The 57,671-nt window shown below is 50.7% G+C and carries 54 protein-coding genes (2 of these 54 running past the window's edge); 19 read left to right on the forward strand and 35 right to left on the reverse strand.

Annotated features, from left to right (window positions below; all coding sequences use genetic code 11):
* The 4 genes in view from B5X72_RS04915 to B5X72_RS04930 are tightly spaced (at most 51 nt apart) and all read left to right on the forward strand, a layout consistent with a single transcriptional unit that may run on beyond the window.
* Positions 1-618: the 3' portion of a M48 family metallopeptidase gene (locus tag B5X72_RS04915; RefSeq protein WP_079715714.1), read on the forward strand. Its footprint begins 195 nt before the window's first position; 618 of the gene's 813 nt are visible here — the last part of the coding sequence; the start codon falls outside the window, past its left edge; its stop codon occupies positions 616-618.
* A 51-nt stretch (positions 619-669) separates the two neighbouring features.
* Positions 670-1,320: a pyridoxamine 5'-phosphate oxidase gene (pdxH, locus tag B5X72_RS04920; protein WP_079715715.1), complete on the forward strand. Its 651-nt coding sequence runs from the start codon at positions 670-672 to the stop codon at positions 1,318-1,320.
* Complete coding sequence (locus B5X72_RS04925; protein WP_233632750.1) at positions 1,293-1,835, forward strand: NADH-quinone oxidoreductase subunit C; 543 nt, start codon at positions 1,293-1,295, stop codon at positions 1,833-1,835. The genes pdxH and B5X72_RS04925 overlap by 28 nt, the downstream gene beginning before the upstream one ends.
* Before the next feature lie 26 nt (positions 1,836-1,861).
* Positions 1,862-3,058 carry an NADH-quinone oxidoreductase subunit D gene (locus B5X72_RS04930; RefSeq protein WP_079715716.1) on the forward strand — a complete coding sequence of 399 codons (1,197 nt, stop codon included), beginning with the start codon at positions 1,862-1,864 and terminating at the stop codon, positions 3,056-3,058.
* A gap of 291 nt (positions 3,059-3,349) precedes the next feature.
* On the opposite strand, the gene B5X72_RS04935 is transcribed toward B5X72_RS04930, so the two are convergent.
* The 6 genes from B5X72_RS04935 to B5X72_RS04960 all read right to left on the reverse strand — a co-directional run bounded on the left by B5X72_RS04935 (position 3,350) and on the right by B5X72_RS04960 (position 8,132).
* Complete coding sequence (locus B5X72_RS04935) at positions 3,350-3,946, reverse strand: outer membrane beta-barrel protein (RefSeq protein WP_079715717.1); 597 nt, start codon at positions 3,944-3,946, stop codon at positions 3,350-3,352.
* Between the two features lie 346 nt (positions 3,947-4,292).
* Positions 4,293-5,438: a molecular chaperone DnaJ gene (gene dnaJ, locus B5X72_RS04940; RefSeq protein WP_079715718.1), complete on the reverse strand. Its 1,146-nt coding sequence runs from the start codon at positions 5,436-5,438 to the stop codon at positions 4,293-4,295.
* Positions 5,439-5,450: 12 nt separating this feature from the next.
* On the reverse strand, positions 5,451-6,041 hold the full coding sequence (locus tag B5X72_RS04945; RefSeq protein ID WP_079715719.1) for a nucleotide exchange factor GrpE: 591 nt from the start codon (positions 6,039-6,041) through the stop codon (positions 5,451-5,453).
* A 143-nt stretch (positions 6,042-6,184) separates the two neighbouring features.
* Positions 6,185-6,865 carry a cell division ATP-binding protein FtsE gene (locus B5X72_RS04950; RefSeq protein ID WP_079715720.1) on the reverse strand — a complete coding sequence of 227 codons (681 nt, stop codon included), beginning with the start codon at positions 6,863-6,865 and terminating at the stop codon, positions 6,185-6,187.
* 4 nt (positions 6,866-6,869) lie between these two features.
* Positions 6,870-7,073, reverse strand: coding sequence for a fructose-6-phosphate aldolase (locus B5X72_RS04955; RefSeq protein ID WP_079715721.1), 204 nt, complete (start codon positions 7,071-7,073; stop codon positions 6,870-6,872).
* A gap of 42 nt (positions 7,074-7,115) precedes the next feature.
* Complete coding sequence (locus B5X72_RS04960) at positions 7,116-8,132, reverse strand: aldehyde dehydrogenase family protein (RefSeq protein ID WP_079716019.1); 1,017 nt, start codon at positions 8,130-8,132, stop codon at positions 7,116-7,118.
* A gap of 168 nt (positions 8,133-8,300) precedes the next feature.
* Between B5X72_RS04960 and B5X72_RS04965 the strand changes: the two genes are divergently transcribed.
* Positions 8,301-8,651: a 4Fe-4S dicluster domain-containing protein gene (locus tag B5X72_RS04965; protein WP_079715722.1), complete on the forward strand. Its 351-nt coding sequence runs from the start codon at positions 8,301-8,303 to the stop codon at positions 8,649-8,651.
* 64 nt (positions 8,652-8,715) lie between these two features.
* On the opposite strand, the gene B5X72_RS04970 is transcribed toward B5X72_RS04965, so the two are convergent.
* Positions 8,716-9,186, reverse strand: a complete 471-nt coding sequence (locus B5X72_RS04970) for a universal stress protein (protein ID WP_079715723.1) — start codon at positions 9,184-9,186, stop codon at positions 8,716-8,718.
* A 107-nt stretch (positions 9,187-9,293) separates the two neighbouring features.
* A complete protein-coding gene (locus B5X72_RS04975) occupies positions 9,294-9,941 on the reverse strand; it encodes a YceH family protein (RefSeq protein WP_079716020.1) in 648 nt (215 codons plus the stop codon).
* 110 nt (positions 9,942-10,051) lie between these two features.
* Between B5X72_RS04975 and B5X72_RS04980 the strand changes: the two genes are divergently transcribed.
* The 4 genes from B5X72_RS04980 to B5X72_RS04995 all read left to right on the forward strand — a co-directional run bounded on the left by B5X72_RS04980 (position 10,052) and on the right by B5X72_RS04995 (position 13,586).
* Positions 10,052-10,966 carry a histone deacetylase family protein gene (locus tag B5X72_RS04980; protein ID WP_079715724.1) on the forward strand — a complete coding sequence of 305 codons (915 nt, stop codon included), beginning with the start codon at positions 10,052-10,054 and terminating at the stop codon, positions 10,964-10,966.
* Between the two features lie 25 nt (positions 10,967-10,991).
* The gene (locus B5X72_RS04985; RefSeq protein WP_079715725.1) at positions 10,992-12,047 is read left to right on the forward strand and encodes a nucleoid-associated protein; all 1,056 of its coding nucleotides are present in this window, start codon (positions 10,992-10,994) and stop codon (positions 12,045-12,047) included.
* A 72-nt stretch (positions 12,048-12,119) separates the two neighbouring features.
* Positions 12,120-12,854 carry a carboxy-S-adenosyl-L-methionine synthase CmoA gene (gene cmoA / locus B5X72_RS04990; RefSeq protein ID WP_079715726.1) on the forward strand — a complete coding sequence of 245 codons (735 nt, stop codon included), beginning with the start codon at positions 12,120-12,122 and terminating at the stop codon, positions 12,852-12,854.
* 6 nt (positions 12,855-12,860) lie between these two features.
* The gene (locus tag B5X72_RS04995; protein ID WP_079715727.1) at positions 12,861-13,586 is read left to right on the forward strand and encodes a methyltransferase family protein; all 726 of its coding nucleotides are present in this window, start codon (positions 12,861-12,863) and stop codon (positions 13,584-13,586) included.
* Here the strand turns inward: B5X72_RS04995 and B5X72_RS05000 are convergent.
* The gene (locus tag B5X72_RS05000) at positions 13,583-14,704 is read right to left on the reverse strand and encodes a Gfo/Idh/MocA family protein (RefSeq protein WP_233632751.1); all 1,122 of its coding nucleotides are present in this window, start codon (positions 14,702-14,704) and stop codon (positions 13,583-13,585) included. The two genes, B5X72_RS04995 and B5X72_RS05000, sit on opposite strands and share 4 nt — an antisense overlap.
* Before the next feature lie 219 nt (positions 14,705-14,923).
* On the opposite strand from B5X72_RS05000, the gene B5X72_RS05005 reads away from it, so the two are divergent.
* Positions 14,924-15,802: an SRPBCC family protein gene (locus B5X72_RS05005; protein ID WP_079715728.1), complete on the forward strand. Its 879-nt coding sequence runs from the start codon at positions 14,924-14,926 to the stop codon at positions 15,800-15,802.
* A gap of 30 nt (positions 15,803-15,832) precedes the next feature.
* The gene (locus B5X72_RS05010) at positions 15,833-16,372 is read left to right on the forward strand and encodes an HD domain-containing protein (RefSeq protein ID WP_079715729.1); all 540 of its coding nucleotides are present in this window, start codon (positions 15,833-15,835) and stop codon (positions 16,370-16,372) included.
* Here the strand turns inward: B5X72_RS05010 and B5X72_RS05015 are convergent.
* The 5 genes from B5X72_RS05015 to B5X72_RS05035 all read right to left on the reverse strand — a co-directional run bounded on the left by B5X72_RS05015 (position 16,364) and on the right by B5X72_RS05035 (position 28,439).
* A complete protein-coding gene (locus tag B5X72_RS05015) occupies positions 16,364-16,759 on the reverse strand; it encodes a group III truncated hemoglobin (protein WP_079715730.1) in 396 nt (131 codons plus the stop codon). The genes B5X72_RS05010 and B5X72_RS05015 overlap by 9 nt on opposite strands.
* A 69-nt stretch (positions 16,760-16,828) precedes the next feature.
* Complete coding sequence (locus tag B5X72_RS05020) at positions 16,829-19,261, reverse strand: glycoside hydrolase family 2 TIM barrel-domain containing protein (RefSeq protein WP_079715731.1); 2,433 nt, start codon at positions 19,259-19,261, stop codon at positions 16,829-16,831.
* Between the two features lie 61 nt (positions 19,262-19,322).
* Positions 19,323-21,020 (reverse strand): RagB/SusD family nutrient uptake outer membrane protein, encoded by a 1,698-nt coding sequence (locus B5X72_RS05025; RefSeq protein WP_079715732.1) that lies wholly within the window; start codon positions 21,018-21,020, stop codon positions 19,323-19,325.
* Between the two features lie 24 nt (positions 21,021-21,044).
* Positions 21,045-24,215, reverse strand: coding sequence for a SusC/RagA family TonB-linked outer membrane protein (locus tag B5X72_RS05030; protein ID WP_245826832.1), 3,171 nt, complete (start codon positions 24,213-24,215; stop codon positions 21,045-21,047).
* A gap of 102 nt (positions 24,216-24,317) precedes the next feature.
* On the reverse strand, positions 24,318-28,439 hold the full coding sequence (locus B5X72_RS05035) for a hybrid sensor histidine kinase/response regulator transcription factor (protein ID WP_079715733.1): 4,122 nt from the start codon (positions 28,437-28,439) through the stop codon (positions 24,318-24,320).
* 322 nt (positions 28,440-28,761) lie between these two features.
* On the opposite strand from B5X72_RS05035, the gene B5X72_RS05040 reads away from it, so the two are divergent.
* A complete protein-coding gene (locus B5X72_RS05040) occupies positions 28,762-29,220 on the forward strand; it encodes a methyltransferase family protein (protein ID WP_079715734.1) in 459 nt (152 codons plus the stop codon).
* 56 nt (positions 29,221-29,276) lie between these two features.
* On the opposite strand, the gene B5X72_RS05045 is transcribed toward B5X72_RS05040, so the two are convergent.
* The 5 genes from B5X72_RS05045 to B5X72_RS05065 all read right to left on the reverse strand — a co-directional run bounded on the left by B5X72_RS05045 (position 29,277) and on the right by B5X72_RS05065 (position 33,428).
* Positions 29,277-30,056 carry a DUF3307 domain-containing protein gene (locus tag B5X72_RS05045; RefSeq protein ID WP_079715735.1) on the reverse strand — a complete coding sequence of 260 codons (780 nt, stop codon included), beginning with the start codon at positions 30,054-30,056 and terminating at the stop codon, positions 29,277-29,279.
* The gene (locus B5X72_RS05050) at positions 30,053-30,658 is read right to left on the reverse strand and encodes a SatD family protein (protein ID WP_079715736.1); all 606 of its coding nucleotides are present in this window, start codon (positions 30,656-30,658) and stop codon (positions 30,053-30,055) included. The genes B5X72_RS05045 and B5X72_RS05050 overlap by 4 nt, the downstream gene beginning before the upstream one ends.
* 207 nt (positions 30,659-30,865) lie before the next feature.
* Entirely contained in the window at positions 30,866-31,780 is a 915-nt protein-coding gene (locus B5X72_RS05055) for a helix-turn-helix domain-containing protein (RefSeq protein WP_079716023.1), read from the reverse strand.
* Positions 31,781-31,916: 136 nt separating this feature from the next.
* Positions 31,917-32,753 carry an SDR family NAD(P)-dependent oxidoreductase gene (locus B5X72_RS05060; RefSeq protein WP_079715737.1) on the reverse strand — a complete coding sequence of 279 codons (837 nt, stop codon included), beginning with the start codon at positions 32,751-32,753 and terminating at the stop codon, positions 31,917-31,919.
* A gap of 123 nt (positions 32,754-32,876) precedes the next feature.
* Positions 32,877-33,428 (reverse strand): suppressor of fused domain protein, encoded by a 552-nt coding sequence (locus B5X72_RS05065; protein ID WP_079715738.1) that lies wholly within the window; start codon positions 33,426-33,428, stop codon positions 32,877-32,879.
* A 180-nt stretch (positions 33,429-33,608) separates the two neighbouring features.
* Here B5X72_RS05065 and B5X72_RS05070 point away from each other — a divergent pair, with 180 nt between their 5' ends.
* A complete protein-coding gene (locus tag B5X72_RS05070) occupies positions 33,609-33,830 on the forward strand; it encodes a hypothetical protein (protein ID WP_139378539.1) in 222 nt (73 codons plus the stop codon).
* A 21-nt stretch (positions 33,831-33,851) separates the two neighbouring features.
* Here the strand turns inward: B5X72_RS05070 and B5X72_RS05075 are convergent, their stop codons facing one another.
* The 15 genes from B5X72_RS05075 to B5X72_RS05145 all read right to left on the reverse strand — a co-directional run bounded on the left by B5X72_RS05075 (position 33,852) and on the right by B5X72_RS05145 (position 46,626).
* Complete coding sequence (locus B5X72_RS05075; protein WP_079715740.1) at positions 33,852-35,174, reverse strand: hypothetical protein; 1,323 nt, start codon at positions 35,172-35,174, stop codon at positions 33,852-33,854.
* Entirely contained in the window at positions 35,175-35,798 is a 624-nt protein-coding gene (locus tag B5X72_RS05080) for a hypothetical protein (protein WP_079715741.1), read from the reverse strand. It abuts the gene before it with no gap.
* A 2-nt stretch (positions 35,799-35,800) separates the two neighbouring features.
* Positions 35,801-36,775 carry a hypothetical protein gene (locus tag B5X72_RS05085; protein WP_139378540.1) on the reverse strand — a complete coding sequence of 325 codons (975 nt, stop codon included), beginning with the start codon at positions 36,773-36,775 and terminating at the stop codon, positions 35,801-35,803.
* Positions 36,776-36,904: 129 nt separating this feature from the next.
* Positions 36,905-38,014, reverse strand: a complete 1,110-nt coding sequence (locus B5X72_RS05090) for an FG-GAP repeat domain-containing protein (protein WP_079715743.1) — start codon at positions 38,012-38,014, stop codon at positions 36,905-36,907.
* Between the two features lie 49 nt (positions 38,015-38,063).
* The gene (locus tag B5X72_RS05095; RefSeq protein WP_079715744.1) at positions 38,064-38,621 is read right to left on the reverse strand and encodes a dihydrofolate reductase family protein; all 558 of its coding nucleotides are present in this window, start codon (positions 38,619-38,621) and stop codon (positions 38,064-38,066) included.
* 171 nt (positions 38,622-38,792) lie between these two features.
* Entirely contained in the window at positions 38,793-39,362 is a 570-nt protein-coding gene (locus B5X72_RS05100) for a Crp/Fnr family transcriptional regulator (protein ID WP_079715745.1), read from the reverse strand.
* A gap of 3 nt (positions 39,363-39,365) precedes the next feature.
* Positions 39,366-40,175, reverse strand: a complete 810-nt coding sequence (locus tag B5X72_RS05105; RefSeq protein WP_079715746.1) for an oxidoreductase — start codon at positions 40,173-40,175, stop codon at positions 39,366-39,368.
* Between the two features lie 111 nt (positions 40,176-40,286).
* Positions 40,287-40,868: a YdeI/OmpD-associated family protein gene (locus B5X72_RS05110; protein ID WP_079715747.1), complete on the reverse strand. Its 582-nt coding sequence runs from the start codon at positions 40,866-40,868 to the stop codon at positions 40,287-40,289.
* 91 nt (positions 40,869-40,959) lie between these two features.
* Positions 40,960-41,379 carry a hypothetical protein gene (locus tag B5X72_RS05115; protein ID WP_139378541.1) on the reverse strand — a complete coding sequence of 140 codons (420 nt, stop codon included), beginning with the start codon at positions 41,377-41,379 and terminating at the stop codon, positions 40,960-40,962.
* Complete coding sequence (locus B5X72_RS05120) at positions 41,345-42,325, reverse strand: serine hydrolase domain-containing protein (protein ID WP_176146101.1); 981 nt, start codon at positions 42,323-42,325, stop codon at positions 41,345-41,347. The genes B5X72_RS05115 and B5X72_RS05120 overlap by 35 nt, the downstream gene beginning before the upstream one ends.
* Before the next feature lie 110 nt (positions 42,326-42,435).
* Positions 42,436-43,059 carry a helix-turn-helix domain-containing protein gene (locus tag B5X72_RS05125; RefSeq protein ID WP_176146102.1) on the reverse strand — a complete coding sequence of 208 codons (624 nt, stop codon included), beginning with the start codon at positions 43,057-43,059 and terminating at the stop codon, positions 42,436-42,438.
* Between the two features lie 142 nt (positions 43,060-43,201).
* Positions 43,202-44,452, reverse strand: coding sequence for an RNA polymerase sigma factor (locus B5X72_RS05130; protein ID WP_079715751.1), 1,251 nt, complete (start codon positions 44,450-44,452; stop codon positions 43,202-43,204).
* Positions 44,452-44,796: a YciI family protein gene (locus tag B5X72_RS05135; protein ID WP_079715752.1), complete on the reverse strand. Its 345-nt coding sequence runs from the start codon at positions 44,794-44,796 to the stop codon at positions 44,452-44,454. Before B5X72_RS05135 ends, B5X72_RS05130 begins: the two co-directional genes overlap by 1 nt.
* Positions 44,797-44,962: 166 nt before the next feature.
* Positions 44,963-45,811: a DUF6929 family protein gene (locus B5X72_RS05140; RefSeq protein ID WP_079715753.1), complete on the reverse strand. Its 849-nt coding sequence runs from the start codon at positions 45,809-45,811 to the stop codon at positions 44,963-44,965.
* A 68-nt stretch (positions 45,812-45,879) separates the two neighbouring features.
* Complete coding sequence (locus B5X72_RS05145; RefSeq protein ID WP_079715754.1) at positions 45,880-46,626, reverse strand: SDR family NAD(P)-dependent oxidoreductase; 747 nt, start codon at positions 46,624-46,626, stop codon at positions 45,880-45,882.
* A gap of 105 nt (positions 46,627-46,731) precedes the next feature.
* Here B5X72_RS05145 and B5X72_RS05150 point away from each other — a divergent pair, with 105 nt between their 5' ends.
* Positions 46,732-47,088 carry a winged helix-turn-helix transcriptional regulator gene (locus tag B5X72_RS05150; RefSeq protein WP_079715755.1) on the forward strand — a complete coding sequence of 119 codons (357 nt, stop codon included), beginning with the start codon at positions 46,732-46,734 and terminating at the stop codon, positions 47,086-47,088.
* A gap of 113 nt (positions 47,089-47,201) precedes the next feature.
* Positions 47,202-47,762, forward strand: coding sequence for a DUF4142 domain-containing protein (locus B5X72_RS05155; protein WP_079715756.1), 561 nt, complete (start codon positions 47,202-47,204; stop codon positions 47,760-47,762).
* 147 nt (positions 47,763-47,909) lie between these two features.
* Here B5X72_RS05155 and B5X72_RS21150 read toward each other — a convergent pair whose 3' ends face one another.
* Positions 47,910-49,376 carry a LuxR C-terminal-related transcriptional regulator gene (locus B5X72_RS21150; RefSeq protein ID WP_176146103.1) on the reverse strand — a complete coding sequence of 489 codons (1,467 nt, stop codon included), beginning with the start codon at positions 49,374-49,376 and terminating at the stop codon, positions 47,910-47,912.
* A 304-nt stretch (positions 49,377-49,680) separates the two neighbouring features.
* On the opposite strand from B5X72_RS21150, the gene B5X72_RS05165 reads away from it, so the two are divergent.
* The 4 genes from B5X72_RS05165 to B5X72_RS05180 form a co-directional block, all read left to right on the forward strand.
* Positions 49,681-50,316 carry a phage tail protein gene (locus B5X72_RS05165; protein ID WP_217698094.1) on the forward strand — a complete coding sequence of 212 codons (636 nt, stop codon included), beginning with the start codon at positions 49,681-49,683 and terminating at the stop codon, positions 50,314-50,316.
* Between the two features lie 45 nt (positions 50,317-50,361).
* A complete protein-coding gene (locus tag B5X72_RS05170) occupies positions 50,362-55,557 on the forward strand; it encodes an Ig-like domain-containing protein (RefSeq protein WP_139378542.1) in 5,196 nt (1,731 codons plus the stop codon).
* A gap of 40 nt (positions 55,558-55,597) precedes the next feature.
* Positions 55,598-56,521 (forward strand): PorP/SprF family type IX secretion system membrane protein, encoded by a 924-nt coding sequence (locus B5X72_RS05175; protein ID WP_176146104.1) that lies wholly within the window; start codon positions 55,598-55,600, stop codon positions 56,519-56,521.
* 114 nt (positions 56,522-56,635) lie between these two features.
* Positions 56,636-57,671, forward strand: partial view of a sulfatase family protein gene (locus B5X72_RS05180; RefSeq protein WP_079715761.1) — the 5' portion only. Its footprint extends 401 nt past the window's final position; 1,036 of the gene's 1,437 nt are visible here — the first part of the coding sequence; it begins with the start codon at positions 56,636-56,638; the stop codon falls past the right edge of the window.

Below are 57,671 nucleotides of genomic sequence, written 5' to 3' on the forward strand. Positions count from 1 at the left end.
CAACAGGTACAACGCGTAGGACAGAACATTGCCGCTGCGGTGACCCGCTTCCTGCAAGAAAACGGGTATGGTAATCAATACAATTTCGAATGGGAATTTAACCTCATTCAGGAAGATCAGATCAATGCTTGGTGTATGCCTGGCGGTAAGGTAGCTATCTATACCGGTATTCTGCCTGTTACGAAAAATGAGGCCGGCCTGGCTACGGTAATGGGGCATGAGATCGCACATGCTATTGCGAAACATTCTGCCGAGCGCATGTCGCAGACCATTATTGCACAGGCCGGGGGAGTAGCAGTGGATGTCGCCACCGCCGAGCGGTCCAATACCACCCGTGCAGTGCTTAATACCGCATACGGATTGGGTGGGCAGCTTGCACTGTTGAGTTATTCGCGAAATCAGGAGAGCGAAGCGGACCGGCTGGGGCTTGTTTTCATGGCGATGGCCGGCTACAACCCCAATGAGGCTGTCGGATTCTGGGAACGCATGGCACAGGCAAAGCAAACCCAGGGCGGAGGTGCTCCACCGGAGTTTTTAAGTACCCACCCCAGTGATGCGCGGCGTATCAACAACATCCAGCGCTTGATACCCGAAGCCATGGCGTATTACAAGAAGTAGCGGTTTTCGCGCGGTTTTTCGTATGTTTGTGCAATAAACAACACATGCGAAATGACGAAGCAAACGGATATAGGAGCCATCCGAGCAGAATACGAAATGGGACAGCTCGATGAGGGCGATGTCCTGCCCGATGCCGTTGCCCAATTTCAGAAGTGGTTTGACGAGGCACTCGATCGGCAGGTCATGGAACCCAATGCCATGGCCTTGTCCACGGTCTCCGCAACGGGTCGGCCATCTTCTCGGATCGTGCTACTCAAACAACTGGATGAATCAGGTTTTGGTTTCTTTACCAATTACGAAAGTCAGAAGGGCACCGAGCTGGCAGGCAATCCATACGCTGCCCTGCTGTTTTTTTGGCCGGAATTGCAGCGCCAGGTGCGTGTCAGCGGCCGGGTGGAGAAGATGATTGACGAGCTCTCGGATCGCTATTTTCAGTCCCGTCCCAAAGGCAGTAAGCTGGGTGCTCTCGCGTCGCCCCAAAGCCGGCAGATTACAGGGCGGAGTGTGCTGGACAACCGATTGGCTGAACTCGAAGAGCAGTATCAAAACGTAGCATATATCCCAAGGCCACCGCACTGGGGTGGGTACCGGTTAGTGCCGGACTTGGTGGAATTCTGGCAGGGAAGGGGCAGCCGGTTGCATGACCGGCTGGTTTACGAAAAGCAGGACGGGCAATGGACGATCAAGCGGTTGGCACCTTAAGCAGGGCGTTTAATATGGATGTTTTTTTACGCGTTAAATCCTTGCTTGCCGCGCAGTTCGGCGAAGCGGTTGTCGTAGGCGAGGAGGTGGCCGGATTGCAGCCGGCGCTAATTATATCGGGCGAGTGGCTGCCGCAGGTGTGTTTGTTTTTGCGGGATCATGAAGCAACTTATTTCGATTTTCTATCGTGCATCAGTGCTGTCGATAATGGGCCAGCTGCCGAAACATTTACCGTGGTGTACCACCTGGCCTCCATTCCGCACCAACATCAGCTTACGCTCAAAGTCATGATACAAAACGATCGGCGGTTGGATAATTTGCCTGTCGTGCCCAGTGTAAGTTCGGTATGGCGTACTGCCGACTGGCATGAACGGGAAGCGTTTGATCTCATGGGCATCTATTTTGAAGGCCATCCCGATCTAAGGCGGATATTATTGCCCGACGATTGGCACGGGTATCCTTTGCGTAAGGATTATGAAGAAGCTGAAACTTATCACGGTATCCCCATTAAGTAAGGCAAGATGTCAGAGCTACAATCAGTATGAGCGAAACACCTTATCAAGAAGCCCAGCGCGCTTATGAAGCCCGGATAGCGGCCATTGGCGCCGAAGAGATGGTCATCAATATGGGGCCGCAACACCCGTCGACACACGGCGTATTGCGTCTGCAACTGATTACAGACGGTGAGCTTGTGAAAGAAGTCATCCCGCATGTTGGTTATTTGCACCGTTGTTTTGAGAAGCACGCCGAATCCATGAATTACGGAAAGACCATCCCGTTCACGGACCGGATGGATTATTTGGCCTCCATGAATAACAGCCATGCGTTTGTAATGGGGGTAGAGCGCATGCTGGGCATCGAAAAGCAATTGCCCAAGCGGGTTGAATACATCCGCGTTTTGGTATGTGAGCTCAACCGTATTGCTTCCCACCTGATTGCAATCGGTACCTATGGTATCGATATCGGCGCATTTACGCCGTTTATGTGGTGTTTTCGTGACAGGGAGCATATCATGAATATGTTGGAGTGGGCTTCCGGCTCAAGAATGTTGTACAACTACATTTGGGTAGGCGGATTGTTTTACGACTTGCCAGTGGGGTTTGAAGCCCGTTGCGCTGAATTTGTGCAGTATTTTAAGCCCAAGTTGGCCGAGCTGGACGAGCTGTTGACCAATAACCGGATTTTCGTGTCACGTACTGCCAATATTGGCGTGTTGCCTGCTGACGTGGCTATCAACTACGGCTGTTCGGGTCCAATGCTGCGGGCCTCCGGTGTAAAATGGGACCTACGAAGGGTAGACGATTATTCCGTTTATCCAGAGCTTGAGTTCGATATTCCAATAGGGGAGGGAGAAATGGGTCACGTAGGAGACTGTTGGGATCGCTTCAAAGTACGCGTGGAGGAAATCAAGGAGTCGGTGCGGATTATCGAACAATGTCTGGATCGCCTGACCAAGGCATTAAAACGAACGGCAGATTTCGATCCGAGGGCCTTGGTACCCAAGAAGGTCAACTTGAAGGCGCAGGATTACTACGTGCGTGCTGAAAACCCAAAGGGCGAGCTGGGATTTTATTTTGTTACACAGGAAAAGACAGACATCCCCAAGCGGGTGAAGGCCCGTGGCCCAAGTTTTCACAACCTGTCGGTGCTACCGGAGCTGGCGAAGGGTGTACTTATCGCTGATTTAATAGCCATATTGGGTTCAATTGATATTGTTTTGGGAGAAGTTGATCGATAATTCCGCATTTATGGCGATATTCAGCGTTGTCCGGGTTAATGGACCGCGTTTTTGGCAGATATAAAAAAATAATTTAAAATAATTTTGAAAGTGTGAAATAAACACTATCTTTGCACTATCATAATTTAGGTTTATAATTGGTTAGTAAAGGTTTCCATTCTCCCCGTTTGGAAACCTTTCGTTTTTTACTGAGGTGTTTATTTTCGGTGCTTGCCTGCCGGTTCAGCGGGGGGCATAAAAAAACCACTTGGAGTAACCCAAGTGGTTTTTAGCAGGAGTAGTCTTTACTGCTTAGAAGTAAAACTGTACACCAAGCCGTGGAGCCAAAGAGTTAGCATTCAACCCAAAAGAGTTGGTGGTTACGTTGCTTCCTTCTTCCGGCTTAATGCTGGAGTTCTGATAGTACAAACCTCTTACTGAAAGTTCAATGCCGATTTTGCTCGTTGGGAAATATGCGAATCCCGGAGCCAGCTCAACACCGTAGCTTTCAATGTTGCCCAGTTTGGTGTCGTCAGCCTTTGCTGTACCCCAGGCCATGGGTACTGAAAGTTGGCCAAAGAACTTGAAATTGCTGTCGCCTTTGTATAACCGGGCAAACGGCGCCACGCTGAACGCGTGTACGGTATTGCTGCTTGAGAAAACGTCTGCGCCTGCAGTGTTTTTCTCGTACGCATAGCCAATGCCGGTACCCACGGCAAAATTGTCACTGACAAAGTAGCCCACGGAAGGGATGATGCCCAGTGAATGGCTGTCGATGTCAGCGTCCTTGACGCTTGTATAGTCATACGACACGTTTCCGCCCAAAATGAATTTTCCTTTTTCAGTTTGTGCATTAGCTACGAAAGTTACTGCAATTGCAGCGGATAAGGTTAAAAATAGTTTTTTCATGATGTTAAAAAATTTAGTTAAAATTTTGCCATTTTGCTGTTAAACAATTTGACTTTTTAAGTCAATATGCAATTGCAGTGCCAAAATTCATGAGTTGGATATGAAATATGTCATCCTTAGGTCTCTTTTTTTGGCAAAGTGATTTAGATAAAATTATTGTCTATTGTATGTCAAAAAGCGTTTTTTTACCAGAGTCAGATTTTGGTATTGAATTGATGGCCGGCCTTTTTTTGGGATGTGTAGTGTGCTGACTTTTTGATATTTATAGTCAGTGCTAAATAACAAGGGCCAAAACGGAATTCCGTTTTGGCCCTTTCCTTTATAAGAAATTTAGTGAAATGTGCCTTTATTCGAAGTACTCCTTTATGCGTTCGAAAAAGGTTTTTTCGTTCTTTCCCGGCTGGGGCCTGAAATTTGGCGAATTGCGCAAGCGTTCGAGGAGCTCCTTTTCTTCAGCGGATACGATTTTCGGGGTCCACACGTTGACGTAAACCAACTGGTCGCCCTTATGGTAGGAATTAACTTCAGGTACACCCTTCCCTTTAAGCCTTAATATCTTACCTCCCTGGGTGCCGGCTTCAATTTTAATTTTTGCCTTGCCGTCAATAGTGGGGATTTCGGCGCTCGTACCCAGTGTTGCGTCGACGAAGTTAATGTACAAATCGTAAATTACGTTGGTGCCGTCGCGTTTAAGGGTTTCGTGCGGTATCTCTTCAATGAGGATGATCAGGTCGCCTGGCACACCGCCACGTGGGGCGGCATTGCCTTTGCCGCTCATGGACAACTGCATGCCTTCGCTTACGCCAGCCGGTATATTGATGCTGATAGTTTCCTCGCCGCGTGTCAATCCGTCACCATGGCAGACGGGGCACTTTGCCGAAATTTCTACGCCTTCCCCATTACAGGTAGGGCAGGTGCTGGTGGTTTGCATCTGGCCAAGAATGGTATTGGTGACCCGGCGCACCGTGCCAGTACCGCCGCAGGTACGGCATGTATGAAAGGATGCTTTGTCCTTTGCGCCGCTTCCGTCGCACGTGGTGCAGATGACCTGTTTGTTTACTTTTATTTTCTTTTCGGCTCCTTTGGCGATCTCCTGTAGGTTGAGTTTTACTTTTATCCGTAGGTTGGTGCCCTTGGCTACCCGGCGGCCACCACGCTGGCCACCGCCGAAGAAACTCTCAAATGGGCTGCCGCCACCACCGAAGATATCCCCGAACTGGCTGAAGATATCCTCCATATTCATATTGCCGCCACTGAAGCCGCCGGAAGCACCGCCTGAGTGTCCAAAACGGTCATACCGTTGCCGCTTTTCGGGATTGCTGAGTACTTCGTATGCCTCCGCCGCTTCCTTGAATTTTTCTTCAGCTTCCTTATTGTCCGGATTTTTATCCGGGTGATACTTGATGGCCAGTTTTCGGTAAGCTGACTTTATTTCCGCTTGATCTGCGTTTCGCGAAACGCCCAATACATCATAATAATCTCGTTTTGCCATGCTTACTTACTATTAACTGCCAACAACAACTTTGGCATGCCGCAATATCTTGTCATGCAAAAAGTAACCTTTTTCGATCTCATCGATTACTTTGCCCTTCAGGTCTTCACTCGGCGCAGGCACGTTGGTAATCGCTTCCTGCAATTCGGCGTCGAAGGGTTTTCCAATTGATTCCATTTCTTTCACTCCTTGGTGGACCAAGACATTTTTTAGTTTATGCCCCACCAGCGATACGCCTTCTTTCAGGGGAGCAACTTCGGTAGCCGTCTCAAATGCTTTCAGCGCCCGCTCGAAATCGTCGATTACGGGTAGTAAACTGGCAATAATCTCTTTGCCGGCAGTCTGCATAAGTTCGATGCGTTCTTTGGCTACTCGCCGTTTGTAGTTGTCAAACTCGGCATATAAACGCAGGTACTTGTCGTTAGCGGCCGCTAATTCAGCAGTTAACCGCTCTTCGGCTGTCGGTTCTTCCTTCATCGGTTCTTCGGTCGTCGTACCTGCTTCGTTTGCGCTTTGCACATCGGTTGGCTGCATTTCTTCCGCAGCAGATTCTTTTTCTACCATTATTTCGTTATCCTGATTCTTTTTTTTGTTTTTCGCCATAGTTAGTTGTCGTTACTGTTGTCAACTAGTTAATCCGGGTCTCAATTTTATTGCCAATAGCGAAATATCGGTCACCCTGTCAGTTCCGTGCGGCGACGGGCCCGCAAAATGGCGGGCTGAGGGAGGCACGATAGCCGCGGCGGCTATATCGCCACATTATCGAGCAAAGCGCCATTGGCCGTCTTAATGATACGCGATGGCATATTGCGGATGATCTGGTAATCGTGCGTTGCCATAAGGATAGCTGTTCCGCCTCGGCTGATTTCCTTCAGCAACAAAACAATCTCTTCGGAGGTTTCGGGGTCGAGGTTGCCGGTGGGCTCATCTGCCAGGATAATTTCCGGATTATTCAGCAGTGCACGCGCGATGACCACCCGTTGTTGTTCACCGCCGGACAGTTCATGAGGCATCTTTTTCAATTTGGAACGAAGCCCCACTTTTTCCAGCACATCCAGCATTCGAGCATTGATAAGGGCTTTATCTTTCCAGCCTGTGGCCCTAAGTGCAAACTCCAGGTTTTTTTCCACGGTGCGATCGGTAAGCAGGTGGAAATCCTGAAAGACGATTCCCAGCTTCCTGCGTAGAAAAGGTACTTCGCGTGCGCTAAGTTTCTTCAGATCGAAGCCCGCCACCATTCCCTCTCCGCTGGCGATATGCAAGTCGCCGTAAATGATTTTCAGCAGGCTGCTTTTTCCGCTCCCCGTCTGGCCGATAAGGAAAACAAATTCGCCTTTATTGATTTTCAGATTTACGTTGGCAAGCACCAAGTGTTTGGGTTGGTAGATATCAACGCCTTTGAGTGTAATTACCGTATCGCCTATCATAAGCTTACAATTCTAGTTTCTTGATTTGTCCAAAAGGCATCTTTTGCACAATTTCCATGATATACTCCGCTTTATCGGCCAGCCCAAGTTTTTCCAATGATTTATCCGGGCGGTCTACCCTGAAGTAGGCAAGCAATGTAAATGCATCATCACGCAACTGGACATAATCCGGTATTTTAGCTACGCCCTTGACCTTAATGACATACATGGTGTGGCAAAGTTAACATTAATTAGGTGAAAGATGAAGGCTTTATCGATGTTCAGCCAAAAAGTCCAACGTATTTACGCCATCCGCATAATCGTCGAGTGCCGGCCACTGGCTTTGGCCAAACCGGACAGTAGGTACAGCGGTTTCCAGCGGCTCAAGGCTGACCGCGCATTGCAATTGGGCCGCTGATTCGGCAAGCTTGGCAACGAGCGCATCCCGGTTGTCATATTCCTCCATGTACACCGTGGCCAATGGCGAGGCTATCCGTTCATCAGGTTTTACCAAGAGGAAGCCGTTGTCATAGTGCACATCGCCATTGATGAGATAAATTGATTTGTTATAGTCGTAGTTGTTGGCGTATTTATGGTGGTTAATGATGTCAGAAAAAGGCGTTATACCTTCAAAAAATGCCGACAGCGCGTACCCTTTCGGTACAAAAAGCTTTGCGACGCTTCGACAGCCCAAACCAAAGTAATCAAAGATGTCATTGCCCAACAGCCGGAGCGCTTCAGACGTCTCTTTTCCGGTCAGGACGGCTACGCTGTTGCGGTTTTTCCGTATAATGTGGGGTTTTTTGCCGAAATAGTAGTCAAAATAACGCGCCGTATTATCGCTGCCTGTAGCGATGACCAAATCGAAATTTCCCAAGCGTTCGGCGACGGCAATCTTGCGGGCGAAGGCGGGTTCGATCTCCTGCAGTTTGGTTATCACGTGCGTAATCAGCAGTTGGTCGGCAGTGGCGGGTTTTATTTGGACGTTGAAGCCCGCACAGAGCGCGCACAAGATGTCATGGAAGCCTACCAAGGGGATGTTTCCGGCCAATACCAATCCAACCGTTTGGTCCGTTTCTCCGTCAAATGGGTATGGCTCAAGCCATGCACCAAGTTGCTCTTTGGATAAGTTTAATGCTATGTTTTTCAGTGCTTTATCGATGTTAGGCTGGGTAAACCAAGCGTTGTGATATCCGGCGGCTTCTACAACACGCCGTAATTCCGGACTGTCTGCGCGTAGGTAATCTCCCAATAAAGCAAATGCATCGATACGTTGTTTCTTTGTCAAAATGTTAATCTTTAACCCCGGTTTGCACAATATTTGTATTATCTTTGCAGAAAATCAGCATCGTTTAAAGACGACTGATTAGGTCGTGAACGTTTAGCCCGGTACATCGGCGCGTTCAAAACGGATACAAAAATAAGTTTTTTATTTTATCATAATTGTAAGCGTTAAATGGCAATCAAGATAACAGACGAATGCATCAATTGCGGGGCGTGCGAACCGGAATGCCCAAATAATGCGATATACGATGCAGGGGTGAGTTGGCGGTTTTCGGAAGGTACTGGACTCAATGGGATTATCGATTTCGGTGATGGCACCATGTTAGATGCAGATGAAGAGCAACCCGCGATATCGGATGAGGTCTATTATATCGTTTCGGACAAATGCACTGAATGTGTAGGTTTCCATGACGAGCCGCAGTGTGCAGCAGTATGTCCAGTTGATTGCTGTGTAGACGACGAGGACGTCCGGGAGACGGAAGAAGAGCTATTGGCCAAAAAGGCGTGGCTGCACGGCGAGTAATGGCGGAATTACGTCGGATACGACAAACAGAAAAAGCCTCCGCCAAGAAACGGGGGCTTTTTCGTTAGCACTTACCGGGTATTACCAATACCGGGCAGGGGGCTCGTCTAATTACGCTTTCAGATACGCTGCCGGATATAAAGTGGTCAAATCCTGTGCGCCCATGCGTACCCATAATAATGAGATCGGCTGCCCATTCACTGGCCACGGTCAGTATCTCTTGTTTCGGGGATCCGATTCGGCTAAATGTAAACACCTCCTTTACATCGTGGAATTGCTTGCTGATTTCCTCCAGTAGGATTCTCGAATTTTCCTCCTGTATTTCCGTGGTTTCGGGGATGACGATCGGCTGCTGTCCCATTAACGGATCAGCACCGTAGTTTGTCGGTGCCGCCGGCTCGATGACATGTACCAAGGCCACGGATGATTCCATCATTTCAGCAAGGCTGTGGCCATGCTGCAGCGCTTTCTTTGAACATTCGCTGTCATCCGTTGCGATGAGTATGCGGCTGTATTTTGCGGGTTTTGCGTCCATAACTACGAGGCTGATAGGGTTAAACTTTTGTAAAGATAACAACTATTGGTTTAATTTAGTTTTTTCGGCGCGCGAAATATGCAGCGATTGATTAACAAAGTTTGGCGCTACGACAGCTCTTGCATCAGTTTATCAAATTCGGCACGTAGTGCAGCCAACTCGGCTTCAACTTTGGATAGCCGCGCTGCAAGTTCGGCGGACGAGCCTGTGTCACCGGTTTCCAGCTCACTGTCGTCCGGAAGCTCGTCGCCGCCCAACAGGTGCATATAGCGGGCTTCTTTCTGTCCCGGCCGTTTAGGGAGTTGCCTCACATAAGGCGGCTCGGATCCGGCAAGGTTATCCAGCAGCGCTTGGACCTCGTCGAGCGATTCAAATTCGTGCATCCTGCCCGAATTGGTGTTAATCTCTCCCGGTGTCAGCGGGCCGCGCAGCAACAAGAGGCATATGATGGTCACCTCGGCGGGAATAATGGGGTAGACGACCGCAAAATTGTGTTTGTATTTGGTTACCCGGCTCGAGCCCCCGGTGACCGTCGATACCAATCCCTTTTTTCGCAACGAATCCAGCGTGGCAATCACCGTACTGTCGTCGTAATTGACCACCGGTTTCCGCGATGTTTTCTGATTGCATGCCGCAACCAGCGCATTCAGTGTAAGGGGATAGTATTCAGGCGTCACTTTCGATTTTTCCATCAGTGCCCCCAATACGCGTTGTTCTTCAGCAGACAGGACCGGAAGGGTGGGTGTTGTATCCATGGTGTGGTTTACTATCATTTTGTTAGCCATCAAAAATCATGTTTTTATCGCAAATAAACAACTTTGTATTCAATATGGTTGCTTCATTTGCTATCTTCGCCGTCTAATAGATGGCTGTTCCGTTGCTCAAGATCGCTTATCATCCCAGCTATGCCCACCCGTTGCCAGAGGGCCATCGGTTTCCCATGGCCAAGTACGAGTTGATTCCGGCGCAGTTGCTGCACAGTGGCACCGTCCAGCCCGATAATTTTTTTGAGCCGGGGTTGGCCGGCGTTGAAACCATCATGCAAGCACATGCAGCTGACTATTGCCGGCAGTTGCTTGACGTATCCCTCGCTCCGGCGATGGTGAGGCGCATCGGGTTTCCGTTGTCAGCGGCACTGGTTGCGCGCGAACTCCGGATCGTGCAGGGCACGATTGAGGGCTGCTTTTTTGCGATGGAATATGGCGTGGCGTTCAATGTAGCGGGGGGGACCCACCATGCAGGATACGACTGGGGCGAAGGTTTCTGTCTGCTCAACGATCAGGCTGTCGCTGCAGCCCATTTGGTCAATAGCGGTATATGCCGCCAAGTATTGATTATTGATTTGGATGTACACCAAGGCAATGGCACGGCACAGATTTTTGAGGGCGACAGCCGTGTGTTTACGTTTTCGATGCATGGCGAGCACAATTTCCCGTTCCGCAAAGAGCGGTCAGATCGGGATGTCGGCCTGCCGGACGGCACAGGAGATGAAGTCTATCTGGCCTTACTCGCCCAGCACTTGGAGGCGCTTTTCCGCGAAGTGCGTCCCGATTTTGTGTTTTACCAAGCGGGCGTAGACGTACTTGATACCGACAAACTGGGCAAGCTTGCGCTGACCAAAGCCGGATGCCTCAGCCGTGACGAGATGGTGTTCAGCCGCTGCAAATCCGCCAATATACCTGTACAGGTAAGCATGGGCGGCGGCTATTCTCCCCATATTCGCGATATTGTGGACGCCCATTGCCGTACGTTCGCCGCAGCTATCCAATGTTACGATTGAATGCATTCACCATAAATCAAGTACCATGTTTTACCATACCGATGCTGTTATCGAACAGTTGGCCATCCACCGGGTGGGCAATAAGCTACAAGATGAATTTTATGTGCTCAGTGACCACCCCATTGCCTTGGAAGACGAACTGCTGGGGCAACTGCTGATGCATTATTTCTTAAGCCCGTTTGCCAAGGTCAATGAAGTTTATCGGCTGTTTCACGCCAGTGGTACGCTCGCACTCAACGAGGTTTTCCATTTCTCGAAGGCTTTTTTCCAAGGGGAGCTGGGGTTCCACGAGTTGAGCCAGCAGCTATGTAAGCACCTGTTTGAAGCGTCCAATCATCCGAATATCAAAGGCGGTGAGCTATACGTTGTGCGCCTGCGCGGTGTCCAGCTTGAAGGGGAGCTCCATGAGGCTGTTGGCATTTTCAAATCCGAGCATAAAGAAACATACCTCAAGGTATCGCCTCGCCAAGGAGCGTTCGACGTCGATTATGAGCAGGAAGCCATCAACATCAATAAGCTGGATAAAGGCTGCTTGATCGTCAACACCGAACAGGAAGAGGGGTATAAGGTGCTGGTCGTCGATCAGACCAACCGCCAGCAGGAAGCCCTTTATTGGAAAGATGATTTCCTGGGCTTGCGTATACGCAACGATGCTTTTCACCAAACAGGCAATTTTCTGAAAGTATACAAAAAGTTCGTCGATGAAGGGCTGGACGAAGCGTTCGATCTGGAGCGTACAGACAAAATCGACTTACTCAACCGGTCGATGGATTACTTCAAAGACAAAGAAACATTCAAGCAGGAAGAGTTTGAAGAAGAGGTGCTGGGCAATCCGAAGGCCATCAGTCTATTCAACGATTACCGGCAACAGTTTGAGGAGGCATATGAATCGCCGTTCGGCGACCAGTTTGACATTTCCAACCAAGCGGTAAAAAAGGTTCAGGCCGCCTTCAAAAGTGTACTCAAGCTGGATAAGAACTTTCACATTTATGTGCACGGCAAGCGGGAATATATCGAGAAAGGCTACGACGAGGAGAAAGGAATGAATTTCTACAAGCTGTATTTTAAAGAAGAGCACTGATTTTTCCAGTTTTTTTCCAGATTCGACGGCTACTTTGGTCGCCATCAATCCTTATAAGCTGGAAAAAACTTTATGAGCAGTACTAAAGACAGTGTATTCAGTGAGGTGATCAAAAAGCCTTCAGACTTTAAATTCGGCGCTACGGTGGCTAACGCATTCGACGATATGGTGGAGCGCTCGGTACCCTTTTACAACGAGATCCAGCGGATGATTATTGAACAAGCCAGTGATTTCGCCGTACCGGGCACCAACGTCTACGATTTGGGCTGCTCCACGGGTACGACTTTCCTCAACCTGGACCCCTACGTGGATAGTACCGTCCGTTTCATCGGGGTGGATGACTCGACAGACATGCTCGCAAAGTGCGCCGAAAAACTTGAGCAAGCAAACCTTACGCGGGACTATGCGTTGAAGCATGCCGACCTTCATCAAGACTTCCACATCGAAAATGCTTCGGTCGTCATACTTTGTCTTACCTTGCAGTTTGTACGGCCGATATACCGAGAAAAGTTGATCCGTAAGATTTACGAAGGCCTTACTTCGGGGGGCGTGCTGCTGATAGCCGAAAAGATATTGGCGGAAGACAGCCTGTTCAACCGCAATTTTATCACCTATTATTATGACTATAAGCGCCGCAATCAGTATAGCGAGCTTGAAATTGCCCAGAAAAGGGAAGCGTTAGAAAATGTGTTGATTCCATACAAGCTCAGCGAAAACATGAAAATGCTGATGGAGGCCGGTTTCGGCCACACCGAAGTGTTTTTCAAGTGGTATAACTTTTCGGGATTCATCGCCATTAAAAACTAGCTATTTATGGTGCGCATTGGCAATTTTTTCTTTAGGTACCGCAATTACCTGTTCATCTTCCTTTACCTCGCCCTGTTTATCCCGTCGCCACCGCTATTCAGCGAGCGGGATTTCGGCCCCGATTTTTACTGGTACCCCTTGATCATCGGGCTGGCGATTACCGTTATCGGACAGCTCATCCGGGGCATGACGATTTCGCTGGCATATATCGTACGTGGGGGCAAAGACAAAAAAGTGTATGCCGACCGGTTGGTAACCAATGGCATCTTTGCTCATTGCCGCAATCCGCTGTACGTGGGCAACATCCTGATGTTGCTTGGTGTGGGCATTCTTGTCAATTCACTGTTGTACCTTTTGTTTTTTATTCCGCTTTTTTTATTTATCTATCAAGCCATTGTGCTGGCAGAAGAAAAGTTTTTGCGGCGTAAATTCGGCGTTGAGTTCGAGGCCTATGCCCAAAACGTGCATCGCTGGCTGATCAATCCGGTAGGGCTTGCCAAAACCATCTCCGGCATGCATTTTTTATGGCGGAGATGGCTCATCAAGGAATACAATACGCAGGTGGTCTGGCTCGTAGGCATAGCGCTGATCCTTTTTTTCAAGTACACCCACTGGCGTTGGGATGCCGCCACGCGCAATGGGTGGTTCATTGTAGTGCTGCTGACGCTGGCGGTCTACTACCTGACCGTGCGCTACCTGAAAAAATCCGGCAAGTGGGCGGTTGCTGCTTAGCCCCTTAGTTCCTGCCGTTGGCCGGTTGCACACGCGGCATAGATGGCGTCCATGATTTTCAGGTCTTTCAAACCTTCCTCGCCATCCACCGGCACGACCGGTTTGTTGTTATCGAGGATAATGCCCGCCATCTCGTCCATTTGCAAGGTCTGGTGCGTCACATGAGGTTGGGTAAGCTCGCCCTTGTTTGTGCGGCCCTTAATGGGGCCGTATCCGGTTGAGGGCTGCAGCTCGGCAAAGCCCTTTTCGCCGTTGAGGAAAAAGCGGTCGAGGTAATTCATGTTGTATGTAGACAAGCATGACGCCACTGCGCCGCTGGGGAAGCCCAGCTGGAACTGGATGGTTTCGTCCACCCCCTCCTTGAATTTGGCGGTATCGGTTTTGGTTTCCTGTGCGGTGACCCACACCGGCTCTTCGCCCACCATGTAGCGGGCACCGTTTACGGCGTAAATACCGATGTCCATCAGCGAACCACCTCCAGCCAATGCTTTGTCGAGCCTCCATTGGTTCGGGTCGCCGATGCGAAAACCGCACTGGCCCTGAAAGAACATGATTTTCCCCAATTCGCCCGCCTGCCGCATCCGGACCACCTCGAGTGTTTTCGGTTCGAAATGCATGCGGTAGCCTACCAGGAGTTTGACGCCGGCGTTAGCACAGGCATCCACCATTTCCTGGCCTTCTTTAGCGTTTAGCGCCATAGGCTTTTCACAGATGGCATGTTTCCCCGCTTTCGCCACGCGGATGACCTGGTCATGGTGCAGTGCGTTGGGCGTGATTACATACACCGCGTCGATGTCGGGGTTGTCCTTGATGTTATCAAAATTTTCATAGTTATAACGGCTTTTTTCCGGTACCTGGTACTTAGCGCCCCACTCCTGGAGCTTACCAGGCGTGCCGCTTATCAAGCCGGTTATTTTTGCCCGTTTGCAGGATTGCATGGCCTCTGCCACACGAGAAGCGTATCCCCCGAGGCCCATCAGTGCCACCCGCAGTACGGGGCCTTGGCTGACGGGTAGGCGAAAGTCGGCATGGCCGAATGCATCGTATGACGACAAGAAAGGCATAGCTAAGGCTGAAGCAGCCAATTTTTGCAGGAAATCACGGCGTGAATTCATCATCGTATTTGTTTTATGGTTTTGTAATTTGATAAGGTAACAATACCGTAATCAGTTAGTTTGTCTTTAAGTTACATAGCAAACTTAATTAAATTGCCGCTAATATCCAAAGCGGCAAAATGACCCGCAGGGTCCCTGCGATTATCGTTGCATATCAAAGCAACTTTACCTAAGTTTGTAATACGTCGAGTTGGTTTCCCGGAACAACATTAACTTTTCATCATGATGAACCCAAAACAACTGGTATTCGAGCAGACCTATGAAGCCCCCATTGAGCGGGTATGGCGGGCACTGACTGATAAGGAGCAACTGAGCGCATGGTATTTCGATATAGCCGGTTTCAAGGCCGAGCTGGGATTTGCATTTACCTTCATCGGGAGCAAAGGGCATGAACAGTATGTCCACCAGTGCCGGATTATCGAGGTAGATCCACCAAACAAACTATCTTACACCTGGGCCTATGAAGGGTATCCAGGCGAATCCATTGTCACCTTCGAGCTCGAATCCCCGGCGGAGGGACACACCAAGCTGGTATTGACGCATCACGGTATCGACACCTTCCCGGCAGAAGATGATGCCTTTTCGCCAGCAAACTTTAGTGAAGGCTGGACGTTTATTTTAAGCGAATCGCTCCGCAATTTTGTACAGGCCACGCCTTTTTCATTAGGTGCAATGATTCAGGCAGATAGAGCAACTGTATGGCAGCTGATCCAACACCCCAACCGGCAATGGGGCGATGCTTTCGGCGGCGGGGCATTAGTGAATGACACTGACTGGCAGGTCGGTTCGCCCGTGATCTGGACAGACCTGGAAGGCCGCATCGGTGCCCGGGGGGTTGTCACCGCCCGGCAGGAGCAAGACACGCTGGAAGTAACGTTTTACGATGATATCGACCCCGTTCCCGGCGCGCCGTTGGGCGACTACATCGAGCGCTTCAGGCTTTCAGCAAACAGCGATGGTCAAACTGGGCTTACCGTTGAGATAGCTGGACTGCCCAATACCTATATTCCCTCGCACAAAGAAATGTGGGAAAAAGCGTTGCAGCTAATCAAAACAACAGCAGAGCGAAAATCGGCCGACGGGCCGGCACAAACGAAGTAAACGGGCCGTCAGCAATCAAACCACAGCAGCATGAATGCAATAATCGATGCGGTCTTAGCATTCGCAACGAACGCCCACGAAGGGCAAACGCGTAAGTACACCCCAGAACCCTACATTTCACATCCCATCCGTGTGATGGAGCGCTGCAAACTTCATACAGACCGTGCCGCTATCCATGCCGCGGCTTTGTTGCACGATGTGTTGGAAGATACCGCGGTGGATGCAGCGCAGCTCTCCAAGTTTCTCCATGGCCTTATGCCCGAAAGCATGGCCCGGGAGACGATGACCTATGTCGTGGAGCTGACTGATGTTTATATCAAAAAGGACTACCCGCAATTCAACCGCAAAACGCGTAAACAGCTGGAGCTTGATCGGCTGGCCAATATTTCGCCAAATGCACAGACGATCAAATACGCCGACATCATTGACAACGCATCCGAAATCGCCGTGCACGATCCGGATTTCGCCCGCGTGTTGCTTTCGGAGTATCGCCAGGTACTCAAGCGCCTGGTCGAGGGCGATAGCGCGTTGTACCGGCAGGCGGTAAAGGCAGCATCGTCTTTATCGTAAAGGTTTTGATGGATGGTGGCGGTAATAAGTTATTTTAGATAAAAACATCGCAGCCATCTTTTCCGCGCGCCATTTAACCTCTTCCGCTTTTTCACCCTCAAAAAGGCTATCCACCGTATCGCGCCACAGTCCCAGCCAGGTGTTGAAGTGTGCTTCTTCAATAGGTAGAGGAGCATGCGGCGGAAACGGGCTGCCACCATACGTATGTTCACCCAGTAGAACGGTTTGCCAGAAACGGTACATCTTGTCCAAATGTTCCGGCCAGCGGTCCTGGATGGCGTTGTTGAAGACCGGGCCGATAAGTGCATTGTGCCTTACCATTCCGTAAAACGTATCGACAAGCAGCCGAATGTCTGCGATTGTTTCAATATCTTTCCTATTGCCCATTTGCCAGGTAAATATAACACATTTTACGGAGATTTCCTTATGCGGGCGTTCGTTGTTTCATCGGTGGCGCTATTGGACATCCAAATTCAATTCGACCGGCTTTAACCACGGACTGGAAAGCCTTACGGTCACCGTGCCCGGTTCGCGGGTGGTTTCGATATATGCCAGCAACCGGCCATGGTAAGCGTTGTGGACATTATCGGTATAATCACTCATGTCGGAGTTGTTGCTGCCTTCCAGCCCCAGCAGTCTTGCGGGGCCTTCTATTTCCACGGTGATTTTGTCGTCCGAAATCATCACCGGTATTCCGTTTTCGTCGGTTACGCCGATGGTTATGTGTGCGACATCCCGATCCGCGCTTAACACCGAGCGATCGGCACTTGCCGTAAGCTGGTATGGGCGGTTTGACGTATGGATGGCATAGCGAGCAGCTTCGGCGCCTTCATTTAAGCCTATGGCTTCCAGCTTGCCGGCGCGGTAGGGGATGTCCCAATAATATACGCCGGTTTCCTCATCAAAGCTGGGCGGCGTACCCAGCTGCGTACCGTTTAGCACCAGCTGCACATCAGCACAGTTGGTGTAGCTGACCACCCTTACTGTATCGCCTTCGGCATAGTTCCATATCGGCCATGCATCTATTGACGTCTGCTGCCGTCCGCGGTGGCGGAGTGGGTAGGTGCCGATATACACCATGGGGTCTTCGGCCCATAGCGACTGCCGGTAGTAGCCCCTCGGCTTGATAAACCCGCCAAAGTCGAGCAATCCGGAATAAAATCCCCGAGACGGCCATCTTCCTGACTCGCCGAGGTAGTCAATACCGGTCCACAGAAACTGGCCGAATATATAGTCGTTGTCACGCACAGCTTTCCACGCATTTAAATCATGCCTGTTTTCGCTGCCGTAAATGATGCGTTCGGGGTACGTGCGGTGGTCCTCTTCATAGCGGTTTTCTGTATAATTATAGCCCGCCACATCCAACGCATCCGGGTAACCGGTATAATTTGACATCACCACGCCTGCCAGGGCAGCAGTGACGGGCCGTGACGTGTCGTGCTCCTTGACCACCGTTACCAATCGCTTGGCAATATCGCCCAGTTCCATGGCATCGGGCCGGTCCGGCTGATAGCCGCCATAAACCTTCTGTCCGATAGTAGCGCCGTCAAGTACAGGGTGCGAATACGGGTCGTTGGGGTAATCGACCTCATTGCCGATACTCCACAGGATGATGGAAGGGTGGTTTTTGTCACGCAGCACCATGTCGCGCAGGTCGGTTTCTCCCCATTCTTCGAAATTCGGCGCATACCCATCGAAGCCGGGCGTACCGACGTTCCAGCCCTCAATCCATTTCCGCTTTGGATGCCTCCATTCATCAAATGCTTCGTCCATGACCAGTAATCCGAGCTCATCACAGAGGTCATATACATCCGGCGCTTGTGGGTTGTGGCTCATCCGGACGGCGTTGCAGCCAAGCATTTTGAGGTTTTTCAGCCGCCGTTGCCACACTTGCCGGGGGACGGCCGCACCAAGAACGCCAGCATCGTGGTGTATGCAGACCCCCTTTAACTTCATCCACTCGCCGTTGAGTGCAAACCCCTTGTTGGCGTCAAACGTCAAGGTACGGATACCGACCGTGGTGGCCATTTCGTCGATCGTATTTCCCTGTCGGACAATGGTGGTTTGCAGGGTATACAGGTTGGGGTTATCCACAGACCATAGGCTTGGAGACGGCACGCGCATTTCCTGTGCAATAGCTGCTACACTTTTTGCGGCGACCTGCTGCCGTTTTTGCACCTTTGCCACCGGCTTGCTGCTGCCTCGTTGGAATAATTCCTGTACGACGGTCACTTCCGCCGGCGCGTCGGTTGTGTTTTTCACCTTAGCTTCTACATCCAGCAAAGCCATATCCGTTTTGACATCTTTCGCAGCATAGCTTATCCCCCAAAGGTCGATATGCACTGGATTGGCATACGTCACGTATACATTCCGATAAATCCCCGAGCCGGTATACCAGCGCGAATCGGCATACCGGCTATGATCGACCTTCACCGCAATCGTGTTTTCCGTTCCAAAGTCGACATACGGCGTAAGGTCATATTGGAAAGACACATATCCATTGGGCCGTTTGCCCACAAGGTGTCCGTTTACAAAGACTTCACTGTTGTTGTATACCCCTTCGAAATAAATATACACCTGCTTACCTTCTTTATCAGCGGGTATATGGAGCTGTTTCATGTACCAGCCGATACCTCCGGGCAGGTACCCGGTAGCGCTGGCCAGCGTGGGGCTCAGCGGAGCTTCCACGCTCCAATCGTGCGGCAGATTTACCGGTCGCCAATTGTCATCATCCCATTTGGCTGCAGCACCGCTATCGAGGTCGCCTTGGTGGAATTTCCAATCGTCATTCAAGCGTACCGATTGGTTTGACAGCTGCGCGCAAAGAGCGGCAGGCAGAAGCAGCGAAAGCGCAAGTGTGCTGAGCGAAAAAAGGTGTTTTATTTGCATGATTGAGTATTGTAAGTACTAAGAAGATGTTGCTTGTTTTTAATAGCCGTTTTTGTGTGATTTAGTAATCCGGATTTTGTTCCAGTAGGTTATTTGAAGCCAATATTTCCTCCCTTGGTATAGGCAGCCAATAGTGCTTTTTCATAAAGCTCCTGCCATCCAGGGCAATCTTACGCTGATAGCTGAAGGTATCGCCGTTCCGCGTTATCTCTATACCGTATGCCGGTTCATTTTCCGTCTGCTCGGCAATCAGCCACCGTCTAACGTCATAAAACCGGTGTTCCTCGAAGGCCAGCTCAACCTGCCGCTCATTGCGTACCAAGGCACGGAATTGATCCGGACCCAACCCGGTAGGCACGTCCGGCATTGCCACGCCGGCGCGCGAGCGGATAAGGTTTACGGCCTCCCTGGCCGATAGCGTTGCTCCAGCAGGGACGGCATCGGGCCCCACCAATTCGTTTGCCGCTTCGGCAAAGTTTAGCAGGATTTCGGCATACCTGAAGTAAATCCAAGGTTGAAGTCCCGCAATATTCCAGGGGTTATTGATGGGCATATCTTCATCCGTAAATTTCATCAGGTAATAGCCCGTCCGGCTGGTATTCCAGTTGGAGGGGCCATCGCGGCTATCGCGGCCGCCGGGCACAAAAGTTTCCACATTGCGGCCACGGTAAGGAGCACCGTTGTAGAGAATGGTTTGATAGAAGCGCGGATCGCGATTGAGGTAAGGCTGCTGTGGGTCATACCCAGACCCGGCCTCGTCAATCGCCATGCCGTTAGCCATGCGGTAAGCATCCACCAAATTCTGCAAGGGTACATTCCCGCCCCAGCCATCGTAGCCGTTTGGTCCATTGGCGATTTCCATGGGCACATGGCGCGCACCGACGGTATAGTAGCGGGCAAAGATGATTTCATTGTCCGTAGAAGCCTTTTTGAACAGCTCCCGGTAGCCACCCTGAGAAATGCTGTACTTATTCAATGCCATGACCGCGGCGGCAGCATCCACGGCCTGGTCCCAGGTGCCCGTTTGGTAAAGCGGGCTGGCGGCATAGAGCGCCAGTCTCGATTTCAGCGCCAGTGCAGCACCCTTCGTAGCCCGGCCCAGCAGCCAGGCTGAACTGTTATCCTCCGGCAAGCCAGCCGCAGCCTCATCCAACTGCCCCAGCACGTACGACATACAGGAGGCAATGTCCTCCCGTCTAAAAAGCGCCGGATCCGTAAAATCGTCGTTCAATTGGTAGACCTTATCACCGATTAGCGGTACTCCGCCATAGTTCCTGATGAGATCATGGTAGCGGAATGCCCGGATAAATTTAAGCTCAGCCACGAGGAGGTTTTTGCGCGCGGCGCTCATGGGTACCTGCTCGATGTTGGCCAGTGCAAAGTTGCATTCGCGGATACTTCGGTAACTTCGTTTCCAGAGTGTCCCGGCGATGCCTGTATTTTCCGGCGAGAGCTGCCCACGTTGGATCAGCCAGGTATTGTCATCATTATTGTAGACCGATTCATCCGTCAGGGAAGACCACAGGGCATATTCAAATCCCCGGCCAAATCCCGGGGGAGTGCCTTCAGCCTCCTTGTCCGTAAGCCGCACCCCCATATACCGATTGATGACAAATGATTCAAATAGCACTGAGTCTGATAATATCGCAGCATCTGAAACGCGGTCTGTCGGAACCACATCCAAAAAGCCCTTGTTGCAACCGGCGAGCATAGCCAATCCCAGCAGCAGTATGTTATGGAGTTTTTTAAACGTTTTCATAATAATGGTGTATAAGTATTAGATTCAGAAGCCAACATTTACGCCCAGGTTAATGATGCGTTGCTGTGGATAAAACTGTCCGCTTTCGCTGGAGCCTTCCGGATCGAAATCTTTCAGCCCGGTGATCGTAAAGACATTAAACCCATTGGCAAAGACGCGCAGGCGGCCAATGCCAATCCGCTGGACGAGGCTTTGGGGTATCGTATAGCCCAGTTCAATGTTTTTAAGCCTTACAAAAGCGGTGTTGAAGAGCCAAAAGTCATTTCTATACAGCCCCCCGCTGATGGAAGAAGAAGCCCTTTCACTCACCCGGGGATACGTACCCGCCGTATTTGAAGGGCTCCACCGGTTTTCTGCCCAAGTATCGAAATAATTCCCTATCGTGCCCGCCTCAGACAAGATGTACTGTCTGGACTTGCCCTGGCCCGCGAATACCGCTGAAAAGTCGAAGTTCTTATAGCTGGCATTGAGGGTGAGGCCAAACGTAAGTTGGGGGATATTACCCAAATCGGTACGCACCATGTCGTCGGCTGTGATTTGACCGTCGTTATTATAATCCTCAAAAATCAGATCGCCCAGTCCAGCGCCAGGGACGTGGGGGTAGGCGTCCAGATCAGCTTGTGTTCTAAAAATTCCCAGGGTGCGATAGAGTAAGTACGTGTTTAGCGGGCGGCCGGTTTGCCGTTGATATTCGGGGATGCCCGGAGCCTCGTCCATAAACACCACGTTGCTGCGCACCAACGTGGTGTTTGCGGCAATGCCGAAGGTGATATTCCCCTGGCGTTGGTACCCCAAGGTGGCTTCGAAGCCACGATTGTCCACGCGGCCGATGTTTTCAGAAGGAACCAGCGGATTGTTTGTGTCGAAAGGGTTGACAATACCCGTGGTACCTGGGATGGAAGCATTGCGAGGCAGCAGTATATCCGAGCGTTTTTCGTTGAAATAGATAACTTCCAAATCAAAACGATTGAAGAGCCGAGCATTGAAGCCGATGTCGGTTTTCTTGGATACCTCCCAGGTAATCTCCGGGTTGGCCAGCTTCGCGAGGTCCACACCCGCGTAGATGCCACTACCCAGTGTGTAGCTGTTGTTGAAGATGTAGTTATTTATAAACTGATTTGCGCCGACATTATCACCGCCCAGTTCGCCATAGGAAGCACGCAATTTCAATTCATCAATGAACGATACGCTTTGCTTGAACCAATTTTCGTCTGAAATCCGCCATCCGGCAGAAATTCCGGGGAAGTAGCCAAATCGACTGTTTTTCGGAAAGATGGACGACCCATCTACCCGCAGCTGCACTTCAAGCAGATAACGTGTTTTATAATCGTAGTTCGCCCGGCCAATGAAGCTGGTGCGGCTTTCGCGCCAGCTAAGCCCGGCATTGGTGCGATCTTCCAGCGCAGTGCCCCCTTGGGAGAGCTCCGGGGTGAGCGGCGAAGGGAAGTTACGCCGTCCGGCTTCCATGCGGGCAAGTTCACGTTCACTTTGTTCGTAGGCAGCAAACGCCTTGATGTTATGGTCGCCAAATGCCTGTTCATAATTCAGCTTGATATGTGCGGTTGTGAGTGTGGTATTTTCCTGGAACTGTTGAAGCTGAGCGCGGGCTTCGCCCACGGTCCTGGGGTCATACTGGCCTGTGGAAGCATCGTAGCTGTACACGAGGTAAGGGGTTATGAAATTTTTGCCCGATTCCTGGGATTTATCAACCGAAAGGAAGCCATCCACCATCAATCCGTCCAGAAAAGGCAGCTGGTAAGAGGCGCGCAGGATGCCGTTAAATACCAGCTTCGGATTGTCGTTGGTGCCGCCCGCATCGGTGACCATCATCACGGGGTTGTTATTTTCGATTCCGGTGCTGGGCAGTCCATTCGAATAGCGGGCCAGCACCGTTGGATAAGCCCGATAGATGTTGCGAAAGATATCGCCGGCGCCCACCGTCGGAAACCGGCGTTTCTCTTCGCGCCCAGCGACAGACAACCCTGCTTTGAACCGGTCGGTCACATCCATATCAATATTCGAGCGAAAATTATGTTGATTGTATTTTGTGACACCTTCTCTAAAAAGGCCATCCTGCATCAACGTTCCGGCAGAGACGAAATAACGGGTGGTTTCCGTGCCACCGGAGACGGACAGGTTATGCTGGTTTTGGAGTGCCGTAGCGGCGAGCACTTCTTTTTGCCAGTCGGTATTGGGGAAACGGTCCGGATCAGATCCATCCCTGAACTTGCGGATATCCTCCTCGCTATAAAACTGGTTCATTCCGCCACTTGGATTGTTGTAGTAGTCGATTTCATTTCGGATTGTTGCATACGTGGCTGCATCGGCCATGGCAGGTAGCCGTGTTGGCGAGGAGAATCCCTGGTTGAATGAATATGACACGGTTGGTTTGCCCAGGTTTCCCTTTTTGGTAGTCACCAAGATAACGCCGTTAGCGGCGCGGCTGCCGTATACCGCTGCGGCCGCATCCTTCAATACGCTGATGCTTTCGATATCATTGGGATCCAATCGTTCCAGGCCACCTACTTGTCCAGGCACACCATCAACGACGACCAGCACATCCGTATTTCCCGTGGTGGAAATCCCCCGAATCCGGATTTGCGAACCATCGTATCCCGGTTCGCCACCCCGGTTGGTTGCCACCAAACCAGAAAACCTGCCCGCCAGCGAGTTGGAGAGGTTTGGCTGCGGGCTTTTTACCAAGTCGCCGCCCTTTACTTCCGATACCGAGCCTGTGATGGTTGCCTTGCGCTGCGTACCGTATCCCACCACCACGACTTCTTCCAACGCCTGTGGGTCTGCCACCAAGATGATATCCAACGACGTCTGGTCTGGCGTCGTATCGGCACGCGCTTCCTGCGTGATATAGCCGATAAAACTGAATGTCAGCACCGCCTCGCCGGCTGGGAGGACGAGTTGGTAGCGGCCCTCTTCGTTCGTTACCGTGTTGATTCCCGATTGTTTCGCGCTCACGGTCACGCCAGCCATCGGGTTTCCGGCCTCATCCCGTACGGTGCCCGACACCGTGGTTTGCAAACGTTGCGATGCAGAAGGCCGCGAGCCATCCGTTGGCAAAGGCGTTGCGCCAAAGGCCACAAACACATGGAGGATGCATATCCATCCCGTCAGGAGCAAGCACATCGGTCGGTTAAGACTCCCATGGCAGTGCATTGCACATTGTACATCTTTAGTCATAGTTTTACGATTGGTTTATAACTTGATGACAAATGTCAGGCATACACCCATTCAGGAGTGAGGGGTAAAAACAAAAATCGTAGGGGGTAAATTAGATGGATATCAGTTTGCGCGGTGGATTTCGTGGAACGGCTTGCGGTACTTCCTTACAAATTCAGACGGGTTCAGCTTATACAGTTTGACAAACTGTTCCCTAAAATACTTGACGTCTTTCATTCCCACCTTGTAGGCCACTTCATACACGGCATTATCGGTGGTAAGCAGCAGCTGTGCGGCACGATGTAGCCGTACGGTGCGGATTAGGCTGTTGAGTGTCTGCCGGTTAATCTCCTTGATGCGGTTGGAGAGCGTCGCGTAGGTCATTCCGCACCGGTCCGCCAATACATGGACGTTAAAGTCATCATCTTCAAGATGAGCTTCAATAATTGACACACATTTGTCGAGCAGCGTTTTATCTTCGCCAGATAATTTCTGGTGCCCTACGGTATCGGTCAGGCTGTTGAAGAAATACTCCCGTAGGTTTGCTGCCCGTTTGAGGAGGGCCCTCACTTTAGCCAGCAACACATCCTTATCAAACGGCTTAGCTAAAAAATCATCCGCACCATTTTCCATTCCTTCGAGCTGTATCTGTGCACCTTTGGTTGCCGTGATCAGCAAAATCGGGATGTGTTTCCAAGAAACCGTCTGCTTCACCATACGGCAGAAATCGATACCATTGCCATCGGTCAGCATGATATCGCATACGATGATATCCGGCAATTCCGCACCCACGATTTCCAATGCATCGGCTTCATTGTCTGTGAGCCTTACCCCGTAGTCCGCCTCGAACAGCACTTTGAGATAACCCGCAAGCTCGATGTCATCCTCCACAATCAAGATTTTGGTTGGCTTTGGCATCTCCAATATTTTCCGGGCCATATCGTTTCCCGAAACGTTGTTTTCAGGCGGTTTGTCAGCTGCCGGAGGGATGGGGAGGTCCTGAGGCAGCAAGATGGTGAATGTTGTCCCTTGCCCTCGCTCGCTGCGGTAATTGATCTTGCCGCCATGTAGTTCTACGAGCGATTTCACCATCCAAAGTCCAATGCCAAACCCCTTGGGTATGTGACCATCCGATGCCGTTCCCTGGTAGAACTGTTCGAAGAGGCGGGGCCCCACCGAATCCGGAATGCCACACCCCGTATCCGCTACGGCAATTTCCAGCAGCTTATTGTGTATCCGTTTGATGCTCATGCAGACCTCGCCTTGGTCGGTAAACTTGACCGCATTAAACAACAGGTTGAAAACCACGATTTCCAATTTCTCCCTATCAGCTCGGATTAGGAAGTGTTCTTCATCGGCGAGCAGCGTCATGCTAATCTTTTTCCGGTTAGTTTGGTTAGTAAAACAAGCCATGACGTCGTTAGCCAGTTGGACCACATCCAACTCTTCCCACATGACTTTCTCGGTTATCAGATCATCCTTCCGGATGTTCAAGGCTTGGTCGGCCAGGCGCAACAGGCGGGAAGTATTGGCATGCAACGTGTTTACATACGGTTCAAGCTGCGGTGGCGGGCCGCTATTCAGCAGGTCTTTCACCGGATTGAGGATGAGCGTGAGCGAAGAACGAAATTCATGGGAGAGCCGGGTATAGAAATTCATTTTCAGTTCATTCCATTCCTTTTCCTTTTCGCGTTCGATGCGCGAGATAGCCAGTTCGTATTTCAGCCGTTCCTGTTGCCGGCGGTAGCGCAAGTAATAGTAGATCACGGTGCAAGCAGCCAGCAGGTAGCCGAGGTAGGCCCATCCATTTTTATACCAGGGCGGCAGCACGATGACTTTTAAGGTTTTGACACTGCCCTCCAATACGTCGCTTCCACTTTTGATCCCCACGCTGAAGGTATAATGGCCGGGTGGCAGGTAGCGGTAGGTGGCGGGCTGCTGCCCTTTGACGAAATTCCAGTCGGCATCAAGCCCGTCCAGCTTATACGCATAATCAACTTCGTCGGCATAGCCATATTCCAGCGAAGAATAATGAATGGTAAACGTCGATTGGAAGGGCTTTAAGGTCAAGGTAGATGTTTCGTTTAGCGCTTGGGGCAGGATCGGCTGGCCGCAGGGGTCGCCGGCGTCGATCCGTTCGCCGAAGATTTCCAGGGCGGTCAGCATTACCGGTTTTGGGGGCATGCCTGATGTGAGCTTCCGGGGGTTGAAGTAGGTGAGGCCGGCCGTGCCGCCAAAGAAAAGGAGTCCGCGACGAAGACTGAAATGGGCCGATCCCGGATTGAAGATACCCGCTTGGATGCCCGAAGAAGACGAATAATTGGTGATCGCACCCGTACGCTGATCAATCTTCGATAGCCCATTATTGGTACTCACCCAGCATGACGAGTCCAAGTCAAACTTGATGCTGAAGACGGTATTGCTGGCCAGGCCGTTGCGTTCGTTATAATGTTTGATGATCCGATGCGTATGCAGGTCATAGACCAATAACCCCAAACTTTCAGTAGCAATCCAAAGTTTGCCCCCTGTGGCAACATGCAGTGCATAGATTACTTCGTTGGCCAATCCGCCGTCAGCAGGATTGGCCGTAAACGGAATAAATTGCTCCCTTTCCGGATTAAAGTAGGTCATGCCGGCACCATAGGTGCCAATGATGAGGTTGCCTTGAAGATCTTCCGCAATGGCGCGGATATCATTGGATGGGATATCAGAGTTGGTATGGAGGTAGCGGCTGAATTTCCCGGTAGCTTCGTGGAGTCTGTTCAACCCGCCACCGTTGCTGCCGATCCACAGCCGTCGCCTGCTGTCTTCGAAAATGACACGGACATCATCCCCACCCAGTGAGCCCTCTTCATCCGGGCTGAACCGGTACGACTGGAAGTCGCCCGTTGCCTTGCGGTACATTGACAGCCCACCGTTGTATGAGCCAAACCACATCCGATCCCGGTTATCCCGGTAAGCGTAAAGGATAGCGTTATCCATTATGCTTCCGGGCCGGTCATCTGCCAGGTAATGGCCGACAAGCCGATTTGACCCGTCGAGCACGAAAATGCCGTGGCCGTCGGTGCCGACAAACAAGTTGCCTTCTGCATCTTCCGAAAGGCCATAGTAGCGAATGCTGTTTCGCTCGGCGGCCGGTAAGGGACCAACGTGCCGAAGATTCTCAAAGTTGTATTTTGGTCTCGGCAGGAGGAAAACACCGTCGCCTGTCGTCCCAATCCAGAGGTTGCCATCGCGGTCAAAAAAAAGGGACGATACCGAGCGGTTCGTGAGTGCCGCCGGTTGGTTTGGATCCGACACAGCCGGCATACGGCTGAGAACGGTTAGTCCCTGTTTTTGCACGATGCTGAACCGGTATACACCACCATCTTCCAACCCGATATAGATTTCGTGCATATTTCTTGAGACGATAGCCCGAAACCGATTGCTGGGCAGTCCCAGCTCATCAGCGGTAAACCAATGCCGATAGCCCGTTTTCGGGTCTACCAGAAGCAACCCATTATTGGTTGCCACCCATATCCTTTTACCTGCATCCTCATAGATATGGTGTACCCGTGCATAGCTGTTTTCATGCTGTAATTTTTTGAGCGGTTCGTACAGTGAAAGTTCGCCATTGGTCATGTCGAACACTTGCAATCCGGCATCTTGAGTCCCTATCCACACCAGCCCACGGCTATCCTGCAAAATGCGGGTCACCATATTGGACCTCAGGCCAGGAAGGCTTTCCGAGGTATAGCGCTTGAAATCACCACTGAGCGTATTGAATCGGAATAAGCCGAGTCCGTTGGCCGAAATCCACAACTCATTATCTTCCCGCGAGCGGCTTATCGAGCTGACATCGGTTTTATACCGCCCTTTGGATGTGGCCAATAATTGATGGTGTACAAATGATTCGGACGAATTATCGTATTTACTGATTCCATTCCGCGAGGTGACCCACATGTTTCCCTGCCCGTCGGTATGCATTTGCGTTATGTAATTGCCCGCCAACCCATTGATGCGTTGCGTATCGTACTTTATATTGCGGAATGTTTTTCCATCAAACCTGCTCAACCCGTCTTCAGTCGCTATCCAGATGAATCCCGCTTTGTCCTGGGCAAAGCTGTTTACCTTGTCAAAGACCATCCCTTGCTGCGTCGTATAGTGGTGGGGCCTGGATAGCGATAGCTTGGGCACTTCGGCATAAACTCCGAAGCACGAAAACAGCAATAAGCCAGTTATTAAGCCTTTCAAGGTTAGCCGCATACTGGATAAAGATAGGTAAAAATTTTACACGGAAAGACCGGTTGTGAGGATGAAGAACAAATCGTTTTTGCTCGGTTATGATTTTAATTTCGGTTGCTGCCTTTATGTCTCAAAAGGCCGATGAAAGGCCAAAAAGTTTGTTTTCGCTTAGAAACTTTTCTAAGTTTGAAAGGCAAATTGCCTTGGTGCGGCCTCAATGCGTCGCCCAGAATCTGATTTGATCAATTTAATTCCATAAGCATGCATGAAAAGTTAGTCCGTACGTCCAGGCGCCTTCATTGTCCGTTGGATTGGAATTGTAACAAGTAAAGTAAAACTGCATATGCGAGCAAAAATTCCACCCGATATCGTCCTCATAGGCTGTGGCGTACTGATGTGGTTGTCGGCAAGATGCCTGCCTCGGTCCGGTTTGGCTATACCGTATCATACCGTGTTATCGGGGCTGATAGCGCTGTTTGGGCTGGTCATCATAGTTTCGGCCAAAGCCGCTTTGCGCAAGCACCGTACAACGGCGCAGCCTGGGTGGCGCTCGTTGCCCACGGCATCCGTATTGGTGACCACCGGTGTTTATAACCTTTCGAGAAATCCCATTTACCTGGGGATGGCGCTACTGCTCGTTGGATGGGGGGTGGCGCTCGCAAACTTGGCCAGTGCGATAGGCGTGCTTATTTTCGTCGGGTTTATGACCAAGTGCCAGATCATGCCCGAAGAAAAGGTGCTGGGGCAGCGCTTCGGTGACGAATACCGGCAGTATAGCAGCCGTGTGCGGCGCTGGATTTGAATGGCACGACCGCCTAAATCATAGGCGGGCATGCCGATGTTTGCTTACCGGAAGTGTCAAAGGTCAGCAAGCTGCGCCAGGCCATACTTGTACAATAAGCTGATCAATAAGGCCAATCCGAAACTTAGCAGCGTGCCGATCAGTACATACTCGGTCAGCTTTCTGTCTTTAGCCGTTGACAAGTCGCTGAACCTGAAAATAGACTTTGCTGCAATCATAAACCCTATTGCCTGCCATTGGTTCATTAAAATAAAGCAGAAAAGAAAAAGCCGCTCCAGATATCCGATGTATTTGCCTGCGTTGGTGAGTGAATCTTTCTCGGACGGTCCTTTATATTGCAGGATTCCTGCTTGTTTTGATTTTTCCGGCGGGGTTTGCTGGGCTTCGAGCCCCCAGCTTGACAGCGACTGTTTGATAATTATTGAAGATACAAACGTGACGCATATAATTGCCAATGCAAAAAGCAGCGTTTCGTCGGTAAACAGCCCTTGAATAGAAAAGGTAAACGGCTCATAGAGATAGACGGCCAATAATATGAAGATGCCATGTGCCAATTGGTCGAGCCAGAACAATGTCGGTTTGTTTATGCTGCCATCCAGGTGAGTCTTAATCACATCAATAATGAAGTGGCTCGGCAGAACCAATAAAAAGGCTTTCCAATAAAAAAAATCAAATCTCAGCAAAACCAGCATCGTTATGGCATGTACCATGATATGGAGATACAGGTGCCATGATTTGTGCTTTCTTTCCGACTTGCTTTTTGCCCATTTATCGGTTTGTAAGACAAAATCGCCCAAGACATGGGCAAGAAATAATTTTAGGGCCAACGTGATCATACGCTACCAATTTGTTTTCTGTAAAAATGCTCCATACGCATCACGGCATCAAATCCTCCTCTTTTGAGTGCTTCGCTGATACTGCTTTGTGATTTTCCCATTTTGCTTGCAATGCCTTCCTGATTCATTGCGGGGTGTTCGATGGCCATTTTGACGACCTCGGCCACTGTGGGGCTCCAATTGTCTATGGTCAGCGCGGCAAGTGAGAGCATGAGGTTAAGCACTTCGTCCAGCTTTTTGCTGCCGGTAGCAATCCCCATGGTTTGTTTCTTGAGTGCGTCGAAGCATTCACCGGAAAGGATAAACGCACTGCCGGTAGATGATGTGATTTTATTTGCGGTGTGTTCCCCCGAGCCTACGCCCACGGCTATTCTTACGTCAAGGGGAGGCACCTGTTTCATCCCTGCTTTTATGTGGATTGCCACGTTGAGCGCATGCTCCGGAGCAACGCGGATTTGGAAACTATCTCCCCGGAATATTTCCCAGTCAGTCGGTTCCTTGCCATATTGGTTCAAGATACGCGTCAGTACGGGCTGCCATTCGTTGGCAAGTTTTGATCGGGAGCTTACGATGTCTCCTGTTAATACAGCTATCGTTTTCATATTCCGTCTGCTTTAGTCAAATATCGGTTTTATATCCGATAATTGCAAATATCGGCTTTATGTCCGATAAATCAACTTATCGCCCCGATGGCCAATATTGACTTGCGGCTACCATCAATGCATCGTGTTATCAATGCAAATATAATACTAAAATTATTAGTTTTATGGGTTGGGTGGAAAAAAATTTGATAGCGGTGGAGCAGACACTCAATTAAATCCCGCCCTGAATTCCAGCGGGCTTTGGTTGGTCTTCGCTTTAAATAAGCGGCTAAACGACTGCGGCTGTTCAAAGCCAAGTTCGTAGGCGATCTCCGACACCGTCAGTTGGGTGGTCGACAACCTTTCTTTGGCTTTTTCAATCAACTTTTCATGGATGTGCTGCTGGGTAGTCTGTCCCGTCAGCGTCTTGAGCAAGCTTCCCAGGTAGTTGGGCGATACATGCAGTTTTTCCGCAATGTACTGAGCCGTAGGCAGCCCCTTGCCGGTAAGGCCATTGGTGAAATAATCGTGTAATACGTTTTCCAGGCGTTCCAGCAATTGGTGCCCGCTCTTTTTGCGGGTCAAAAACTGCCTTTGGTAAAAGCGCTCACTGTAATTAAACAACAGCGCTATTTGCGTAATGATAATATTCTGGCTGAATGCATCGATATTGGCATGATATTCACGTTCGATATTTTTCAGGATACCGATAATGATCTGCTCTTCCTTTTCAGAAAGAAATAAGGCTTCATTGACCGCATAACCAAAAAAATCATATGCTTTTATCTTTTTGGCCAGAAACGTATTCCATATAAAATCTGGATGAACCAGCAGTAACCACCCACTCGGCCTTATTTCCGGGTTTTCTGTTGAGATGCGTACCACCTGGCCGGGAGCAACGAACGATAAAAGCCCCTCGTCAAAATCGTATTGTTGCTGCCCGTAACGGAATTTTCCCTGTATATTCCGCTTAAGGCCCATCGAATAGAACTGCTGCACCCAGCTGATTTCCTTTTCTTTGGTTTGGTAAGTTACCAGCCCGTAGTCTACCAGGCTGACCAGTGGATGTTCCGGTTTGGGCAATCCACTCATTTGGTGAAATTCGCTCAGTGTTTTGAATGTATGGACGAATGTGTTGTTCATTTGCTCAAATTTAGCTAAAGCTGCTTTGACCTGCAACAATATTGGTCTATCCCCGCTCATCAGCTGCACGTTTGTGACAGCGTTCAAAAAAAATGAGACGGGATACCGAAAACCCGTCTCATTTGTCTTTCCGTGCTTAAAAATCAGTAGATTTACTTAGCTCTTCGTTGTTGCTCAATTCGGCTTCCAGCAGTCCTATTTTGTTGCGGGCCATGCCCAATGAATCGCTTCCCATGAAGAAGTGCAGAGGCGGTTGCTCACTTTCGGCCAATTGGATAAAAGCAAGCGCTGCCTTTTGCGGGTCGCCGGGCTGATTGCCGACAATCTGTGTTTCATGCAAGGCTTCAAGGTCACGGGCTTCTTTATAAGCAGCCAGCGGGTTCGCTGCCAAGCGGAGGGAGCCTTTCAACAAAAAATTGGTCTTGAAATAGCCGGGATAGACAACGGTCGCCTTGATGCCCATGGATTGAGTTTCTGCCGAAAAAGCCTCGGTAAGCCCGGCCACGGCAAACTTAGTGGCGTTGTAGATACCCCATCCGGGAAAGGTGCCTAAAAAGCCAGCAATGGACGAAATGTTGATGACGTGCCCTGACTTCTGGCGGCGCAGATGCGGCACTGCGTGCCGCATGACGTTCAGCAGGCCAAACACGTTGACCTCAAAGTTCATCCGGGCTTCCTCGTCGGTCAGTTCCTCCAGCGTACCGAGCTGGCCATAGCCCGCGTTGTTTACCACCACGTCAATAGAGCCGAATCGTTCTATCGTCCGGGCAATGGCTGTGCTTACACTTTTTTCATCAGCGATGTCCATTTCAATCGGCAGGAAATGGTTGAGCATGCCCACCTCCCTTGCCAGGCCGTCTGCATCTCTTGAGGTCGCCGCTACCGCGTAGCCAGCTTTTAATAATGCCTGTACGAGCGATAGGCCCAGCCCCTTTGAAGCTCCGGTTACAAACCATACTTTTTTCGTGTTCATGTTTTGAGTGTTTATTGTTTACGATTACGCTACAAAATTGGCCATTGGGCCAACTTTGGACGTAACCGAATCAATGGTTGATGTAACAGAAACAACGATATGGTTGTAGCCACTTGGCTGGCATCACCTTACCCGATCCCGCGTTAAGCTGTAATTGTCAAAGTTCGGGTGGTGCCAAAACGCTTCGAGTCCGATTTTTCCAAAGACCTCAAGTTCGTCCGAATACATGGGGTAAAGGCCCGAGATGTTGATCGTATAGTCCGTACCGATGTCAATATCGAGGTAATCTTCCCGGTCTAACGTGCTCGGTGCGAAAACAAAAAAAGCATCCATTGCCGAATCCGGGCTTATCTGCTCGCCAACGTTTATCGTTTGTCCATACGAGAAAGGGCCATTGCCCCTGAGTTGATTGGCGATATACCCGATGATCTGTCCCCACGCTAAATTGGAGGACGCTACCGAAATACAAAGTTCAAGCCTGCCGTGTTTCCAGGCGGGATGATCAACCAAGGACAATCCGTAGGTCAAAGCGGTGATATACCCGCTGTCCGGGATTTCGGGATAGACGATGGATGCTACGCCGGGCAGGCCATCAATGAGGCTCTCGTTTCTGTAAAACAGCGGCTCCCGTTGAAAAATATGGTCCAGGTATTCCAGATACTTTTCTGCTGCCATAAGCTGATATGATTTAAAACAGTATGCCCCTAAAGGTACAATAAAAAAACACGCCCGAGCGAATCCAGCTCATCAACCGCAGCTTCACCCTGTCGTTACGGTTTCCCGTAACGGAGTGCCTTCATCCTTAAGTACCTTTGAAGGCAGGTCAGTACGGAACTGCTACTAACTCACATGGTTATGAAATTTATTTTTTTACAAGCCACACCTTCAGGAGAAATCGTGGCGTTCGTCTTTATTCTTGCCATTTCGATTGCCGTATTTTTTGCGATAAGGGGGATTTTGCTGTGGTATTGGAAAGTTGATACCCTGGTAAAAAACCAGGAAGAAGCAAACCAGATTTTGAGGTCCATTGCGCGGATGCTGGAGTTGAGGGAAGAATCTACTTCCAAGTCAGACTAACGCCAGCTGGAGCCAAAAAAATTATTTTTCCAAAATGATGTCGAGCACGTTGTTCCGCTCGGCGTCCGTGCTCAGCTGAAACGTTTTTGTCTGCCCGCCGGCGGTTATCCGCAATGCCGCCGTATTCGGCGGGATGCGTCCGAGATTTTCGGCCCTGAACAGAATGCGGTTGTTTCCGGGTTTCAGCATGACTCCAAAGCGTTTGCCAGCCTTTGTGACCGCCAGTCCGTCTGCAACGGTGGCTCCGTTTACCTGGATGGAAATGATGTCTCCGTCTTCGACCTGCTGGTCCCAGATCTCCAGCTCGATCTTTTCAGTGCGGACCGTCCACTGCCCGATGAGCATATTCCGGCGGCCTGCCGTTTTTCCGCGATAGGCGGGCACTGTGGGCTCGGGGTGCGGGCGGACGGCAGCCGACCCGGGCCGGTATTGAAACCGCGCTACCATGACGGTCGCATAAGCATTAGCGCGATTGCTGAAGTCAAAGGCAAAAAGCCCTGCGTCGCTGCCGCCCGTGCCGATAAGGAAGTTAGCCGTGTTCGGCGGCAAGGCACCATAATTATCGGCAAAAAAAGCGATATAATTTTCCCCCGTATCCAACGTCAATTCGTCCAGCTCCATCGCTTTTTCTACGGGCAGGTTGTGCGCTATTAACCGGCCGTTGTGCACCACGGTTACGGTGTCATGGTCATACCGTTCCTCATCCTGCACGGCAAAAGACAGCGTAGGTGCATCGGTAGGTATTGGATCGTACACACCATAATAGAGGGAATCTGTATGTACGATGCGGCTGGTATGCGGATGCACCCAGGGGGTGGTATCCGCGCGCTGAAGGACGATTGCCCCGCGATAAAGGAAATCCCGGATATACACTTTGGTATTGGTTTGGAGCTCGTCGTCGTACAATCCACTCATGAAAACGCCGAAATCATCGATCCAAAGGCGGCTTAGCCGCAGTTGATCAGCGGTATCGCCCCGTTCGTGGTCAAGGGTGCCATTCAGGTACATCATCCACGGACCCAATCCGAAAGGCTGCTCATCCACGGGCACCTTGTTTCTGCCGATACCCAGCCGGCGGTCATGTTTCTTGACCAGTAGCAGTTCATATTCGCCCGCGAAGCCGCCGTAGGTCAATGATAGCTTGGCCGGGTAGAGCATGTTTTTCACCGGCGCCGAAATATGCAGCTGCATGCGGATGGCCGGGATATGTGGCCATGGCTGGTACTTCATCTCCCATATCCCCGGCCACATGGAGCCTGCCTGGGCCGCAGCAACCAGGGCGAGGCAGCATAAAAAAGCCGTGCACGTATTCCTGAGGACAAATCTTTTGGTGATAATGATCATCTATAGGCGTTCGAAGGAAGTCACCGAGCCATCCCGGCGAAACGATATTTGCCAAAGCTCCCGTGCACCATCGATGCGGTTGGGGTACCACCGGGTAAGGCCACTATGAATGATCAGGTACACATGGTTGGCCTGCCGTGCCCCTTCAATGGCGGCTGCTTTCTCATTATAATTCCGGATAACGGCTGCCGCCGTGCGGAAGGGCACGCTGTCCAGGGCAATCATTTTGTCCGATAATCGTTCGCGCGCCGAAAGCTGGACAGGGTGGGGGCCACTCCATTTTCCTTGGCGGTAGGTATACGCATCTACATAGTCCATGTTTTCGGGGTGTTGCAATTTTGCCGCGATGCGGCCATCGTCATAAAAGTGGATATCCGCGTATAAATTGATGGACCTCGAGCGGTATTGCGGCAGCTCCCTGAGCTGCTGTTCGGCACGGGCCAGCGCATCCTCGTCAGCAACGAACCTGGCAACAGATTCCCGATTCGCAGAAAAGAATGGCTCTTCAGGCCGCGTATTGAATGTATCCTTGATGCTTTTGGATACGTGTTGGCACGCCGTCAGCAGCAGGGCGGCACACCATATCGCCGCGTTGCGCGCGAATACTGAGCATGAAGTTTTCATCGTCATTCGGTCTGATCAAGATCTGTGGCAAAAGCTACCGTTTGCGGTTGGTCTGCCAGGTAAAAAATCGGGATGGTTTCTGCCCGCGTAATATCCATTCCCAGCAAGCTGACAATTTTTTTGCAGCTCGTTCGGTGGGTAGTACCCCGGTAGTCCTCATATTCCAGTTCAAAGCGTACCTGTGGCTGCTCGTTGATATACGTGCCGGTTTGCTTGGCTTCCAGCAGCCGTGCCGTCGCTCGGTGTCCCGTGTATTTCAGCTGCACGGCAATCTTGTCATTCAGAAAAAACCGGCCCAAGCCACCATTCATAAGCCACCGCAGGCCTAGCAACGTCAGCGGGCAGACCACCAGCGGGTGAAAGAACGTAAGAAAACGCCAGCCCGTGCCCTGATGTTCATAGCGATAGCTTAGCAGGTAGTAGGCTACAACCAATCCCAGCAGCCCCATCCACCCCAGAAAAACGAGGAGGCGCCGAATAGTATCCGGCTGGAACGCCGAACCGTCGATAACGATGGCGGGGTTTTTCGTCAAGGTTTCATCAATCCGCAAGCGCAGCCGCTGCCCCACATCGAACCGGCCTAGCTGCGGGCGCATATCTACCACGGGAAACGTTTCCTGAATAGGCACACCCGACAAGTTGTTGAAGCGTAAAGTGACCGCCAGTTGCTGCGGATTTTTCCCCGCTTTGCCCGCCGTCCGTGAGGCGACCACTTCGGCATCGCGTATTACCCCCGTTCTTAAGAGCTGATTCATCTGGCGCAGTTCCTTGGCCGGCGCTATAAACCACTGCCCAAAATAGCGCGCCAACAGCCAGCTCCACAGCACGACCGATACGACCAGGTATACAAGCGCCCAGTAAGGAGCAGACAAGGAGCTTACAAAACGCTGGCCCCCGGAGTAACAGATGCTATAGTACAAAAACATCGGAAAAGGCACCGCAAAAAAGAAGGCATACAGCGCCCAGAAAAGTGACATACCGTTTTTAAACGCCATATACAAAGATAAAATTTTTTGTGAATGCCCAAAACTTGCGGTTTATACAAAATGGGTTGCTATCCGTTTGTGATGCAGGTTTCGCTCTATATTTTGCCTATGCGTAAGCTATCATTCTTTCTGTACGGTGAAATAGTAGAGATTCCATGCTTCTGAATTGGCCTCCACTATATCAAGAAAGCCATCGTTGTTCAAATCACCGATTTCAATATGATACGTGTCATCACCTAAATCTTCTCTCAAATACTTTATTGTGAATAGATGGTTGCCATTCCCTATAAATACACGGTTGGGCGTTCCACTGTTTCCTTCAATAATATCGATAATCCCATCGTTATTCAAATCGCTCAATGCAATTGAATTGGTAGCGCTAGAATCACCGAATGCTATCGATTCTTTAAAATCCATAGCCGTGTTGCCAAGGTATATCCGATTAGGCGCACCCAAGTTTCCAACGACAATATCTAAGTTTCCATCATCGTTGATATCAGCTACCGCGACCGAGCGACACGCTAATCCTTCTTCGCCAAAGGGTATGGTGCGGGAAAAATACCTGTTGCCTTTGTTGAAAAAGACTTTATTATTTCCGCTTCTCTCCGCAGTAATCAGGTCTATATTTCCATCTACATCTGTTGCGACAGTCATTGTTGTTTCGGACTCGTCATCGCCAAAGTAAATGCATTGATCGAAGTGACCCTTCCCGTCGTTGAACCATATCTCATTTTTTGACCTTCTATTGGAGAATATAACGTCCATATATCCATCGTTGTCAACGTCCGCTGTTTCGACATGTCTTGTTGGCGACTTAAGGTTTCCAATGTTTACCGACTTCTCAAATGACCATATGGAATCTCCAAAATATATCGTGTTTGGTATCTTATCGTTGGCTACAAGTATATCCTGATAACCGTCATTGTTTAAGTCCGCTGCCTTGATGCAATATGATGCGTCGAGCATTTTTCCGAGCAGTTGGCCCGATTTAAAATTACCAGTTCCGTCATTGAAGTAGATGTAGTTCTGCTCAGCCCAATGTCTTCCATTCGCTACCAGTGCATCAAGATCACCGTCGTTGTCAACATCGGCTAATGTGATCCAACCGGTTCTATTGGATTGGGTTCCGATAGCTAACGCACCATCACCATTTAAAAAATCGACTTCTTGACAAAAAGCACTGAAATAAGTAAAAAGGGGAAGTATATATAAAATGGATCGGTTTGTCATTTTGAGTTTTTATGCAAATGTATCCATTTTGAATTGGTATTGTAATGTCCTAACCATCGTTTTTTATCGGCTCATAGTAAAGCGCTATCGTGCCGGAGCCAAAGCTTTTCGTTTTTATGAGTTTAAGAACAACCCTGTCGCTTATATTTTTAAATAACTGCAAACCTGTTCCTACGACAACCGGATGTACACAGAACTGGTATTCATCAACTAAGCCAAGATTCATTGCAGCTACAATCAAACTCGGGCTGCCAACCAGCACGTCTTTGTCTGATTGTTGCTTGAGCGCCAAGACTTCTTCTTCCAAACTCCGCTTTGCCACCGTTGCACTTTTCCACTCAACATTTTCCAGCGTATGAGAAAAAACAAATTTCGGAGTGCCGTCTATGATCGCCGCAAATTCATCCATCGCGTTGTTGCCTGTGGGATTTTCCACTACGGTCAGCCAATATTCCATAAGCCGGTACGTTATCCTTCCGTATAGGACAACGCCAGCGCCGCGCAGCAGGTCATTGTAATGTTGATGTAGCTCATCATCGGCAATCATTGCCGTGTGGTCGCAAAACCCGTCAAGCGTCATATTGATTGCTGCAATCAGTTTTCCCATGTTGTTTTGTTTAAATCGCTTTCAACCCATGCCATGCAAAGATATCGCTATGGTTCGGCAACCGTGCTGGGAAAAACGGACAACCTACGGGGGAAGAGCAGACAAAAGCCCTCCGAAAGCCTGCCTTATGGATCCGATGGCGAATACGGTTGGCTGTTCAATGATGACGAATTAGCGAATATTTTTTCTAATTCTGCTCAGTGAAGACGGTGTGATCCCAAGGTAGGAGGCCAAATAAGAAAGCGGAATACGGTTGGCAAGCCCCGGGTAATTATTTAAAAAATTCAAGTAACGTTCCGTCGCATCTTCTGTCATCATTGGGCTAATCCTGTTTATCTTATCAGACAAGCCTTTTGCCGTTATCTTGGCAATAATTTCGTCCCAGCCAATTATTGTCAAGGAAAGCTCTCGCATTACGGGTCTTGATAACACAATGTACTTACAGTCCGTGATAGCCTGCACATACTCCGTTGAGGGAATTTGCTGATTATAGCTGTTAATGTCTGCAAGAAAGTTATTCTCATCAATAAAGTACTTGGTTAACTCATCGCCTTTATTGTTGTAATAGCACACCCTCATAATTCCATCCGTGAGGAAAATAACCTCGCACGGAATTTTCCCCGCTTCGTGGTAGTATTCGTCTTTTTTGATTTCCTTTATGACGGCTTTGCTACTTATTAATCCGATCTGTTGCCTGTTCAGATTGCCAAACTGCAACAAATAATTGATCAGTGTTTCCATGGTTTATTTCATCTGGTTCATTAGCATACGGTCAAATAGCTTATCAGGTAGGAGTTTTCGCATCAAGAGAGATGGCCTCGCGTTACTCGCCATATAGCGAGTTTTCGGATTTTTTGCTTCAATTCCATTTTTGATGAGCTTCGCAATTTCAATGGCTTCTATGGCATTCGCTGCCAAAGACGCATACATTTTCGTTACCCGATTTGCCAGGTCTTTGTATACTGTTTTCCCTGAGATACGCGCCAAATCGGCCGCCCCGTTTTCAATCATTTCCGATTTTGTTCCGCCCGGTTCAATGACCATTACATCAATGCCGAACGGCTTCACCTCGTTACGCAAACAATCGCTCAATCCTTCTATGGCAAATTTACTGGCGTGATACCAACTTCCCATTGGCAAACCGACTTTACCGCCGACCGACGATATATTTACAATCTTGCCGTATCCATTTTTGCGCATTTCAGGCAATGCCAATTGAATTAAACGCGCAACGCCAAACAAATTTATATCCATCAGGTTTCTTGCATCGGCCATTGGTACGTCTTCCAATGCTCCATATGACCCCAAGCCTGCACTGTTGACTAAAATGTCAATATTTCCCGCTTCACTGAAAATCTGGTTTACACATGACACCACGCTTTCATCTTTTGTAATGTCCAGTGCAATCGCTTTTACGCCATAGGTTTCCAGCTCCTGGATTTTTTCCTTTCTACGTGCCGCCCCATAAACGTTGTAACCGCTTTGTGCCAAATAAATTGCAGTTGCCTTTCCAATTCCTGAGGAAGCTCCCGTAACTAAAACTGTTGTTGCCATTCTCTAATTTTTAATCGTTAATAACGAAACAAAGATGCTGCAAAACAATATGGAGTTACTTGTCATTTGGCAAAAAGCGTATGCAGTCCAAAGACTTCCGCGATAGCTACGTTAATCATCAATCCCTTTGCCGTCTAAGATATGCTGGTAATATTTTTCGATTCTTGCTTCCCGGGTTTTGGGTTGTTTGGCTTGGTTGAAATAAAACAGATATCCTTTCTGCCTTCCCGGTGTCAGCGAATGGAACGCTTTGGCCAATGCTTCGTCTTCGGTCAGTGCCCGTTGAAATTCTTCGGGAATGGGGTAGTCGGTTACTTTTTTCATTGCAACTTTCTTGCCCGACTTTTCAATTTCAACCGCTTGGTTGATGTAATCGTTGATAGCAGGCTTCAGCCTTATGATTTGTTGGGCGTTGGTAAACCTGATTTGTCTTGCAGACTGCACGTTTTCCGTTTGCTGGATTAAGAGGCCCGCTGTGTCCTTCAACGAAGCGCCTTTATGGAACAGCAACGCACAATACTCCTTAAATCCGTGAATAAGTACAACATTCTTTCCCTGGAAGGTATAACAAGGATGCATCCATTTATAATCTTCTTCGAGCGATTTGTTTTCACGGATGATCTCCCGTAGCAACTGAAATTCTTCGCTCCATTTTCCGGTTTTTTCGAAAAAGCGTTCAACCTGTTCATTCATACGGTGTAAAATTAAGCTTTTAAACCGCTCACAGCAAAATTGCTGCTAGAAACTAGGAATAGCTCGTCGAATCACCTACTCCGAAGATTGCTTATTGTTTTATCCACATGAGCTGGTTGAGGGTAAGCGCCTTGATTGCCGAACCTGGACCTGTAGTAAATTGGTACTCCATAGCATGTCCATCGTATCCTACAGCCTTCAAAGAATTGCTGCCCGAGAAAGACAGTGGTAGATCGGGCAGGACCTTTTCCAGGTAAGTCGAATACAATCTGCCATCTTTCAGGTATATCTTCAGGCTGTCATAACCGCCTTCTAATGTATACGTTCCAACATATTTTTCCGGTTCGGTCACGGGCTTTTCGATATATTGGGGTACGACTAGGCCGGCAATGTAATCGTTGATCCGGTTGAATTGAAAATCAGTGGTATTGACCAATACCACCCATCCGATTTTAAGGTCGGGATTGAGTACGATTTCACACCGTGCCCCCAGCATCGAACCTTCGTGCATGACAAAAGAGATAGGCGCGTAGCCAACCGATGCCCAGTTGCTGCATCATTCTCCTGCTTTTCCCCGAAAGAACAGGGCTGTTGTCATCGAATTGGGCGCTGATGAATTTTGCGAGGTCGGCTGCAGTCGAATACATGCCCGCAGCGTAGACCATCGAATTGGGATAATAGTCGGGCGTTCTGATGAACCCTTCCTTATCGCCCCTGTAGAAATATCCTTTAGCGATCGGGTTGCTTTCAGAACCAACGGTACCGAACCCTGTATCGTAGAGCTGCAAGGGGGTACAGATGTTGGAAAGGATATATTGCTCGTATTCGGTCTCTGCGGCTTTCTCGAGCCCCATGCCAAGCAGGCCATACCCTAGGTTGGAGTAGCGACGAGTACCCTGGTTTAAGAACTGATACTCCGGATACTGTCTGGTCACAAACTTAATCGACGTGATAAATGCTTTTTTAGAGGCTGACTGGATAGGGCCTTGCTCCATTTTGGTTAGTAACCAGTTATCGACCTGTTTGGCAAACTCGATATCTGCCGGAGCGTTCCTAGGGAGCCCTGAATTATGGGTTGCCAGTTCCAGGAACGTCGCATCGCTGGTATATTCCGGCACATATTTCCTGATATCATCATCCAGGTTTATGATACCCCGTTCCCATAACTGCATGAACATGGTCGCCGTAAATAGCTTTGTAATGGACTGGATCTGGTACCTGGAATCGATAGTGGCCGGCACTTTGTTTTCCAAATCCGTGAATCCCAGTGCCTCGCTGAAGATTATGTCGTTGCCATGTACAACGGCCACCACGATGCTTGGTGACTGGTACCTTTTTTGAAATTCTTTGACCCCAAGACTTAATTGTGCGCGAATGGAATCACTCAGCTCCTGCACCCAAATAGGGTTTGCCGGCAACAAAAAGAAACCGATTAATAAATATAATCCGAACCTCATAATAGTCTGTTTTTTTTGCAAAAGTATACTACGTCCGTCATTTCGGTTGCGACAACAGGGCGCCATTTTTGCGTCATTATTGCGACAAGATGTTTGCCGGACTTATAGTATTACAAGATGTTGGGAATAAAAGTCAGCAATCGCTTTTTGTAATTTATATCGCCGGCCGTTTTCAGGGTAATGAGCACCAAAAGGATGACCAGCGCCAAGTAGCCCCATATAAACAATGGGATTTCCATTACTTCATCTATGCCAAATAGATAATGATCGACAACCGAAATGGCTATCATTAAGATTACGACGAAAACCGACCAAAGAATCTGAAGGCTTAAGATTTTCATGGCGGCTTCCGTATTGTGAACACCTGAAAGCGACTTTTTGAATACAAAGTAGCAGACAGCCGGTAGTACCAAATTTAGAAAAGGAAAGCACAGGACCGAAAGCGCGCTGAAGTTGATATACTTCAATCTTCGATCATAGGTGTCTTTCACCGGATTCATACTTCCTACTGGGATGGCCGTTGCGGTTTCTTCCATATGATGGTCCGGATCACTGACCAGGTCTTCAAGATCGATATCCAATGATTTGCACAATGTCCTGATGACATAGGGACTGCCTGTAGAGTTCCCGCGCTCTATTCGTTGGATTGTCCTGAGGGAAATTCCCGACAATGCCGCAAGTTCCTGCTGGGATAGATGCAGCTGTAACCGATGTTGTTTCAACGTCTTTTTCAAAGTCTTTCGTATCTGCCCTGACAGTATTCAAACTTAAATAAAGTTGTTTTTAAATGCAATTATAATCTTTTGACAATTCAGATATCGGCGTGCAGGGCCGGGAAGTAGGGCAATAGTGAATGCCAATTTCTCGGCGTGTATTTCAGGTTCGTGTTTCTTTCAGCCGCGCTATTTCCTTTATCAAGGTCAGTTTTTCTGTCTTGGATTTTGTATGCCGGATAGCTTGTTCGTAGTGTGCAATCGCTTTATCAAGGTCTGTATCCGCATACAAGTAACCTAATAATTCGTGATAATAGGTGTTGCCTGTCAGCTGTAATTTTTCGGCTTCGGTTATGGCTTTGTCATGTCCGTAAACTTTGGCAAAAGCAAACGTTCTGTTCAACGCTGTTATTGGCGAATATTCAACAAGGATAAGCCGGTTGTAAAGCTGTAAAATATGTTGCCATTTGTTTTGGTCTGCCGGCGCGGTATGCCAATAGGCAATGCCTGCTTCCAAATGGTATTTTGAAATCTCGTTGTTGTTGCAGGCGTTTACCAGAAAGTAATTCCCTTTCGCTATCAATGTGGTGTCCCACAGACGTCTGTCTTGTTCGTCAAACAAAACGGCTTCGCCTTTCTCGTTTGTTCTTGCTTCAAGTCGCGAGCCTTGGAAACACATCAAGGCAAGCAAGGCGTTCGTCTGCGGAGTGTCGGTCAATGGGTTTTCTGTCAAAATCAACGTCAGCCTTATTGCTTCCGAGCAAAAGTCCTTCCGGATTTGCCGGCGGTAGGTTTTTGAAAAATAACCTTCGTTGAAGAGCAAATACAACGTTTTTAGCACGGTATCTAACCTTGATTTGATGGCCGTTTCACTTAACGATTTGATTTGGAAATCGTCGTTGCGCAGGTTGGCTCTTGCTCTAAGCAAACGCTTCTTAATCGTTTCGGTTTTTGACAAAAAAGCATTGGCAATTTCTTCAACGCTGAAACCGCAAAGAATTTGCAACGCCAAACAAATTTGTGCTTCGGTTGAATTTGTGGGATTGCAAACCGCAAAAATCATGGCTAACTGGCTATCAGAAATGTTCTGGCTGCTTAGCTCAAAATCGTTTTCGGCTTCAATTTCGGTTGGTTTTATGGCTTCTTTAACCTGCGTTTCGAAAACTGCTACGTGCTTAAAGTAATCCTTGGTTTTGTTTTTGGCCACGGCGTAAAGCCACGCCGTAGGGTTCTCGGGTATTCCGTTAATTGCCCAATTTTCGGATGCTTTTAAAAAGGTGTCGCTGGCGATATCTTCGGCAATTTCAATGTGCTTAAGACCAAAATGACGGCATAGAACAGCCGTCATTTTAGCGTATTCCTGCCGGAACAGGTGAGGTAAAAGCTCATCATGTGATTGATGCTGCACTTTCATCACTCACGTCTTAAAACTTCCCGGACTTCAATGTTTCCGCCTACCTGGTCAAAAATCGGATTGGCCTTGGCCATTTCTACCGCTTCATCAATGTTTTCAGCACTTACCACGATGTAGCCGCTGATAAATTCTTTGATTTCGGTGTAGGGGCCGTCCGTGACCACATTGTTGGGTTTTACCGTTTTTGCACTTCCCGGAATGGGCAGAAGGGTGTTGCCTTTGTCCACCAATTTGTTCTGTGCGGCGATACTGGCCAGCCAGTTCATGCGTTCCTGCATTTGTTCGGGCGATGGTTTGAAATCCGCAATGTCTTTTAATCTGAAAATTAACGCAAATTCTTTCATTTCCTTAAAAATTTATTGTTCGTCTTCATGACGACCGACATATCAGAACGGGGACAAAGTTCGCTTTTTTTTTGTCGGACGGATCACATCGTCGGCCAGCTCCGTTGAGTATTTGCGATATTCGGTAATCGAAGGGATTGCGGGGCATATATCTTTTTGCCGAAAGTTAAGGAGCTAACCAAGAGCGGTCCACATCAAGCCGGTAGATAGTCGTCGTATCGGTCGTACTGTCATCATCTTCACACAACAGAAACGCAACGCTTCCCGTTTCGGTTGGATAACGGGCAATCCCCTCGAATTTATGCGTCCGGGAGATTATCCGGCTGTACAGCAGTTTCCGGCTTCCCAGATCGATGGCGCCGAACAGGCTGCCGCCCACCTCGCCATCATGGTAGGTAGACTGGCCCGCCTCGGCCGTAGCGATAAAGAACAGCGTATCTCCGGCAACCGTTGCATCCGAAAACCCAAAGGGCAGGCCGTCCATCATGGGCAGGTCTATCTCCTCATAGGAGACCTGGGGATTTTCAGTCAAGCTGGGGCCGTGGACGGTAAATAAGACGTTCCGCCCGCCCGGTCCGTTCCCCCGGTTGAGGAACAGCCAATCGGCGCCATAAACAGCCACCCCTTCGATATTAAAATCATCCGGACCGATTCCGGCAGCCGAACGCATGACATCATATAACGCATGCAGCTGCAAGGTATCGGTCCGGCGGTCAGTTTTTGAAACAGCAAACCCAAGCTCCCGGGCAGGGGTGGAGCCCGAGCCGAACACATAAGTCGCATCGTCGCGCTCCACGATGGCTTCCAGATCCATCTTCCAAGCCTTCGCCACCTGTTCGGTATGTTCGCCATCCTTGAGCAGATACCGGGTCAGCTGGCCCGTATCCAAGGGATATTCGTAGAGATAATTGCTGTTGTCGGAGACCAGGCGGATCAGGCCATCTGAAAACGTGATTCCCGAAGCCGCACTGATGCCGACGATTTTTAAGAGTGCCTGTAAATAAAATCCATTCATGGTTTGTCCCCTGTCCAGTCTTATGCCACACGCAAGTATACATAAATTCCATGAATCAACGGGGTAAGTTATTTCAGTGTATAGCCGATATAACCACCATCTACCAACAGCTCCGTTCCGGTAATAAAACTTGCCTTGTCAGAAGTCAAGAACAGAACGGTATTTGCTATTTCGTCAGGGTTGCCCATTCGCTGCAAAGCCGTTGTTGTGGCAAATTGTTTTTTTACATCATCATCAGGAACGGCTTTGTCGAATCCCTCGGTTTGCGTTGGTCCGGGACTCACAATGTTCACCCTGATTTTTCTGTCAGCCAATTCGTTTGCAGCCACTTGGGCAATTTTATTTACCGCACCTTTGGTAGCCGAATAAACACTTCCATACATTTGAGATGCCGTTGCCACAGTTGATGACGTGAATAATACCGAAGCGCCGTTTGCCAAATGCGGGATGAGTTTTTGCAACGTAAAGAAATAGCCTTTTACATTGGTGTTGAATTGTGCATCAAAATCCGCTTCGGAGGTTTGTTCAATCGGAGCAAATGTGGCGATTCCTGCATTGAGGAAAAGAACATCCACCTTGTTGCCGCTTTCTGCAACGGCCTTTTCCAATACAGCAATTCCTTCCAGGCTTGACGTGTCCGAAACCACGGTTTTTAATTTGGGGCTGTTTATTTTTGTAGCTGCTTTTTGCAGGTTGTCGGCGCTTCTGCTTGTTATCCAAACGCTTGCCCCTGCATTGATAAATGCTTTTGCCGTCGCAAACCCAATCCCTGTGCTACCGCCTGTAATGACTACATTTTTGTTTGTAAAATCCATTTTTAATATATTTTGTTTTGACAGGCAAAGGTAGGTTGTACTGGTTATTTTTAGTAACTTTGTGTCGAAAAATAACTGTATCATCGGTGTAACCAAGTAACATATATGAAGTGTCAGACAAAGGATTTCAGGCAAGAGCACAAAAAAGAAATGAGGGCCGTTCAAGATTCTATGGACGTGCTGAACGGGAAATGGAAAATACCAATCATCTCATCCATATGCTTTTACAACAAAAGGCGTTTTTCCGATATTCTAAACGATATAGATGGGATTTCCAACAGAATGTTGAGCAAAGAACTGAAGGAGCTCGAACTAAACAAGTTGATAAAACGAACTGTTTTAGACACGCAGCCGGTGACAGTTGAGTATCAGCTTACCGAGCACGGTCTGACGCTGAAAACCATTATCGACAATCTTACAGAGTGGGGAATTTCGCACCGCAAAAAAATAATTGAGGAATAATTCTGCCACCGGATTTCCCAATTATACCATTTTGCCAACAAATCAGCTTTCCGCGTGTTCATAAAAGTAATAGCAGTACAGCGTGCAACGGCGGCAGCGCCAAATGATGCAAGATGGTCAGGACAACAGCTTTACTTTGGTTATTGGCACCATGTGGATGGTTAGTATTATGCCTCAACGACAGCGGTGGCAAAAAAGGCCGCATGCAGGAACAGGAATTTGTGGAGTTGGCAATGAGCAGCCTCCGGTTTGAAATTGAAGCCGGCGGGTACGCCTACGCACAAGGTACCGATAGATACATCATTGAAGGGGGCGCTCGGCTGGCATCAGACTACGGCGCTGCATGTACACAACTGGCCGAACTGGCGGCATCCAAAGGCCTGCGGGTTCCAGACGTCCCGTTAGAAAACGAGCAGCAGATGCTCGACGGACTAATGGCTCCGGAAGGAGGGCCATTTGATCAGAAATACACGGAGCAGATGGCGCTTTGGTATGGTAGGGCCATCGAGTTGTTTGCGCAGGCCGCCGCTCCGGGCGGCGTGAGGGACGATGAGTTGCGCCAATGGGCCGCCGAGAAATTGTCGATGTTGAGTGATGATGCCATCTACCAAGCCTTTCGAGCAGCGCCAGAACCATCAGGGCGCGCCAATAGCGCAGCCGCTTCATTACCGTGATTAAGCACCTTTTTTCTCGCCCGGAATACATCGCGTATCATCGCAAACTTGATAAACCACCATTCCTTTAACGGTTGGCTGCCCATGAGCGGCGGAGCGTGCCGCCCGAAAGGAGCCCACGGCACGGAAGGGGACGGGTGATGAGGACTAGCCGGCAACCCCCTTCGCAAGTACCTGTACCTGGTTTCGGTTCCTGACGTCCAGTTTGACATAGAGGTTGCTGATATGGTATTTTGCCGTACTCAAGGTGATGAAAAGCCGTTCGGCGATTTCCTTGTTTGTCAGGCCATCCCAGATACATAGGAGTACCTCAGTTTCGCGCTCGGTAAGTGCATACTGGGCGCGAAGCTCATCTGCCAGTTGTTGTTTCGTGGCCATGGCTGGTGTATGGTTGGCAAGGAATGCTTGCTGGTAATGGTTGTCCGCCGCCTTCACTTCGAGCGCTTTGAGGTAGTTGTCCAGCTCCTGGCGGTACCGCTCGTTTTCATGCTGCAGCGCCCGGACCCTGAAGATGATGGCAAAACTGATGGCGATAATTTCCAGGGCGCTCACCACCCGGAATGTGTGTACCCCAAAGCCCCTGAACGCCGTTGCATCGACGCGGGTGTGCAGCACATACAGTAGCCCGGTAAGCACGACCATGCCAAAAGAAAGCAGCAGAAACCGGGCGTATACATCTTTTTGGAACCGTCTGGCCGCAAGGTAAAGGCAAATGGCCGGAGCAAGGAAGCAAAGCGTGTATACAAAGATACATATGGCAAGGCTGCCGGTAAGGGTATACACCAGCACACTGAGCAGCAGCATGGCTGCCCAAGCGAAAAATCGCCCCTTGAGCCGTCGGAAGGTAGCCTGTAGGTCAAGAAAATAAAAGGTGAAGGGCACGGATACAATAGAGGTAACGGCGCTGTTGAGCACAATCAGGTAGTCCATGGTCCACCGTCCATTGGAAAAATAGTAAAACATGCCATCTTCGTAGAAGAAGGAAACAAAGGTGGTCAGCAACAACAGGCAATAGGTGATGAACCGCATGTCTCTGAAAACCAAGTAAAAAACAAGGTTGAAAATGAGCGACATGAGTGCCAGGCCATAGTACAGCCCGATACCAAGTAAATTGAACGATTCGGCGACGGCAAACCGGCTGCGCTCCGAAAACTCGACCTCCAGCAGCTGGGGCGTATGGTCTTTGACCTCAAGGTAAAAAACGGAATCGTGCGAAATGAATTCGTATTGCGGAAAACGGGCGCGGAAAGGGCTGGACGGACTACCGGTATCTCGCGGGATGCGCGTAAGCTGGCCACCCTGTAGCAAATAAAGACGATAGTCGTGGATGCGTGCCGACGGAATCCGGAAAACGGCGGGTACTCCACGTAAGCTGGCCGGTACGGTACCCCGGATCCAGGTACTTCCCAGGCTGTCTTGGGCAATGAACAGCTCCGGGTGATTATCCATGGGCACAAATTCCAGCCGGTCAGGGGAAGGAGTGGCCGAGCCGGGAGCATGGACTTGCGCACCACATGGAATGGAAACAATGCAAAGAACAATGCCGGTAATAAGCAAGTAAAGGTGCCGAGTCATATGATAGGATGATGTACATGGCAAAATTAATATTTTCATCGAATACATCGATTTTTCTTCAAACCTATACCAAAGTATAGGTGTTTTTTTGTGCCAAAGTGCTATGTTTGCGCCAGCTAATAATTAAAAAATCTGCTTAGTAACACTAAAATCTGCCTAATGCGTAATGTCGCCTATTTCCGATTGTAACCGCAAGTGTATTTCCTTTTTCGTGTGTGTTTCCCTTCGGTGTGTTCTTGGGTAATTCGAGCGTATAAAGACCCCGCATATAGCGTTTGGTGTATAAATTTGGTGTATAAAATAATGAACCTAAAGTATAGACTTGTTTTAAGATAATATGACTATGAGACTTTTAGTAAGAAAAATGGTGTTATCATCACTGTTTGTAGCAGTTTTTTGTGCAGCCACGGTTCCCGATGTCCGGGCGCAGGACGGGTTTATCGGTGAAATACGGATGTTTGCCGGAACCTTTGCGCCTCGAGGCTGGATGTTTTGTGATGGGAGCTTGTTACCAATTAGCTCTTATAGTGTATTATATTCAATTTTAGGCACCACCTATGGTGGGGATGGGCGTACTACTTTTGCGCTGCCGAATTTGAGCGGAAGGGTGCCCATGGGGGCTGGACAAGGGGTTGGCTTAAGCCATCGTGTCCTCGGAGAACGGGGTGGGCAGGAAATTGTCTCATTGACGTTGAACAATCTTCCAGCCCACAGTCATTCCCTCCCCGGTATACAAGTCAGCAGCTCGCCAGCGACAGAGCAAGTCGCCGGAACCAATGGCGCCAATACCCTCGCCGCACCTACTGTCACCGGCCGTGCAGTGCGCGCTTATAATAGTGGTACTCCTGACGTGACGCTGAATAGTGGTGGCGGAAACTCCGGGAACACGGGAGCTGGCCATCCAATAGACAACGTGCAGCCGTATGCAGTAATTAACTTTATTATTTGTGTTGAAGGGTATGCTCCCTCCAGGCCTTAAATGCTCCTCGTCAACGGTCACGGTATTCACTTTATTGGATCATTTATGAAAAATTTTTACTCCGCCTTCCCGAAAGGTATCGTATTCGTAGCGTTGCTATGGGCTGGGTTATCGCAGGTATCGGCACAGGTAGTCTTTCGTGAAACCTTCGATACCAACCCTATCGGTGCTACGCCGCAGACCAGTTTTGAGGTCACCCATCAAGGTGTATTATTCGATATGGTGTTTACCAGCGAAGGTGATGGCGGAGATATCGCTTGGGATCATGTGGGGGGCTACGAAAATTCTCCTTCGATCAATTTTAATTCGGCGAGTGACAATCTTGTGACCAGGGAGGTGGTCACCATCACCCGTAGAGATGGCGCAGATTTTCTGTTTGTGGCGTTGTATATAGACAATACCGCAGAGCCGGTGACGGTGCAGGGGTTTAAAGACGGAAATGCGGTTGCGGGGAGTTTGCGGACGGTTCCGACCGGCGATAAAGCGGTTTTGGATTTTGGGGGCGTCTTGGTGGATGAAGTGAAGATAAGCGCTGATGATTTTTTCCTCACGATTATTGACGGTGTTTTCCTTAACTATCCGCCGGAAATCACCACCTCCGGCGGGACAACCACCTTTACGGAATCCGTTAGCGGTGGCCCGGTACCGGTAGTGATCGACAATGGCTTAACGGTAAGCGATCCGGACAATACGACCCTTGCTTCGGCCACCGTGGCGATTACCGGCAACTTCCAAATCGTTGAAGATGTGCTTGGCTTTACCAACGACGGTGTTAACATGGGCAATATCACCGGTAGCTACAATGCGGCTACAGGCACACTGACGCTCGCATCAGCCGGTGCGACGGCAACATTGGCCGAGTGGGAGGCCGCCCTCCGGGCTGTCACCTATAGCAATACTTCAGAGGACCCGAATGTTGCTACGCGTACGATCAGTTTTGTGATAAGCGATGGAACCGATGACAGCGCACCGGCAACGAAGTCCGTCGCTGTGGTGGCGGTGAATAATGCGCCGGTGGTGACGGTGCCGGCCTCGATTACCGTCACGGAGGACGAGGCCAGCCCCCTTAGCGGCATCAGCTTTGCCGATGTGGACGCCGGGACGGGCCTGGTGACCGCTACCTTTTCGGTGCCGAGCGGTTCGCTGGCGGCGACCAGCGGAGGTGGTGTTACCGTTGGCGGGACGGCCAGTGCCCTGACGTTGACGGGCACGATTGCAGACATTAATGCGTTCATTGCTGCAAGTGGAGTCACCTATACCACGGCCTCGAATGCGACAGCGGATGTGACCTTGACCGTGACGATCAACGACAACGGAAATACAGGCTCGGGTGGGGCTCATGAGGATACCACCACGGTAACGCTGGAGGTAACGGCGGTGAACGATGCCCCCGTAAATGCGGTTCCGGCTGCACAGTCGGTCGACCAGGACGGCATATTGGTATTCAGCACAGGCAATGGCAATGTGATTTCCGTTTCGGATGTGGATGCAGGGGGAGGCACCATACAGGTGACGCTGACAGCCACGAATGGGCTGCTGACGCTGGGAAGTACCACAGGATTGTTATTTACGGTCGGTGATGGAGCCGCTGATGGCACAATGACCTTTACGGGGACCATCGCCGCTATCAATGCCGCGCTGAACGGGTTGGCATTTGTGCCTGCAGCAGGCTACAACGGCCTGGCGAGCTTGCAAATCAGCTCGAACGATCTCGGCCTTACGGGGGCGGGTGGACCACAGGAAGCGAATGATACAATCAGCATCACGGTGAATCCCATCAGCCCGATAGTGAATGCCGTGGGAGCTAGTAGCCCGGATGGGATGTATAAGGTTGGTGATGTGGTTTCCTTAACGGTGGCGTTCGACCAAGTCGTGATGGTGGATGAATCGGGTGGAAAGCCTGGTCTGCTGCTGGAGACGGGCAGTACGGACCGGGAGGCGGTGTATGTATCGGGCTCGGGCTCGAATATGTTGACGTTTGCCTACACGGTGCAGGCTGGGGATGCGAGCGCCGACCTCGACTATGCATCCACTGCCGCCCTGGCACTTAACGGCGGCACCATACAGAATGCTGCCGGCCTGGATGCCGTACTGACCCTGCCCGCAACGGGCGGTGCCAACTCGATCGCCGGCCAGCATGCAATCGTGATCGATGGCGTGGCCCCGGAGGTTACGTCGGTAGCGGTGCCGGCTGACGGATATCATGTGGCGGGCGATGCGCTGGATTTTACGGTGCATTTCAGCGAAAACGTCACGGTGGACGCAACGGGCGGCAGGCTTCACCTCGAAGTGACCATCGGCACGGCTGTCGTACAGGCGGGCTATGTGAGTGGCTCGGGCAGCAACGCGCTGGTATTCCGCTATGTGGTGCAGGCGGGCGAGGTAGACCTCGACGGCATTGCCGTGAGTGGCAGCCTTGTGCTGAATGGCGCGACGGCCCGGGATGCGGCGGGCAACGATGCACTGCCTGCGCTCAACAACGTCGGCACCACCACGGGTGTGCTGGTCTATGCGGTGCGGCCCAGTGTGACGCTTAGTACGCCGGTCTCATCGCCGGTGAATGCACCGTTTACCGTATCAGCGGTGTTCAGTGAAGCGGTCACCGGATTCACTGCAGCGGATATCAACGCTACCAATGCAACGGTGGCTAACCTGCAGACCTCGGACAACATCACTTGGACAGCACTGGTGAGCCCGGCGGCGGACGGAGTGGTGAGTGTCCAGGTGCCGGAAAATGTAGCCGTCAATATCGGAAGCAACCTCAACACGGCTTCGAATATACTGGATGTGAGCTACGATAACACGGCCCCGACGGTAGCGATAGCGTTATCTCAAACCTTGCTGAGGGACGGCGATAGCATGCTGGTAACGTTGACGTTCAGTGAGCCGGTGATCGGGTTGGCCAATGCGGACATCACCACGCCGAATGGAACGTTGACACCGATAGGATCGGCTGACGGGGGGATTACCTGGGCGGCTGCCTTTACGCCATCGGCGGGGGTGGAAGTTGTGGACAATGTCATCACCGTGGACAATACAGGCTACCAGGACTTGGCCGGAAATGCGGGGGCAGGAACGTCGGATTCTGACCGCTACGCCATCGATACCAAAGGCCCGACGGTCATTACACAACATATCACCGTTTACCTGGATAACGACGGCATGGTAAGTATCCTTCCGCAGCAAATAGACAACAACAGTACGGATGGCTTCGGTATTGCCAGCCTCGCGCTTAGCCAGACAGACTTCGACTGTGGCCAGTTGGGCGATAATGCCGTGACGCTGACGGCTACCGATGTGAACGGCAACGTGGCGAGCGCCGATGCGATCGTGACCGTGGTGGACAGCACGGTGCCGGTGGTGCGTACCCGGGACATCATCGTTTACCTCAATGCGTCCGGCGCGGTAAGCATCGCCGCGGCAGATATCGACAATGGCAGCTCGGATGCGTGCGGCATTGCAACCGTCACGCTTGACCGGGCCGACTTCGATCGTAGCCATTTGGGCAATAACACCGTGACGTTGACGGTCACTGATGTGAACGGCAACGTGGCGCGTGCTGATGCAACCGTGACCGTGGTAGACAATATCGCTCCTGTGGTCACTTCGACGGATGTGCCGGCCAACGGTTATTACCGCGAGGGGGATGTACTGGACTTCATAGTGAATTTCAGCAAAACCGTAACGGTTGATGAAAATGCGGGCACACCGTATATGGAACTTACTGTGGGCATGGCCACCGTGCGGGCAACTTATGCCGGTGGCTCGGGCAGCGATGCCCTGCAATTCAGCTACATGGTCCGGGCGGGCGATCAGGATATGGATGGCATCGCCGTGGGTGGTTCCATCGTGCCGGACGGCGGCACGGTACGGGATGTGGCAGGCAACGATGCGGCAATGGAACTGATTAACGTGGGCAATACAGGCGGGGTGCTGGTCAATACGACGCATCCTGGTGTCGTACTCACCACGACGGCCGTATCGCCGGTAGATGGGCCGTTCACTATTTCGGTTGCTTTCAGCGAGGCGGTGACCGGATTTACGCTCGACGACCTTACAGCGGTGAACGCTACCCTCAGCGGTTTGCAGACAACAGACTATATCACGTATACCGTTTTGGCGACACCGTCAGCGGGGGGCACGGTGCGGGTGTCGGTTCCGGCTGGTGCGGCTGTCAATGTCGCCGGTAATGGAAACGGTACATCTAATGTGTTGGATATACAGTATAACCAGACAGTCACGGGCGTCACACTGGCAGGTCGCAGCTTCGTGTACGACGGTACGGCCAAATCACTGGCCATCACGGGAACATTGCCCGTGGGTACGTCGGTGCGCTATGCGGGCAACGGCCGCACCGAGGTGGGAAGCCAGACGGTGACGGCCACCATCAGCGGCAGCAACTACGAGACGCTGGTACTGACGGCGGAGCTGACCATCACACCGGCTGTGCGGAGCATCGATTTTCCGCCGCTGCCGGAAAAGGCGTACGGGGATGCGGACTTCGTTGGGGGTGCTACGGCGAGCAGCGGGGAGGCGGTAAGCTATACGAGCAGCAATACGGCGGTGGCTGAAGTGGTGGCCGGTGGGCGCATCCGCATCACCGGCGCGGGAAGCGCCACCATCACGGCGACGGTACCGGAGAGCGGCAACTACAGCAACCGGCCGGAGGTGAGGCGCGAGCTGACGGTCCGGCGGGCACAGCAGTCGATTTCCTTCAGTGCGCCGGCGTCTGTACACCGCGATGCGGGCAGCATCGCGCTGGAGGTATCGGCCTCAAGCGGTCTGCCGGTGAGCCTGGCCGTCGACGATGGGCAGGTGGCTACGGTGGAGGGCACGGCGCTGCACATCCACCGCCTGGGCACGGTAACCATCACGGCCACGCAGGGGGGGGATGCCAACCATGAGGCGGCGGCGCCGGTGGCGTTGACGGTACGGGTCACGGACCCTTCGTCGGACTTTCCGGTGCGTGTGCACCCTGCGGTATCGCCCAACGGGGACGGCATCAACGAGTTCCTGATAATCGAGGGTATCCGTGATTACCCGGCCAACCGGGTGAAGGTATTCAACCGCAACGGTACGGTGGTGTGGGAGGCCAGCGGGTATGACAACGACCGGGTGGCGTTCCGGGGCATCGGCACGGGGCAGCAGCGGCTGCCTGCCGGCACGTACTTCTACATCGTGGAAATCGGCAGGGGTGGCGGCACGGAATACCGGAGGGGCTATTTTGTATTGAAGTATTGATTGACTAGGGAATAGTGGGGTGTTGATTATGGGGATATTTATGAAAGATAATAACCGAAACAGCGATAACATGAAACGGAACCTGATTCTTTTGCTGGGCAGTTTGCTTTCAGGGACAGCCCTGCATGGCCAGCAGGCGCTGACGCCGACGCAGTACGGCCAGCTGCGCACGGTCATCAATCCGGCGGCGAGCCTGATGTCGCCGGCCGGGGAGGTTTCCATACTGGGGCGGCGGCAGTGGGTGGGGCTGGACGGCGCGCCGGAGGTCTTCTGGGGCAGCGGCCACCTGGGGTTACAGGGGCTTGGCGCCACGGCCGGGGTGAACATCCGCCATGAAAGCCTGGCGGTGGAGAAGCTGACGGAGGCCTCGGTGTTTTTTGCCAAGTCGGTCCGGATATCGGAGACAGAGTACGTGGGTTTATCGCTGAATGCGGGGCTGAGTTACATGGACGGGCGTTTCTCGCAGCTGGACCCGCAGGATCCGGCCTTCCGGGAGGATGTGCGGGAGACGGATGCGCTGGTGGGCTTCGGGGTGGTGCTGTACCGGCCGGAGCGGTATTATGTGGGGCTGTCGCTTCCGCGGCTGATGCTGGGGAGCCTGGGGGTAAGCAGCGACAGCCGGTACAACTTCCGCAACCTGTACCACCTGACGGCGGGAGCGCTGTTTGGGCTGGGGGCGGACTTCCACATCAGGCCGAGCCTGCTGGTGACTTACGCAGAGAGCCTGCGGCCGCAGGGTGAAGCCTCGGCGATGGTGTTCGTCAGGCAGGTGTTCGGCCTAGGGATGAATGTGCGGAGCTACGGGGAACTGGCGGGCATGGCACAGTTCAACTTCGCGGGCTTCGGGCTGGGCTACAGCTACCAGTTCGGCACGCGCAACGAGCCGCTGAACCGGCGTATCAGCAACAATACCCACGAAATCGGCCTGAGCTACCGGTTTGGCGGCATCATCGGGATGCTTTAAGGTCCGCGGGTTTGCGCGTTGCTATAAATACGCTGCCTATACAAGATACAAGGCCTGTACGGCATGCCCGCAGAAAAATGATATCTTTGGGCATTTGTATAATCGACGTCGCCCATGAAAGGATTGAAACAACTGGGGCTGGTCACTTGGATAATGTGGCTGTCTGGCCAACTGCATGCCGCGCAGGAACCGGCGTTGCCGAATATGGTAGTGTTTATCGCGGATGATCTCGGGGCCACGGACATCGGCCCCTATGGCAATACCGCAGCCCGAACGCCACATCTGGATGAACTGGCCCGTGAATCGATGGTGTTTCGGCAGGCATTTGCGGCTTCGCCTACTTGCGCGCCTTCCCGCAGTTCATTGCTCACAGGTTTGTACCCCATGCGCCATGGTGGGCATGGCAACCATTCGGGGGTGCATGCCGGAACGATGTCGTTGGTACATCACCTTACAGACCTGGGTTACCGCGTGGCAATTGCCGGAAAACTGCATATCGGCCCCGAAGATGTTTTCCCTTTCGAACGCATTGCCGGTACCAACGTGGTGGAACCCGGTTTCGAAAAGAACCCGGGCCTGCATTACGACCTGAACCTCGATCCAGTAGACAACTGGTTGGCGGGGCTGGACACCGGAAAACCCTTTGCACTGGTGGTGGCCGACCATAGCCCCCATGTGGTTTGGCCGGAAGTACCGGCCTATGACGCTGCCGAAGTGGACATCCCGGCGTTCCATATCGATACGGAAGATACCCGCAAAGCGCGGGCTCGGTACTATACGGATGTGACGAAAATGGATCGTAACCTCGGAATATTGCTGGCACTTCTGGATAAACACCGCATAGCGGAAAACACGGTGCTGATGTTTACTGCAGACCAGGGGCCCCAATGGGCATTCGGCAAGTGGGGGCTTTATGACTATGGTATCCAGGTGCCGCTTTTGGTACGTTGGCCCGGGCGTGTGGCGCCGGGCTCAACAAGCGATGTGCTGGTATCGCACGTGGATGTACTCCCTACGCTGATTGAAATCGCGGGAGGTAACCCGCCAACGGGTATTGACGGCGCCAGTTTTCATGCAATACTGCGCCAGTCCACCGAGACACGCAGCGGGGTCGTTTTTGCGTCCCACACGGGCGACTTGCAGATGAACC

This window comes from Parapedobacter luteus, assembly GCF_900168055.1.
Classification (GTDB): Bacteria; Bacteroidota; Bacteroidia; order Sphingobacteriales; family Sphingobacteriaceae; genus Parapedobacter; species Parapedobacter luteus.

Excerpts from the sequence above, each read along its gene's own strand:
- pdxH (WP_079715715.1), top strand. The coding sequence starts at position 670 with ATGACGAAGCAAACGGATATAGGAGCCATCCGAGCAGAATACGAAATG.
- B5X72_RS04925 (WP_233632750.1), top strand. The coding sequence starts at position 1,293 with ATGGACGATCAAGCGGTTGGCACCTTAAGCAGGGCGTTTAATATGGAT.
- B5X72_RS04930 (WP_079715716.1), top strand. The coding sequence starts at position 1,862 with ATGAGCGAAACACCTTATCAAGAAGCCCAGCGCGCTTATGAAGCCCGG.
- B5X72_RS04935 (WP_079715717.1), bottom strand. The coding sequence starts at position 3,946 with ATGAAAAAACTATTTTTAACCTTATCCGCTGCAATTGCAGTAACTTTC.
- dnaJ (WP_079715718.1), bottom strand. The coding sequence starts at position 5,438 with ATGGCAAAACGAGATTATTATGATGTATTGGGCGTTTCGCGAAACGCA.
- B5X72_RS04945 (WP_079715719.1), bottom strand. The coding sequence starts at position 6,041 with ATGGCGAAAAACAAAAAAAAGAATCAGGATAACGAAATAATGGTAGAA.
- B5X72_RS04950 (WP_079715720.1), bottom strand. The coding sequence starts at position 6,865 with ATGATAGGCGATACGGTAATTACACTCAAAGGCGTTGATATCTACCAA.
- B5X72_RS04955 (WP_079715721.1), bottom strand. The coding sequence starts at position 7,073 with ATGTATGTCATTAAGGTCAAGGGCGTAGCTAAAATACCGGATTATGTC.
- B5X72_RS04965 (WP_079715722.1), top strand. The coding sequence starts at position 8,301 with ATGGCAATCAAGATAACAGACGAATGCATCAATTGCGGGGCGTGCGAA.
- B5X72_RS04970 (WP_079715723.1), bottom strand. The coding sequence starts at position 9,186 with ATGGACGCAAAACCCGCAAAATACAGCCGCATACTCATCGCAACGGAT.
- B5X72_RS04975 (WP_079716020.1), bottom strand. The coding sequence starts at position 9,941 with ATGGATACAACACCCACCCTTCCGGTCCTGTCTGCTGAAGAACAACGC.
- B5X72_RS04980 (WP_079715724.1), top strand. The coding sequence starts at position 10,052 with ATGGCTGTTCCGTTGCTCAAGATCGCTTATCATCCCAGCTATGCCCAC.
- B5X72_RS04985 (WP_079715725.1), top strand. The coding sequence starts at position 10,992 with ATGTTTTACCATACCGATGCTGTTATCGAACAGTTGGCCATCCACCGG.
- cmoA (WP_079715726.1), top strand. The coding sequence starts at position 12,120 with ATGAGCAGTACTAAAGACAGTGTATTCAGTGAGGTGATCAAAAAGCCT.
- B5X72_RS04995 (WP_079715727.1), top strand. The coding sequence starts at position 12,861 with ATGGTGCGCATTGGCAATTTTTTCTTTAGGTACCGCAATTACCTGTTC.
- B5X72_RS05000 (WP_233632751.1), bottom strand. The coding sequence starts at position 14,704 with ATGATGAATTCACGCCGTGATTTCCTGCAAAAATTGGCTGCTTCAGCC.
- B5X72_RS05005 (WP_079715728.1), top strand. The coding sequence starts at position 14,924 with ATGATGAACCCAAAACAACTGGTATTCGAGCAGACCTATGAAGCCCCC.
- B5X72_RS05010 (WP_079715729.1), top strand. The coding sequence starts at position 15,833 with ATGAATGCAATAATCGATGCGGTCTTAGCATTCGCAACGAACGCCCAC.
- B5X72_RS05015 (WP_079715730.1), bottom strand. The coding sequence starts at position 16,759 with ATGGGCAATAGGAAAGATATTGAAACAATCGCAGACATTCGGCTGCTT.
- B5X72_RS05020 (WP_079715731.1), bottom strand. The coding sequence starts at position 19,261 with ATGCAAATAAAACACCTTTTTTCGCTCAGCACACTTGCGCTTTCGCTG.
- B5X72_RS05025 (WP_079715732.1), bottom strand. The coding sequence starts at position 21,020 with ATGAAAACGTTTAAAAAACTCCATAACATACTGCTGCTGGGATTGGCT.
- B5X72_RS05030 (WP_245826832.1), bottom strand. The coding sequence starts at position 24,215 with ATGACTAAAGATGTACAATGTGCAATGCACTGCCATGGGAGTCTTAAC.
- B5X72_RS05035 (WP_079715733.1), bottom strand. The coding sequence starts at position 28,439 with ATGCGGCTAACCTTGAAAGGCTTAATAACTGGCTTATTGCTGTTTTCG.
- B5X72_RS05040 (WP_079715734.1), top strand. The coding sequence starts at position 28,762 with ATGCGAGCAAAAATTCCACCCGATATCGTCCTCATAGGCTGTGGCGTA.
- B5X72_RS05045 (WP_079715735.1), bottom strand. The coding sequence starts at position 30,056 with ATGATCACGTTGGCCCTAAAATTATTTCTTGCCCATGTCTTGGGCGAT.
- B5X72_RS05050 (WP_079715736.1), bottom strand. The coding sequence starts at position 30,658 with ATGAAAACGATAGCTGTATTAACAGGAGACATCGTAAGCTCCCGATCA.
- B5X72_RS05055 (WP_079716023.1), bottom strand. The coding sequence starts at position 31,780 with ATGAACAACACATTCGTCCATACATTCAAAACACTGAGCGAATTTCAC.
- B5X72_RS05060 (WP_079715737.1), bottom strand. The coding sequence starts at position 32,753 with ATGAACACGAAAAAAGTATGGTTTGTAACCGGAGCTTCAAAGGGGCTG.
- B5X72_RS05065 (WP_079715738.1), bottom strand. The coding sequence starts at position 33,428 with ATGGCAGCAGAAAAGTATCTGGAATACCTGGACCATATTTTTCAACGG.
- B5X72_RS05070 (WP_139378539.1), top strand. The coding sequence starts at position 33,609 with ATGAAATTTATTTTTTTACAAGCCACACCTTCAGGAGAAATCGTGGCG.
- B5X72_RS05075 (WP_079715740.1), bottom strand. The coding sequence starts at position 35,174 with ATGATCATTATCACCAAAAGATTTGTCCTCAGGAATACGTGCACGGCT.
- B5X72_RS05080 (WP_079715741.1), bottom strand. The coding sequence starts at position 35,798 with ATGAAAACTTCATGCTCAGTATTCGCGCGCAACGCGGCGATATGGTGT.
- B5X72_RS05085 (WP_139378540.1), bottom strand. The coding sequence starts at position 36,775 with ATGTCACTTTTCTGGGCGCTGTATGCCTTCTTTTTTGCGGTGCCTTTT.
- B5X72_RS05090 (WP_079715743.1), bottom strand. The coding sequence starts at position 38,014 with ATGACAAACCGATCCATTTTATATATACTTCCCCTTTTTACTTATTTC.
- B5X72_RS05095 (WP_079715744.1), bottom strand. The coding sequence starts at position 38,621 with ATGGGAAAACTGATTGCAGCAATCAATATGACGCTTGACGGGTTTTGC.
- B5X72_RS05100 (WP_079715745.1), bottom strand. The coding sequence starts at position 39,362 with ATGGAAACACTGATCAATTATTTGTTGCAGTTTGGCAATCTGAACAGG.
- B5X72_RS05105 (WP_079715746.1), bottom strand. The coding sequence starts at position 40,175 with ATGGCAACAACAGTTTTAGTTACGGGAGCTTCCTCAGGAATTGGAAAG.
- B5X72_RS05110 (WP_079715747.1), bottom strand. The coding sequence starts at position 40,868 with ATGAATGAACAGGTTGAACGCTTTTTCGAAAAAACCGGAAAATGGAGC.
- B5X72_RS05115 (WP_139378541.1), bottom strand. The coding sequence starts at position 41,379 with ATGCACGAAGGTTCGATGCTGGGGGCACGGTGTGAAATCGTACTCAAT.
- B5X72_RS05120 (WP_176146101.1), bottom strand. The coding sequence starts at position 42,325 with ATGAGGTTCGGATTATATTTATTAATCGGTTTCTTTTTGTTGCCGGCA.
- B5X72_RS05130 (WP_079715751.1), bottom strand. The coding sequence starts at position 44,452 with ATGAAAGTGCAGCATCAATCACATGATGAGCTTTTACCTCACCTGTTC.
- B5X72_RS05135 (WP_079715752.1), bottom strand. The coding sequence starts at position 44,796 with ATGAAAGAATTTGCGTTAATTTTCAGATTAAAAGACATTGCGGATTTC.
- B5X72_RS05140 (WP_079715753.1), bottom strand. The coding sequence starts at position 45,811 with ATGAATGGATTTTATTTACAGGCACTCTTAAAAATCGTCGGCATCAGT.
- B5X72_RS05145 (WP_079715754.1), bottom strand. The coding sequence starts at position 46,626 with ATGGATTTTACAAACAAAAATGTAGTCATTACAGGCGGTAGCACAGGG.
- B5X72_RS05150 (WP_079715755.1), top strand. The coding sequence starts at position 46,732 with ATGAAGTGTCAGACAAAGGATTTCAGGCAAGAGCACAAAAAAGAAATG.
- B5X72_RS05155 (WP_079715756.1), top strand. The coding sequence starts at position 47,202 with ATGGTCAGGACAACAGCTTTACTTTGGTTATTGGCACCATGTGGATGG.
- B5X72_RS21150 (WP_176146103.1), bottom strand. The coding sequence starts at position 49,376 with ATGAAAATATTAATTTTGCCATGTACATCATCCTATCATATGACTCGG.
- B5X72_RS05165 (WP_217698094.1), top strand. The coding sequence starts at position 49,681 with ATGAGACTTTTAGTAAGAAAAATGGTGTTATCATCACTGTTTGTAGCA.
- B5X72_RS05170 (WP_139378542.1), top strand. The coding sequence starts at position 50,362 with ATGAAAAATTTTTACTCCGCCTTCCCGAAAGGTATCGTATTCGTAGCG.
- B5X72_RS05175 (WP_176146104.1), top strand. The coding sequence starts at position 55,598 with ATGAAAGATAATAACCGAAACAGCGATAACATGAAACGGAACCTGATT.